Raw genomic sequence first — 57,671 nt, forward strand, 5'->3', positions numbered from 1 at the left:
ACTTATCCCAGCCTTTACCAACTCAACAATCCCATAGCCGGGAAATCTCTGACCATATCCATTCGCTTGTTCAGAACTTATCCCCGCCTTTACCAACTCAACAATATCATAGCTGAGAAAGCTCTTATCATATTTCAACACCTCCTCGTTACTTATCCCCGCCTTTACCAACTTAACAATATCATATACGTCAAATCGCTCGGCGTATCCATTCGCTTGTTCAGGACTTATCCCCTCCCCTACAAATCCAGCGATAACGTATATGTTGAATCGCTCAGCATATCCATTGGCTGTCTCGGGAGACACTTTACTCAAATATAGCATCGCTTTATCTTGAGTGGAAAAATAAGGGTTTGAATATGAAGGCATAGCCTTCTTAAAGAGTTCAAAATCATTCATCATCAACGCAATAACATCAATGGATGTAATCCCATATTCCACCATCTCGGTTATCTCCTCCCTTGTTTTCGAGGGCACAGCCTCATGAATTTTATTTATCAGAAAGTCATTATTCACCTCTATGCCTGCAACATTTTTTAATTCCATAGCGATATCTGAGCTTTCCCTTCCTACGAATGGCATGAATGTCGCACCGCCATCGGTTGTAATATATACGGTGGGTATTCTTTTCGGTTTTTCCACCTTCATTTTTGCAATAAGAGAATCAGACTCTTCCGGAAATTGATCCATCGTTATCGTGAGAAAATTAACCTGCTCACCAACCATACCCCATACTTCATGAACCTCTTGTGCAAAAAGCTTACAAGGTCCGCACCAAGTCGCTCCAATTTCTATTACGGTAGCCTTACCGGATCTCATCATTTTTTCATAATTTTCTTCTGTTAATTCAGTGGTACTTCTTGCAATTTCCCCATGTTCTTGAATACCAAGACTTGTATTATAAATAGCCATAGCGGCAAAAAACGCCTCTTGTATTGTCGTCAATCCGTCGTTGTTCATATCCCTTCCTTCACTGAGAGCGGCAAAAAAATAAGGAGCAAAAAATTGGCAAGCCGTTTCCACCCCCTCCACTCCGGGAGAAAGAGCAATTCCCTCGATGCCTGAATTGATAATAGCCTTCGGAAAATTTCCGCTATAGCATTGATCAAAACTAGCGATTAATCGAGCGCCTTTGTTTTTTATAGGTTTCAAGTACTCCAAAAGCTCACTTTGCCTTAGATTATCACCCTGCAAATATATTGTCGACTCACGCTCCGCCCCACCATCTCCATGTCCGGTTGTATACAAAAACACCAATGCATCTTTTTGCAAAGATGGGTCTAATTGTGAAAAAAGTTTATCGACTCCGCTTTTCGTACCATCAAATTGAATAATTCCTTGGAATTCTTCCAGGTTTCCGGAGTGAGCGACAAATATCTCATCGAACCCGATCCCTTGTAAGGTTTTAATAGCAGATTTTACATTTTCAATATGCTTATCTTCAATATTATCACCATTTATAATTACGGCTATTTTTTTACTCACCGGATACTCCGGCATCATTTCCAAGATTTCTCCTTCCAAAATATCAAGCTTCAAAAGCAATAAATCCACCTTTCCCATTTCAATCTTTTTCATTGTTTTTAATTCCTCTTCTATACGACAAAGTTGGTCCGGCGTGTATCTCGCTAGGTTGTCATAAACCAACTGCTTATCTTCTAAGGTTTTAGCGGATAAAAAAGCGTCCAGAATATCTGTTGCAATTCGTACAGCATCTATAGGGGCTTCCACCTGATTATTCCCATTTAAATCATCTTGAATTTCCGGTTGTGCTCTATAAGAAGAAGGCATAATAATTTTATTTATTTTTTTTCATATTTTTTTTCCCAAATTCAAAAAGATGCTGTAACGATTTATTCTTTTTTTGAAGCTTTTCAATGGACTGAAGTATTTGAACAATACTATCTGTAACCGCTTTCTTTTTCATCTTAGTGATTAATTTTTGATAAAAATCTTATTATTGTATCAAAAAAGAAGCTGAATTACAATTTAATCATTGGCCTGGATTTTCTGACGAAGCATGGTGTGAACCGGAAGATTTGGAATATTCAATTTGATCAAAGCAAGTCCATCGCCACCATGCACAGATTCAACTTTTTCAAACTTCTTATGACTATTATGACTACCTGGAATATTCCAAAGGCCATCTATCGTCATAGCATATTCATCAGTTGGAGTCATAATTTCTATATTAGAATGATCATCAATTCTATTACGAATTTCAACGATGTACACATACTCATCTTTATTTAATTTCTCGCCTGTTTTTTCTTCAAACATTTGGCGGCTCACATCTGAATCTTCACGAACAACCCCAGAGAAAACATGCGTTTGATATGGTAAATTTTTCTCATAATATTGAGCCGCCTCTTTTGGATTTTCAACCAAGAACCCGGGGATAAATCCACGATTTGCAGTCTTCGCCAAATCATCAAGAAGATTTTTATCAAAAGGTTTTCCGGCCTTGATATTATCAAGAGCCTTTCTGTATGTTTTTGCGACTGATGCAACGTAATACACGCTCTTCGACCTACCCTCAACTTTAAAACTTATCACTCCGGCATCGATCAGATTTTGCAAATATTCAATCGCGCACAAATCCCGAGAATTCATAATATATGTACCAAATTCATCCTCATCCACAAGTAAATATTCACCGGGACGTTTAATTTCTTCAAGATAATAATTACCTTCCATCTCCTCATAATTCTCTGGCTTATATACACCTGAGTTTGGTTTCGCCTCATATACTTTGTACTCCCAGCGACAGCTATGAGCACATGTCCCTTGATTGGCATCACGATATGAAAAGTAATTTGAAAGCAAACATCTGCCACTATACGCCATACAAATAGCACCATGCACAAATGCTTCAATCTCAAGATTCGGATTGTGTTCTTTGATTTGTTTGATCTCGCTCAATGAAATTTCACGAGAAACTATAACACGCTCGACCCCCTGCTCATGCCAAAATTTCGCAGAAGCCCAATTGACATTATTCGCCTGAACAGAAAGATGGATTGGAATCTCCGGAGCATATTTCTGAGCAAACATGATAACTCCCGGGTCTGCCATAATGAATGCATCAGGTTTGAGGGCGGCCATTTTTCCCAAAACTTTTTCAAGTAAATCAATCTTCACGTTATGAGGAAAAATATTAACCGTGAAATAAATTTTCTTTCCTAAAGAATGTGCGAGTTCTGTCGCCTCTTTCAAATCATCCAAATTAAATTGGTTTTCACGAGCACGCAATGACAACATAGGCACTCCAACATATACTGCATCGGCTCCATACTGAAATGCAATTTTCGTCTTCTCCAAACTCCCACCAGGTAATAATAATTCAAGTTCCATAGTTAAAATGTTTTTAAAATTTCATTTAATTTTGGTCTAAGACGACTTTTATAAACAGACTGACAATCGCCATCTTTTGCCTCACCTTGACGAAGAGCTCTTTGCTCATCTTCAGGTAATGCAGCGATCTCCATACATTTAGGGGTGCAACATCCCTCATACTTCTGCGCACAATCATCACATTGAATAAACAACAAATGACAATCATCATTCAAACAATTTGTATGTTCGTCACATGGCAATTCACACTGATGACAATTACTCAAAATATCATCTGTAATTCTCTCAGAAAGCCTATCATCAAATACAAAATTCTTACCTTTAAATTTAGATGGCAAACCTTGTGATTCGATTTGTCTTTTGTAATTAATAATTCCACCATTCAGTTGGTGTACTTTTTCAAACCCTTCTGATTTGAGATAAGCAGATGCTTTTTCACAACGAATTCCACCAGTGCAATACAACATAACTTTTTTATCTTTTTGACTTTTAAGCTCATCAACTACCATCGGCAATTCTTCTGCAAATGTATCACAGTCAGGAGTGATTGCTCCTTCAAAATGACCAACTTCTGATTCGTAATGATTACGCATATCCACAATGACAACATCTTCTTCTTCCATCATAGAATTCCACTGACCCGCATCCAAATGAATACCAACATTCGTCGTATCAAAAGCTCCATCATTGAGTCCATCAGCAACTACTTTATTTTTTACCTTAATATCAAGTTTGTAAAAAGATTTTCCATCATCCTCAATTGCAATATTTAGTCGAAGATCTTTAAAAAAATCAGGTCGCATTTCAAGATTCTTTTTAAAAGCTTCAAAATTATTCTCAGGTACAGAAAGTTGAGCATTGAAACCTTCTTTAGCCAAATAAATTCGACCAAAAACACCGAGATCCGACCACTCGACAAAAAGCTCGTGCCGGAGATCTTCAACATTTTCAATATTCACATATCTATACATCGAAAGTGTAGTTCTTTTAAACGGCTCACCCATAAGACGCCTCTTAAGCTCCTCCTTATTGACTTTGTTCTTAAGTCCATTTGGATTCACCATTTGTCCACTAATCTCTATCCTTTTTGCCTTCATTAATATATTAAGTTAAAATAAGCTTGAAGTGCGAAGATTCTACTAATCTAAGCCAAAAAAATCAACCTTAACACAAAAAAATCATGAAAAACACAGCCTACTGGGTCATGCTAATCCTACCTGAAGACAGCGATATCGGGCTCGCAAGGCTTGGATACAAAGATGAAGCAAACAAAAAAGCTGAAATACAAGTCGAGATTTCAGAGGAAATGACAATCATCGAAGCGATCGACGAAGCTCTAAAGCAAGCTAAAAAGAAGAAACTAGAAATGCATGAAGAATTCACTCTCGTATTTCCAATGGATGAGCGAAATGGACTCGCAGGAATGCTGTTGGACATCGCAAGTGAACATGGCTGGGAATTTGAAAGAGAAATTCCAAAGTTTAAATAAAAGCACTCTCGGAAAAATTAATAAGGAAAAGGTATCAGCTCATTTCTTTTCAAATACCTAGGTTCAAAACTCACCCTTGGGACTGAGACTCCGATTTTCTTATAAAATTCCAATTCTTTCTTCTGAAATTTAAATGGTTTTTTCTCTATCGAACAAAAATAAGTATTTTCAGCCAATGATAAATCGATGTCAGAAATCAAATCTGGAATAGTCTCAGCCGACATGAAATCATCTGAATTGATAATAGCCTTTTCAGAAGTCTCCATAGGGAAATAATCTTGAGCAAGGGTGTCTTCATAAGGGAAAAGAGAGAATTTCTCAGGGAAGAACTCACCGTATTCGCCCTCTTTCTTCATACTTTCAATTATTCGACCAACTAGCTCAAAATACTCCTTCTCGGAATATTTTTTATTAAAAATACAGAACTCGCCACCTCGAAGACCTATGCATCCGAAACAATTTTTACAATTCCAACAATTGTCACAATACTGAAGACTATTTGAATACATAACATAATTACAAAATTTCAGATCGTAACAATGTGCAATCGTCACGCATTCGTAACAAAGCTCCGTCTCCATCCCGTAAGCATAAAAATCATAAGTATCCTTAACATCGCGGGCATTCATAACGTATCTGCAATCTTGAAGCTCAGTCGCGCTATAACAATCAAAAGCATTCTGACTATCATAAAGCGAGTCACCGCTACAGTTTTCACTGTTAAGAATTATATGACGAATCTTTGGGAACGAAGAACTCCACTCCTTCCAACTTTTTTTCAAATACTCCAATGATTTATAAGAATCAACTCTATACTCTTTCAATTTCTGTTCGTATTCCTCCTTTGTAAGCTGTTGATTAAAAAAGCAATATTCTTGCCGCTCAAGCCCATAACAAAACATAGAATTTCTAACTCCACGACAATTTCGAAGAAACATCGAGTCGCTACAATTGTCACAATCATCTGAAAACTTCACATTGTAACAATGCTTCACATTGACGCACTCGTAACACAATTCCGACTTAAGCGTATTCGTGCAATCGACACAATCTTTACACTTATCAGCGAAACGACAGTACATACAATCCTCATCATCTTCGGAATTAAAGATGAAATAACAATTGCGGGAATGGCCGCAGTGATTGGCATATTCGGTGTTCTCCAAACTGCCGGCAAGCGCCATATGCATACGCGGAGCCTTGAGCCAAAGCTCATAATATTGATCAAAGAAAGATCTGTTAAAATCATAACTTTCAAGAAAAGGTATTTCAAAATTTTGCTTATGCCATTCATCAGTATGATAAACTGGAAAAGGCGCATCAGGTTTCACGTTTGAAATAATATATTTATCAGTAAGATTGCATTTTCTTTTATAAAGTTTTCGCTCATTACGAAATTGCAAACGTTTTCGAAGACGATCTTTTGGACACAAAGTCGGAAGTGGCACTTCACGTTTCGCATAGTAAGCCTGATCCTGCTGAGTGATTTCAAAATCAGCATGACATACTACACATTTTTGATTAATCAAAACCATAGATACATTCTAAAAAATCGAGTTGAGATCTTTTTTCATTTCAAGAACTGCATTGTGAGCGGCGGCTTCGAAGTGAGAACCATCCTTCGGACCATCTACTTTTTCGTATGCAAAAATAATTCCACGAGAAGAATTGATTATGGCGCCGCGACCATCCTTGTTAAAACATGGAGCGACTTCGGCGGCGCTACCGCCTTGTGCGCCGTAACCTGGTACCAAGAAAATAGTCTCTGGCATAAGTTTTCTGAGCTTGGCCGCTTCAGCCGGATATGTCGCCCCAACTACGGCGCCAACACTCGAGTACCCGGACTTTCCAATTTCCTGTGAGCCCCAACTTTCTGTAAATTGTGCAACCATTTCATATACAGGATTACCACCATCAACAAAGCGGTCTTGTATATCTCCACTCGACGGATTTGAAGTTTTTACAAGTATAAAAACTCCTTTTCCAAATTTCCTAGCAGTGTCTATAAACGGTTTCACCGAATCGTAACCCATGTATGGATTTACCGTCACGGCATCCACATCGAGAAGTTTTATCGAATCATCAAACATTTCCACTTCTCCCAAAAAGTAATTCGCGTAGGCCTGTGCTGTCGTACCTATATCGGATCTCTTCACATCCGCAATGACCATGAGCCCCTTGGACTTGGCATAACGACAAGTTTCTTCAAAAGCCAAATATCCAAAAAATCCATACTGTTCATAAAAAGCTATCTGTGGCTTCACAATCGGCACTAGATCACAAACCGCATCTATAATTCCACGATTAAATTCAAGCAATGCCTTCGATGCGGCCTCTGGAGTAAACCCAAATTTTGCCGTAATCGGATCAACTATACATGCAGGAATTTGCGAAAGGCGTGGATCAAGCCCCACACAAATACATGAACCTTTTTTATCAATCGCTCTGTTCAATTTGTCCGCAAAACTTTCGATTTTCAAATTCTCAAACTTCACTTCAACATCATCCTCATCCTCAACATCACTTACTATCTCTATATCCATCTCAACCCCTGTGACAAAGCCGCCAAGCCCACCCGGATCCCCCGGCCCTTCTTCAGGAATAGCCTGTATAAAATCATCATCATCGTGTGTCATATTTTTTTAAGTTAATTTTATCAAAAAAAAACTACCTTTTGATGAGTGGTTTTTCAAGCTAAAAGTATATAATCCCATATTAATTATTTATCCGGTCATAAGGCTAGCAGCCCCACTTCGGGTAGCCTCCATAGGACCAAGGAAGTCAGGAATAAGTGGAAACCCAATCGCTGAAACAGCAGCGGCCATAGCCAAACCGCCAAAAACTACAATACCGGTTCCGATGGCTAAGTTTTCTGCACCTTCTTTGAAATCATGCGTCCAATTTTCAAACATAATTGATTGTTAATAGTAATACATACTAACACGAATGGGGCGAAAGTCAAAAAATCTTTTCCTCCGAAATTGAGGTATAAAAAGCTATGCCCACTGAGCCTGCCAAGCCTCTGCGTCACGGGTAAATGAAAGAACCATCTCTTGTTCTTCCTTTGTGATCTTACCCATTTCGACTGCAACATCAGTTAAAGTTTGAATGTTTGTAACTGTATATGCGTTAACATTTGACTCTTTAAATCGAGTGCTGGCTTTTGCGAAATTGTAAGAGAAAATTGCTAATACATCTGTAACTGTACATGAGCCCTCTTCTCTAAGTGCGTTCACAGTAACTATAGAACTCCCTCCGGTTGAGATCAAATCTTCCACTACAATTACATGACTTCCATCTGGCAAATCACCTTCTATCATTTTTGCCGCACCATGCTCTTTTGGTTTTGAACGAACATATACCATCGGCATTGCGATATCGTAAGCCAAAAATGCAGCCCAAGGAATTCCGGCTGTAGCTGTTCCAGCTAAATACTCAAAATCAAGATTCTCAGTATTTTCAATAATATCCACAAATGCATCAACGACCAATTCATAAGCTTCCGGATGAGAAATTAACATTCGATTGTCACAATAAATCGGAGACTTAAGACCGGATGTCCAAGTGAAGGGATCACTTGGTTTCAATCGAACAGCACCTATCTCAAGCAAAGCTTTTGCAACTTCTCGAGCGTAATCTATTTTTTCTTCGTTCATATTTTTTAAATTAGAATTCATTTTTTACTTCGCCGCTCTTCGCCAATACACCTTATTCCCAACACTATCCCTGTGATACTCTCCAAAGTCTGTAAGTTTTTTCACATGCTCCAAACTCATGACTGGACCATTTATACAGCTCGGTTCTCCAGTGCCATCGACAGAGCAATTTCCGCAAACTCCAATCCCACATTTCATATATCGCTCAACTGAAATATCACAATCAATACCTCGAGGCTCTGCAATTTTCATAACAGCCTGCATCATAAGCTCCGGCCCACAAGTTGCTATAAATTTTATCTCTTTTTCATCTGCTAGTTTTTCTAAAATCTGAGTGCAATACCCCTTATGACCCTCGGACCCATCATCAGTTGCAATATGCACAGTTACTCCATCAAGGGCCGAAGCTCGATCAAGATAAAGTAAAAACCCTGCGTTACGTGCACCAACTATAAAATCAACTTTGCATCCGTTTTTTACACATGCTTCGGCGAAAAAATAAAGCGGAGCCGCTCCATATCCACCGGCAACGGTTGCAACATTACAATTAGAAGGAATCCTATTTACAGTCCCGTAAGGTCCACGAATGCCTACTTTATCTCCAATTTTTACATTTTCAGCAAGATGTTTTGAAAAAGGTCCTATTACCGCAATCGCAAAAGTCATTTGATGGCCATCATCATATGCAACGGAAAAAGGTTTTTCATCCACCCCTGGAATCCACATATTTACAAATTGCCCAGGCAAAGCTCCAAGCGAAATATCTACAACATATTCATAAACTTGCTCGTTAAGTTGTTTTTTCTCCAATATTTTTGCCGCTTTCGGCATTCCTTGTAACATATTTTATGATAAATTTATTATTAATATTTTCCATACAACCACACAGGGAAATGCTACGCATTTCTGTGAATACAACCAATTATTTCAGTCAGATCCTTAACTCCATTTTCATCACACCACTCACTCATTTCATTTGCAATCATTCCAAAAACTTCCGGTCCACGATAATAAGTGGCAGACCCTACTCCAACTAGCGTTCCACCAGCCATCATCATAGCGACAGCGTCACGACCAGTCAGTACTCCACCTGTAGCAATAACTGGAATTTTTACAGATTTATAAATATCGTATACACATTTGAGGGCAATTGGATGAATAGCCGGGCCGGATAGCCCGCCAACTTTGTTGGCAAGTATTGGCGCGCGCAGATCTATATCTATCGCCATGCCAGGACCAACCGTGTTTATAGCAGTAATTGCGTCAGCGCCAGCCTCTTCGCAAGCGCGCGCAATCTCTCCAATATTCGGAACATTTGGAGATAACTTCACAGACATTGGAGTATTTGGAAAATATTTTTTCACTTCACGAGTTAAATCAACTGCATCCATTATCGAACATGCAAAAGGTTTCCCAAATTCATTTTCCACATTTGGACAAGACATATTTACTTCAATTAATTGAGGATTTATCGCATTTATTCTATCTGCAATAGCCAAGAAATCTGACTTCTTCCCTCCAACTATATTTACAATAAGCGGAGCTTCTCCGGTTTTGATAAACCCACCAAGCTCATCCATGGCCTTTTCAAGTCCACCGTCAGGAAGCCCAACCGCATTGAGCATCCAATTTTCATTTGCTATCACAACCGGATTTGCATGACCTTTGTGTGGCTCCAACCAAACGGATTTTGAAGTTACGCCACCGGCCCCACATTCAATCACATACCGAAGACTATCCCCGGTAACGCCCAAAACTCCCGAGGCAAGAACCAGAGGGTTCCGAAATTTTACGCCGCAGAATTCAATGCTTAGGTTTGCCACTACACGTTTGGTTACTTCAATTATTCACTGCTTCATTAAAGCTAAAACACACTACACAATCAAGGAAATTAAATGCAAATTCCACAAAACAACCCTTCAAACGGAGGCCACCCTCCTGCAATCACTTCCCAAACACCTTTTCCTCGGGGAAAAAGTGGTGAGTCGCAAACCCGAGAAATTAAGTTTTAACTAATCCAAATGAACAGTGCAATCAATCAATACCTCCTTTCCGATTCCATTTTCATCGAACTCAATAATATTCACACAAGTATTCCCCTGTGAAATAGAAAACATTTCATCTAGCGGAACGTTAAGTGCCGCACTCAAAAACGCTCTATTGTATCCGCCATGTGCAACCATAAGCACGGTCTTGCTAGGATATTCTTTGAGCAACCTATTTAGAAATTTTTGCCCACGAATACGAACATCATGATAATTTTCACCATCAAGCGGACGCAATGAAACTTCAGTTAAACCCGCACTGTCGATTTCTTCAAATAGCTTTTCTTTTAAACATCCGGTAAGCGCTCCATAATTACGCTCCCGCAAATCAGAGGTCACATAAAAAGGCACGTCATGAAATTGCGAAATAGCTCCGGCAGTTTTTACCGCACGATTGAGATCACTACTAAAAATCATATCAATTTTCTCACTCGCCAAACGCTCCGCAAGCTTCTCTGCCTGCGCAACACCAAGAGGCGTCAATCGACCAAGTAACTCATCCTGCCCCTGCATAACTCCACTCACATTTTCAAAAGTCTGCCCATGTCTAACTAAAATAATTTTCATAATTGAATTGAGCGTAATTTAATTTGCAAACTTAACTTCTGTACCCTTAAATTCATCCAAAACTTTCCCATCATCGTATACGAGTATACCATGTACAAAAGTCATCACCGGCCAACCTTTTAATTTTTCGCCATCAAATGCGCTCCAACCACATTTAGAAAACTGCTCCCTGTTTTTTACTTCTTTTTCCATGTCCATATCAATTATAACCAGGTCCGCATCATAACCTTCTTCGATCACACCTTTATTTATAATCCCAAAAATCCTCGCAGGATTTTCACACATAAGTCGTACAACATCTTGAAGATTTAATTCTCCACGATTCACTTCATTGAGAAGTAATGGTAAAGAAGTTTGAACACCGGGAATACCGGAAGGAGCTTCTGTGTAAGACCTCTCTTTTTCCTCTTTTGTATGTGGAGCATGGTCAGTCGCAATCATATCTATAGAGCCATCTTTCAAGCCTTTGCGCAAAGCTTTGTTATCAGTTACATGGCGAAGTGGTGGGTTCATACGAGCATAATTTTCGAGCCTATCATAATCCGAAGTATTTAAAAACAAATGATGTGGAGTCACTTCGCAACTAAGTCGAAGATCATGTTCAGTGGATTTAGCAGCTTTAAATTTTTTCACTTCATCAAGCTCAGATTCGCACGACATATGGCAAATATGCAATCGATTTCCATATTTTTTACCGATATGAATCGCTTCTTTGGTAGCAATATGGGCGCATTCGCAAGAACGAATTTTACTGTGCACACTTGGATCGTTTGAGTCTTTAAATTTTTCCAAATTCTCTTTCATCATAAGTTCACTCTCGGCATGGATAGCAATAAGTATGTCTGGCAAAGATTCGAATATTTTTTCAATAACGGAATGTTCATCAACAAGCAAATCTCCGGTCGAAGACCCCATATAAATTTTTACACCGGCAATATTCGAAGCTTTTTTTATTTCTTCAATATTTGTCGGCGTAGCTCCTATATATAGACCATAATTAACTCGCGTTTTACCATTAATCAAACTCCTTTTAGCATCCAAGGCTTCGACTGAAATTGCAGGCGGATTATTGTTTGGCATATCAAGCACAGTTGTAACGCCACCGGCGATCGCCGCCGCCGAACCGGTTTTCCAATCCTCCTTATATTCATGCCCAGGTGTCCTAAAATGCACATGCGCATCTATAACTCCAGGCAACACATACATACCTTCAAGGTTATACTCTTCATCAAATTCACCCATAACCTCATGCCCACCTTTGTAAATTTTCGCAATCTTCCCATCCTCAATCAAAATATGCCCCTGAAAAGTTTTCTTTGGGGTGACTATATTTACATTTGAGAGAAGAGTTGTCATCAGTCTTAAACTTAGTTTTAAATTTGCAAATAAAGAATATCTAACGTGAATTTCAATTTATTTAAGCCAATTCAATTATAGACTGTGATACGATCAAAATCTATTTAAAATATAACAAGCCTTTTTGTACTCCATGCGCAAGAAGTGAAAATCAAAGCGAGCTCAAGTCCGAAAACCGCCCAAAGCATCCACGGTGCCTGAATTATCATCCCCATCACATAGTCCGTACCAAAATAAACCCCGCCCTTACGGGCGGGGAACTCCCGCTAGATTAGAAAAATGACGTTTTAAAAGTTAAATTCAAAAACCTATTTTATCGCTATTGTATGGGCAAAAGGATTATTACGTTGCTAATAAAGCCGCTTCTATGTTATAATTTTTTTGTATTTTAAAAGTTAAATGAATTTATGTTATTTGTCACGAAAAAAGTTATAAATAAAAAGAGCTATTACTACCTCCAATATGGGGGGCGTAGCTTATGCTTGGGAGATGGTGTCCCACATAATATCAAGGATTTGTTAATTGGATTTTTTACGAAAATAGGCGATGACGCGATTGCGAAATTAAACTCGGCCGCCGTAAAAACCTTTGCTCCAAAAAAACTCAATGAAATCGAAAAGATGAAATGCCTTTTTACGCTTATATCTTCGAGTGAGTTATTTACCAAAGAATATGCCGACTATCTTAGACAGTTTATAATGCAATTTGCTTTTAATTCCAATCGTTCGGAAGGGTCAAAGACCAAAAGAAACGAATTCGAAAAAATTGCAATAAGCAATATTCGAAAACCAAAAAATCGCACGGAGAGGGAGGTTCTGAATTCGCTTGCGGCTATCAAATTCGCATTCTCCGATGAAATGAAATGGAATCTCAAGAGCATCCGAAAAATACATTCTTTACTATTGCATGATCTGGACGATCCGCTTATTGTCGGCAAATGGAAGACTGAAAACAATGTAGCTCCCGGAGAGCAACCGACAGCTGCGCCATCACAAGTGAAAAATGAAATGAAAAAATTACTGGAGTGGTTCGTGGAAAATAAAAAGAAAATTTACCCTCCTCTCCTTGCCATAGAATTTTATATTCGTTTCGAATCCATCCATCCTTTTCTTGACGGCAATGGAAGGGTCGGAAGAATTCTTTTCAATACGATTTTATTCCACTTCAACTACGCACCAATAGTATTTTTTAGTCAAAATCATAAGGCTCACTGTAGCGCCATTACAAAGGCTACTCATGGAAGATCGCGAAATTTCCGACACCAGTTTTTGGATCAAGCCAAAAAAACATTTAACTTGATTAAAATCATATGAATCATAACTGCAAACAGTGCTCAAATAAATTTGAGGTCACTGATGATGACCTAAAGTTTTACGAGAAGATTTCACCTGTGATCGGCGGGGTGAAATATGGCATTCCTAAGAACTTACTGGACAAACCCATGCGAAATATTGTAAAATTAATCATTCAAATTAATTATAAGTACAATGAAGGTAACGACTGCATGGGAAAATGGAGGTGAAATACCACAGGAATACACAGCTCGATTAGGGTCTAATGATTTCGATGGTGTAGAGAATATATTTCCGGGAATCACAATCACAGGAGTGCCGGAACAAACACGTGCACTTATATATTTAGTGTATGATAGTGAAGATAGCGATAATTGGTGTCATTATGCGGCTGTAGGGCGAGGCGAGGACACAACGATCCCAGAAGGTGCGATCTCAGAAAGAATATCAGCTCTCGGCATTAAAGAACAAACCAACCAAGCAAAAGAAGTGGGATGGACTGGCCCATACACAGCGAGCAAAGGAGAATACCATATGCTAGTCATTGCAGTAAATCTAACTCCTGAACAAGCTATAGAAAGAGTGGCTGAATGGACCAAGGATAACGTGTTAGCATTGTGCGAAGAAGACGGAGTAGAAATAGACCGCGCAGAGATCGTTGGAAAATACACAAATCCAAAATCTCTGGAATTAGAAACTTAAGCCCGCCCAAGCACCATTGCTAGCAGTGCCATTCTGACAGTTACTCCGTTTCGAGCTTGTCGGAAATATGCTGCTCCCGGGAGCTCATCTGTATCTTCTTTGATTTCCCCAACTCTAGGAAGCGGATGCATAATTGTCATATCGGATTTACCAGTCATGGCTTTTGCTTTGTCTAAAATAAATACGCTCTTAAGTCTCTCATATTCCGCATTATCTAAAAACCGTTCTCTTTGAATTCTAGTACAATATAAAACATCAACACCTGCAGCTATCACCCCATCAAAATCTTCAGTCTCTTCATAAGAGACATTATGTTCATCCAAATATGAAGTTACTTTTTCCGGCATCCTAAGTTCATCCGGTGAGATAAAAATCATCTTCACATTATAGTGTCCAAGCAAATAACAAAGTGAATGAACCGTTCTTCCATATTTCAAATCTCCACTCATTGCAATAGTTAAGCCATCCACCTTTCCTTTTTCTTCAAAAATAGTATACAAATCCAATAATGCCTGAGTTGGATGTTGTCCCGGCCCATCACCGGCATTTAAAACCGGTACCGAAGCGGCGTTTGCCATCTCATCTACGGACCCTTGGTCCGGATGCCTCATAGCAATAACATCAACATAATTTTCAATCGTCTTTCCTGTATCGTGAACTGTCTCACCTTTATAAAGAGATGAGAACTGCATACCGACTGCAGTTACAACATCACCTCCAAGCCTCTTCATAGCAGTCTCAAAAGAAAGTCGCGTCCTTGTTGATGGCTCGTAAAAAAGACTCGCCATCACATACCCTTTTAACAAATCTGATGTCTGTTCTTTGAATGCATATCGCTCCATACCTCTAGCCACTTCCATTATTTTCTCAAGATCTTCTCTTGAAAATTGTTTTGTCGAAAGTATATCAGCGCCTTTGAATTCCATGTGAAAGAGAGTTACAAATTGATATCACGAGAAATGTAGCACTTAGAAGCTTTAAAAGTAAATTAAAATCAGATCGAAGCTATTGAAAAACTTACCTCATCCCTTTACAATCGTCCTGATAATAATCCAAATTATGACAAAGAAAGAGGTTCAAAAACTTAAACTCGTACTCGAAGATGGCTCAGTTTTCGAAGGAGAAAGCTTTGGTGCGTACCGTGAAACAGATGGCGAGGTGGTTTTTGCGACTGCGATGGTCGGATACCCGGAGAGCCTAACTGACCCTTCATACAATGGACAAATCCTAACTTTTACCTCGCCACTAATCGGGAATTATGGAGTACCAAAAAGTACACCAAAGAAGGATATAGAAGAATTTTTAGAAAGTTCACGCATCTGGCCACGAGCAATTATCGTAAGTGAATATTCAGAAGCTTACAGTCACTGGGAGGCTGATAAGTCACTTGGATACTGGCTCAAAGAACATGACGTGCCTGGGATAACAGGCGTCGACACACGAACCTTAACGAAAAAAATCAGAGAACACGGAGTTATGCTTGGGAAAATACTTTTTGAAAACACAAAAGCGAATAATAAATTCGTTGACCCAAATGAAGATGACCTAATTTCGCAAACAAGCATAGAGAAACCAAAACATTTTGCGTCTGGTAAAAAACATGTCGCACTTATCGACACGGGAATCAAAAACAACATCATCAGATCGTTTCTCAAAAGAAATATCAGCATAACTCTAGTACCTTGGGATCATGATTTTTCAAAAGATAAAACGAAATACGATGGCTACTTTTTCTCAAATGGCCCTGGCGATCCAACGTCAGTACCGGAAACTGTAGAAGCTATGAAACATGCATTCACAACAGGTAAACCAACATATGGAATCTGCATGGGAAGTCAAATTATGGCAATCGCCGCAGGTGGCAAAACATACAAAATGAAATATGGTCATCGTTCACACAATCAACCTTGTACCGATCTTGAGACGGGACGATGCTATATAACAACTCAAAATCATGGATTTGCAGTAGACGCCAAATCCTTACCAAAAGATTGGAAAGTCTGGTTTGAAAACGCAAACGACAAAACAGTAGAGGGTATCAAGCACAAATCAAAACCATTCGCATCGGTACAATTCCACCCTGAGGCAACAAGCGGCCCTACTGATACAGAGTTTATCTTCGACCAATTTGTGAGACTTTTGTAGAAATCATAATCCATACACATCTTTTCGATGCTTTATCTTCAAAATATTAAGTATTGAAAAACGCCCATCTCTATCAACCCAAAATACAGCTCTAAAGTCACCAATACGAAACCTATACATAGCTTCATAATTTCCTTGAAGTCGTTTCGCAAAATCCAAAGGATTCTCCTGAGAAGCATAAAATGCGATTTTATTAATAATCCTCTCGGCAATTGAAGACTCTATTTTTTTTAAATCTTCAATAGCCTTATGAGTATATATTACTTTATACATAAGCTTTATTATAAAAGTCCAAATTCTTTCATAACCTCCTCTTGAGAGTAAACCTTACCCTGTTTAACTTGAGCCATCGCCTCATCAAGCTCCTTCGCAAACCTTTGCATTGCAAACTCTTTCTCATCAATAGGTTTAATTTCACAAACGGGTACATTCTTTTTTAAAACAATATAAGTTATATTACCTTTTCGAGCTTTTTTAATCGTTCCAGCAAGATTATCCCTAAATTCCTTCATACCTATAAATTTCGTAGTCATAATATGATGTTACAAATTACACCTTAAGTGTACATCATAAAATTAAATTTAAAAAGAGGAAAATATGTGTAATATAAAAAATATAGACTAACAATCAAAAAATGACAGATAAAGAATTACTGGGAATAATTGCATTAATTATTAGCATAATAGGATATATCCCATATATCAGGGGTATTTTTAGAGGTAAAACCCACCCTCACGCATTTTCATGGTTGATCTGGGGATTGATAACCGGAATTGCTTTCGCTGCACAAGTAAGTGACCGAGGTGGGGCCGGCACTTGGTCAACCGGCCTTTCTGCATTTTTATGCCTCTTGATATTTGTACTCGCATTAAAAAAAGGAGAAAAAGACATTACTATAACGGACTGGATCAGCCTTGCATTTGGACTACTGGCAATTCCTCTTTGGGCAATAACAAAAAGTCCATTTTGGTCAGTTATACTTATAACTGTAGTTGATCTAATCGGATATTATCCAACTTTTAGAAAAACATATATCAAGCCGCATAGCGAAAATCTATCTATGTATATATTAGGATCACTCAAATTCGTCGTCTCTCTGTTCGCTTTAACTAACTTCTCGTTTATCACAGCGTTTTACCCACTGGTTATTGTGGCAGCAAACATAATCTTCATATTCATGGTGGTCTGGAGACGCCAAATTTTAACTAAAAAATAAATTAGCCTTCAGGGACTTAAAAATGGTAAAGTTGTTTTGAACAAAAATAAACTAACCGCTTTCATTATGAAAAAAACATTTATATCGCTAGTATTTGGGATTATAAGTATCTTTATTTTTTCAAATATAGGTTTTGCCGTCGCGAAACCAACGATCAATCCTGTAAAAAGCCCTTTCAAAGGAACCAAGCAGGTCATTACAGGGACCACCGCTCCAAATGCTCGTATTACTGTAACCGGAGGTCCTTACCAAATCCCACCAATAAATGCGGATGCAAGTGGGCATTTTGAATTAGTCCTATCGCTAACACAAAACAATACAAATATTTTTCAAGTATCAGCAACTGTCGGAACTGAAATCAGCGATCAAATACAAATTACAATTGTAGAGAGTGCAACGGAAGCATCCGCACATCAAGCGCAAACAGGACAAGATTATAGTGCTCCGGATGCGCCAGTGATTGAAACCCTTGACCATACGGTAGATGCTTATTTTTATACTATTCGCGGGGATGCAGAACCGGAGACGCGTATTTTTGTAACCGGAGACGATGAGGTCGAAACCGTAACTTCTACAAGTGGAATATTTTCTGCAAAAGTCAGGCTCAATCAAGCTAAGAAAAATACATTCTACCTGGAAGCGCATGATGCAGATGGGAATATAAGTCCAAAAACAAAATTTGAGATATTAGAAAAAGGTGAAACCGGTGAAGTTGATGATGTTAGAGTTGTAATTGATGAAACCAATGGTACTAATGCTTCTGAACCAAGTATAGCTGATCCATTCACAGATATAGCCGGACACACAGCGGAGGAATACATTGAAGCTCTTAGGCTACAAGGTGTTTTACAAGGTTATGAGGATGGTACCGTAAGGCCTGATGCATACGTTAATCGAGCTGAATTACTCAAAATGGCAATGTTATCATTTCAAATAAATGTACTAACCGAAGCTAGTCGTTCACCATTTAGTGACGTACCAAGATTCATATGGTTTGCTCGTTTTGTAGAGACCGCAAAAGAAGAAGGTATAGTGACAGGATACATAGATGGCAACTTTAGGCCGGACCAAACTGTGAACAGGGCTGAAGCGCTAAAAATAATCTTAGAATCATCTCAAGTACCATACAATCCAAATCCACCGGCAGAATATTTATTTAGTGATGTAAAAGAAGAGAATGATGCAGAGTGGCATTACAAATACGTATATTTTCTAAAGCAAAATTCAATAATTTCCGCCTTTGCGGATGGTGGCGCTCATCTATCCGATCAGATGACACGTGGAGATCTGGCTGAGATAATTGTACGACTTCAAAATTTCCAAAATCAGTAAAAAAATATAAGAATGAAATTCATTGCGCTTGATTTGGAAACGACTGGCCTCGATGCCAATAACGATACTATTATTGAATTTGCCGCTATTGTGTTTGAAGATGACAAAATTATTAAAGAGCTGCAAATGTTAATAAATCCGCTAAGGCCAATCCCAAGCATAGCGACAAATATAACCGGAATAACTGATGAAATGGTAAGTACTGCAAAACCATTTGAAGACTACAAAGAAGAAATTCAAAATTTCATAGGCGATTTACCAATACTCGGACAGAATATAAGTTTTGATATTGGTTTTTTAAAAACTCATGGAATCGAACTTACCAATGAGCAACTGGATACTTTCACTTTGGCTCGCGCCATCATCCCAAAGGCTCAATCATATAGCCTGGAAATCCTTACTGAAAATTTTAACATAGAACATGCTGGCGCTCACCGCGCATACGACGATGTAGTTGCTAGTGTAAAACTAATGGAGAAATTAAGATTACTTCTCCTAAAAGAAAGTGATGAGACTTTAGAAAAAATCAAAACACTATTAGGGAAATACACCTGGTCATGGAAAGAGTTTTTCTTAAACTCAATTGAACAAAAGAAACTATATGAATCACAATTAAAAGATATTGATGATTGTAGTTTTATAATGGATGAGCACGGAGAACCTCACAAAAAAGAAGTCACACCGGATCACACAATCCCACTTGAAGGTAAGAAAATAACAGAAGGATTTATCGACCCGGAAAAATATGATTTTTCTGAGAAAACATTAGTTGCCATGCCGGGCACACGAGCATTTTATTTTCCAAAAAATACTTTTAAACTTAAATACAACTATTTACTTCCGGAGGAATTTGAGAAGTTACTAAATAAAAATATAAAACTAAATGAAGATGAAGTAACAACCTGTATAAAATTAATAATATGGTTTTCCAAAACAAAAACATTTGAAACAACTGAGCTGAGTTTATATAACAAAGAATATAGTATCGTAAATCGTATAAATTTGGATGAGCACAGAACTCACGAAATTTACGACAAAAAATTACAAGAGCTGGAGAAACTCAATAAAATTTATATAAGCCATTCAAACCTTCTAAAACTTGCAACTCTGAATTTAGATCTTGGACTGGAGATAAAAAACTTAGTTGTACTCGATGCTATTGAGTTCGAAAAATCATTAGCAAAAAATATGACCGTTAGCATAGGTGTCGGTGACTGCGAAGGCGAAGGCGAAATGTTATTCGGATTACTTGGAATTATTTTTGAAAAATTCAAACCGAACGATTTGTCATTCCCTGAAATAACAGTCGATGAATCAATAAAGCAAAGTCAAGAATGGAAAAATGCTGAGATGACCGCTATGAAAATCATCGAAGGATTCATGCCTCATATACCGCCGAAGCTCCGCCTACTCAAAGAAGCTCTTGAAGAACGGGATAAGTTCAACGTTTCTTTGATGAATCCAAGTGAAGGAGATGTGCTGATCAGAATAACATCAAGGGATATCTTACAAATGTTAGATGAGAAAATTTGGCAAAAATTCGACAACATAATAATAAATGATGACATAGTTGAAGTTGATAATAATAAATTTTTAAAACAAGCTCTAAAACTTGAAGGTTTCGAAACGAAAAAAATAAATGAAAAAAACGAGATTGAATTCACTTCATTTCCAGACATGTCCGACTCAAAAAGCAAAGATTTTCCGGTGGAAGTAGCGGAGAAGGTAAAAGAAATTTTAAATAAATTTAAAAATGTTGTTATCGTATTTTCAAGCAATGGACCTATATCTCATTTTATGGAAAAAATTAATGAGAAACTTGAATTGGATCACGACAGCACGTCAATCAATGTTTTCGGCCAAGGCGTCTCCGGTTCAAATGGAAAAATAATCAACAAAATTCAAGCTGATGGTAGCAATATTATTTTAGCAAATTTTGATTTCGCACTTGAGCTTATAGAAATTTTTAAAGAAAAAAACATAAACGACATAGCACTCGTATTTGTGAAGCTACCATTTATGCATCCAAACAATTTGTATATGAAATATGTAGAAAGTTTTTACTCTGCCTCCTACGATGCATATACCAAATACTCGCTCCCAAAAGCTAAGTGCCAAATTTTAAAAATGATCCGTCGATACAAATCCTCATTTGAAGACACTCATGGATACGTACTGGATAGTAAAATCCAAAAACGCTAGCTCGAGCAAATCTCCGCAATCAACTCCTTAATGTAATCCTTCTCTATAGTATGGTGCGGAAGGCGAAGCTCTGGGTCCCACCCTTCTATTTCATCGTATTGTAAGATATCTATATCTATAATTCTTGGACCCCATTTGACGTACCCGTCGTCTTTGGCCATCACTTTGCCAAGTTCCCTCTCAACTCCCTGGCATATATATAATAAGGTATATGGAGACTTCTCTCCGTCAAAATTATCACTGAATTCTACCTGTAATACCTGATTTACAAAATCAGGTTGAGTTTTTATACCCCAAGCTTTCGTAATAATTTCCGATGAAGCGCCGACAATTCGGATACTATTTTCTTCGAGTAATCGGCGAGCGGAAGCTAAATTCTCATACTCGTCACCATTATTTGAGCCGAGGCTTAAGTAAATCAAAGTCATAAATATTAAAAAACATAGTCTACTGTATAACAAATCGATTTTTTTTACCATTGACATTTTGGCAGGTCATACCTAAAATTTCGCCGATCTGAATTAAGGTCAAAATTTCGTCGTATAAAAATCTAATAAACCTCTCAACAATGAATGACACAGCAATGCATGCAGGTACTCATCAAGATCCATTCACAGCTATACAGGACACTGAAGGTCAGGCTGAAAAAAGTATTGAGAAGGAAATGCACAGAAATACAGAAGCTATGGCTGAAGCTCGTCTTGCACGTGAAGACGATTTAAAGGTTTATGAAAATGAGTTAAAGAATGAAGGTATGCAAAAATTAAAAGAGACTAAGGAGGCGGCAATGAATAAAATGGAGGCTGAACTTAAAGAGGCTAGAACTTCATCAGAACTACTAAAAAGTAATGCAAAAAACAAAATGCCGGAAGCTATAAAGCTAATCATTGATAAGCTTAATATTTCAGTAACAAAGTAAATTTTCAAATTACACTAATTTAAATATGGCAATTGTTAAATTACAAAAAGCACACATAATCGGGAAAATTGCGGATAAATCTAAAATCCTCAAGGCTCTTCAAGATTTTGAAGTAATTCAATTGGAAGAAGTTAAATTAGAAAATAATGACCAATGGAAAAAGAACTCTGGAATCGACACTACTTTAGAAATGGAACGTGCGAATCTTGAATTTACCATTGGGCTACTAGCTCCATTCGCCAAAAAAAGAAGCTTGCTAGAGGGGCCAATCGTAGTAACTGAAAAAAAGGCTAAAGCTGTAGCTGATAATTTTGATCATCATACGATTATAAAGGACTGCAAAGATCTTGAAGTTAGATATACCAATGCAAAAACCACATTAGAACTTCTTGATAATGCGAAAAAGGAATTGGCTCCTTGGAAGAATTCAAAAGTATCACCAAAAGAAGACTTCTCAGCAAATGGATATGAAATAACTTTCATAATTGTATCAATCAACAGCATAAGTAGTCTAGAAAATGACTTGAATGAAATAGGCTCACTAATCAGCCTTGATATCATCAATACCGAAGGCGTATCAGTATATGCTACGTTAATATATAAAAAAGAATATTCTAAAAGTGTAAAAGATTTATTGAGTAAGATAAAGGTTAAGGAGGTATTGCTCCCAACAGTACAAACTACAGTAAAGGATGCTTTACATAATATTACGGAGCAAGAAAGTGAGGCTAATAAAACAATAAGGGGAATCGAAAAAGAATTTAGGAAAATGTCAGCAAATTACGAGACTTTACAAATAGTTCATGATTACCACAAATGGCAAGTAGATGCTGAACGTATGACCGAAAATGGGATTGAAAGTAAAACGACCTTCGCATATTCCGGATGGCTGCCTAAAGCTGAAATAAACGAAATAGAGAATATGCTTCGCGACAAAACCAATAATAAAGTTGCTATCATTCCTATAGAAACTGATGAGCCATCTCCGGTTGCATTAAAAAATCACCCATTACTTAAACCTCTTGAAAACGTAACTAAACTATATGGACTTCCTATTCCTACTGAATACGATCCAACGGCCCTTCTATCTGTATTCTTCATAGTGTTCTTTGGAATGGCTGTGACTGATGCTGGTTACGGAATAATAATGTCTATTATGATGTTGCTTGCACTAAAGTACGTCCGACTTTCAAAGCAAATAAAAAGTTTTGTAAGGCTACTTTTGTACGCAGGAATACTAACTATAATAATGGGAATTTTATATGGAAGCTGGTTCGGTATGACTATTGAGCAAGCTCCCGCTTTCTTAACGACGAGGGATGGTGAAAATCTAAAATTCATAGGGCAAATTTTCAATCCTATTGAAGATCCTATGACTGTATTGATTTTCTCACTCGTACTTGGATATTTACAAGTTTCATTTGGAGTATTAATTTCATTCCTTGGGGCTTTCAAGACTGGTAATAAAAAAGATGCAATAATAGATCAATTCAGTTGGTTCTTGACTTTGGTTTCATTGTCCATCGTCATAATGGGGCAAGCAGGGCTTGTCGGAACAGCGATTGGAGCATTCGGGCTTTATCTACTATATTTCTGTTTAGCATTCTTAGTACTAACTCAAGGTCGTTCAAAGCCAAGTATTCCCGGTAAAATAATATCAGGAGTTCTTAGTCTTTATGGTCTAGTTGGTTACTTTGGAGACATACTTTCATATTCTCGTCTACTTGCACTTGGGCTAGCAACTGCAATTATCGGTCTTGCCGTAAACGTCGTTGCCGGGCTAGTAAGTGGATTACCATACATAGGGTGGCTTGTTGTATTGATAGTTTTAATAGGTGGCCACTCATTTAATTTGGTGGTAAATGCACTTGGTGCGTTTATACATTCGGCTCGTCTTCAATATGTGGAATTTTTCTCAAAATTCCTAGTAGGTGGTGGTAAAATTTTCAAACCTTTTAAAAAAGAATCGAAATACGTCATGCTTGAAAGTGATATGTAAAAACTGATATTAACACTAATTATTAAAAACTTTAAAACTTAACTTTCAAATATTATGGAAGAAACAGCGGTAATGGCAACGGCAGCAATGTCTGCAGGTATGGATGGTTTAGCACTAGCCTTAATCGGTGCAGCTTTAGCGGCGGGTGTGGCGGGTATCGGATCAAGTATTGGTATAGCGATTGCCGGGCAAGCTTCAACCGGTGTGGTTGCTGAACAACCGGAGAAATTCGGTAAACTTCTTGTACTTTGTGCGCTACCGGGTACTCAAGCAATCTACGGATTCCTGGTTGGGTTCCTTGTACTTCTTTTTACCGGAGTTCTAACCGGCGAACCAAAACCACTTACAAATGCGGAAGGTTGGCGAATACTTGGTGCATGTCTTCCTATCGCAATAGGTGGTATGTACTCAGGATGGTTCCAAGGTAAAGTAGCGGGCGGAGGGGTACAGGCTCTTGCAAAAGACGACAGTTCACTTGGTAAAAGTATCGTTCTCGCAGCTCTTGTGGAGACTCAGGCAATCTTCGTATTCCTTATCTCTGCACTTACTCTATTCTTCATGGACTTGGGTTAGTTGACAATGATCAAATCCTAACTATTAAACTTCTATAAAAATGACAATCCAAGATATTTTAAACGACATCGATTTAGAAAAGCAAAAAGCGATCAACGAACTTGAAGCTGACCTTGCGAACAAAATCGCCGAGTTAAATTCAATCCATGAGAAAAATAAAGAAGGGCTAAAGCATGAGTACAAATTGAAAGTAGAAGAGAAAAAAACAAGTATAGAAAAAAAGATGCAAGCTCAAGCGAACATAGAGCGTAAAGCACTGTTGCTTTCAGCTAAAAGAGAAGTTCTAAGTGAAGTATTTACAAATGCTATACAAACTCTTTCAAGCGACGAGGGTTACGAGGATTTGTTAGCTTCACTTCTTTCTAAGACAGATCTTGATGATGCGAACGTTGTAGCGGCCAAAGGGAAAAAGACAGAAACTTTAAATGCTATAAAAAAGGCAAAAAAAGATTACAAAATTACCGGTGAAGGTGACTTCACAGGTGGATGTATCGTTATAGGTAAGAGCGTCGAGATTGATCTAACATTCGAAACCTTAGTAAACGATCTCCGTGGGGAAGCAGAGACTGATATCGCATATAAATTATTCAACTAATAGTTGACGAAGTATGAATCTTAATTTCTTAGCGACCGATGGACGAGGAGCGAAAAGAAATTAAAGATGAATACGAGTCAACTGAAATATAACAAAAAGAATAACCTCAACATGATCAAGGACGACACACAATTCGCGCACATACTGGGTAGAATTCGTTCTCAGGAAGCAAAAATGCTCAATGAAAATGAGGTTGAACGTATGATTGGAGCCACGAATGTAAAAGAAGCTTTCAAAGTATTGAACGAAACAGGCTTTTCAAATCATGTACTTGATATAGACAATGTAAGTGATTTTCAAAAAGTGATAAATGCGGAAATGCTTGAAACTGCAAATTTTCTCAAAAAGCTTTCGCCATGTCCGGAATATCTAAACGTACTTTGGTACATGTACGATATACATAATATCAAAACTCTACTTAAAGGTAAGTTTGAAAAAATCTGGGAGGGAAATATAGATGAACTTCTAAATCCACTCGGAAGCTTAGATCTAGACAAATTAAAGGCTTACTTCCGTACAGAAGGGGCTCATTTTCCGAACACAATGTTCGAAACCCACAAGGTTAGATTTGTGGAAACTATCAAGAAAATTGAAGCTGAGTATGCAAAAGATGAAAATTACCAAATGATAGATTTCACTTTAGACAAATTATATTTTGAATTAATGTCTGAAATTGCAAATGAATCTACTGATGAATTTTTAATAAAATTCACCATCAAAAACATAGATTTATTTAATATAGGAGCCTTATTCAGACTAAAACTAAAAGGGGTGGATGCTGACTCTATCAAAAAGACATTTGCAACCGGAGGTATTTTGGATGTTCAGGAGTTAGGAGTTTTAACTGAAAGAAATGCCTCAGACATACCAACCCTACTTAAAGAAACTCATTACAAAACCTTAAGTAATACAATTATAGAAGAATTTCAAACGTCAAAAACGATGATAAAAATAGACGAGCTTGGACAAAATCACATGACTGACTTCGTCAAAGAGGCAAAAAGTATCACTTATGGAATAGCTCCTGTGATCGCATTTTTCTGGGCAAAAAATAACAACGCTCAAATTTTACGAATGATACTTCTTGCGAAAATCGCAAATATAAATCCGGAATTAATTAAAAAACATATAAGAAACCTATATTAATGAATAAATACGAAATCGCAATTATCGGTCAAAAAGACATGATCATGGGATTCAAAGCCATTGGGATTACTGCTGTGAATGCTTTGACAAGTGAAGAAGCTCTAAGTGTGTTGAAAGAATTAAAAAATGAAAAAAATGGAGAAAGAGCTAAATATGCAATTATCATGGTAACTGAAGAATTGGCAAAAACCTTCCCTGAAGATGAGTACAAAAAACTTTCAGAAGATATGCTTCCATCAATTCTTATTATCCCGGGAGTCCAAGGTTCTACGGGGCTCGGGATGAAAAAGCTCGGAAAGATCGTGGAAAAAGCGATTGGGTCAAATATACTAAAATAATACAATTTAATTAAATTTAAAATGACAGAAACTAAAGGAATCATCATTAAGGTCTCAGGACCACTGGTCGTTGCCAAAAACATGATCGGGGCAAAGATGTACGAAGTGGTACGCGTTGGTAATGAACGTCTGGTTGGTGAAGTTATCCGACTTGAAGGTGATACGGCATCTGTACAGGTTTATGAAGAAACAGGTGGAGTTGCTCCGGGAGAGCCGGTAGAAAGAACCGGAGATACTCTTTCAGTTGAACTGGGGCCTGGTCTTCTACAAAGTATTTATGATGGTATCCAACGTCCACTTTCTGCTATTGAAGCAAAGGTAGGACCATTCATTACTCGTGGAGTTGAAGTGCCCGGACTTGATCATGAAAAAAAATGGGACTTCGTAGCGGTAGCGTCAAAAGGTCAGCAAGTAAAAGCCGGTGACGTACTTGGAACTGTTCAAGAGACAAGTCTTATAGAACATAAAATCATGGTACCGCCAACTGTAACAGATGCGGTAGTTGAAGAAATCAAATCAGGGAATATGACAATTGATGAAATCGTTGCGGTACTCAAAGATAGTGAGGGAAAGACACACAAGGTAGCTATGATGCACAAATGGCCTATTCGTATCCCAAGACCAATCAAAACAAAGAATATTCCATCAGTACCTCTAGTATCCGGTGGACGTTCTATCGATACTTTTTTCACTCTTACAAAAGGTGGAGCGGCTGCAATTCCAGGTCCCTTCGGTGCAGGTAAAACAGTAACTCAACAAACTCTTGCAAAATACTGTGATGCACAAATTATCGTATATATCGGATGTGGAGAGCGTGGTAACGAAATGACTGAAGTGCTTGTTGAATTCCCACATTTGGAGGATCCAAATACAGGAGAACCTCTTATGAAACGTACAATTCTTATTGCAAATACTTCTAACATGCCGGTGGCTGCTCGTGAAGCTTCTGTATATACAGGGATAACTATTGCAGAGTATTACCGTGACATGGGTTACGATGTTGCGCTTATGGCTGACTCAACTTCTCGTTGGGCTGAGGCTATGCGTGAGATGTCCGGACGGCTGGAAGAAATGCCCGGTGAGGAAGGATATCCTGCTTATCTTGCATCACGTATCGCTGCTTTCTACGAAAGAGCCGGGTACGTTGATTGTCTGGCAACCGAAGATCGTAAAGGTTCACTTACTGTTATCGGAGCGGTGTCACCTCCTGGAGGAGACTTCTCTGAACCGGTTACGCAAAACACACTTCGTGTGGTTAAAGTATTCTGGGGACTTGATTCAAAACTTGCGTACGCTCGTCATTATCCTGCTATTAACTGGTTAACTTCATACTCTCTATACCAAGACAATGTTGAGGCATATATGAGAAAAGAAGTTGCGGAAGATCAACCGACGTACAGAAATCTTGCGATGGATGTATTACAACAAGAGGCGAAACTGGAAGAGCTTGTACGTCTCGTTGGAGCTGATTCGCTTTCAGGTAAAGAGCAACTTATTCTTATGGTGGCAAAGATGCTACGTGAGGATTACCTATACCAAAACTCATTTGATCCTGAGGACGCAAGAACTCCACTAAAGAGACAATACCAAATGCTAAAAACTATTCTTACAGTTTATAAAGTAGCTTCAGGTCTTACAGAAAACCCTGATTTTGACATGGGGGCTGTGAAAAAGCTTGATGCAGTAGGAGAAATTCCAAAAGTAAAAGACCTAAGAACAGATGAAGAGTTTGAAGAACTAAGAAAAAGACTTACTGATGGAATCAACGCTTTAGCATAAAGCATCATAAAATATTTAAAATTTAATTATACAAAATGCGTAAAGAATTTAAGACCGTTAAGGACATCGTTGGTCCATTGGCATTCGTAGAACTTCCAAAAGGTGAGGCGATCGCATACGAAGAGCTGGTAGAGATCACGACTAACGACGGCAAAGTAAGACTCGGTAAAGTGCTTGAAGCTAGAGAAGGACTTGCTATCGTACAGCTGTTTGAGTCACCACAAGGTGCTGCGACATTGGACGCAAAAGCAAAATTCCTTGGAACTACATTCAAGTTCGGTGTATCTGAAGACATGCTTGGACGTACATTCAATGGACGTGGTATCGCGATCGATGGTGGACCGGACATCATTCCTGAGAAAAAGCTTGATATCAACGGTTTCCCAATGAACCCGGCTTCACGTGAAATGCCAAATGACTTTATTCAAACAGGTATTTCTACAATAGATGCGCTTAACACTCTAGTTCGTGGACAAAAACTTCCTATCTTCTCCGGATCAGGACTTCCACACAACAAACTGGCAGCTCAAATTGCACGTCAAGCGACTGTAAGGAGCGCGGACGGATCGGTGGGTGGAGACTTCGCGATTGTATTCGCAGCTATGGGAGTGCCATTTGAGGAGGCGGAGTACTTTATTGAAGAATTTAAACGTACAGGTGCGATCGAGAATTCGGTACTATTTATCAACACTGCAGATAATCCGGTAGTTGAACGTATTGCAACCCCTCGCCTCGCTCTTACTACGGCAGAATACCTGGCATTCGAAAAAAACATGCATGTACTTGTAATTTACACTGACGTAACTAACTACTGTGAAGCCCTACGTGAAATCTCAGCTGCTCGTAAAGAAGTGCCGGGTCGTGCCGGATTCCCGGGTTACATGTACACTGACCTTGCAACTCTATACGAAAGAGCCGGACGTCTACGTGGCAAGCCGGGAACTGTGACTCAGCTTCCTATCATGACTATGCCGAATGACGACAAAACTCATCCGATCATCGACTTAACCGGTTATATCACCGAAGGACAAATCGTACTTGGACGTGATCTTCACAAAAAAGGTCTTTATCCACCGGTAGCGGTCCTTCCATCTCTATCTCGTTTGATGGGTAATGGACAAGGTGACGACAAAACTCGTGAAGACCACAAGGGTGTAATCGCTCAACTCTTCGCAGCGTACGCATACGGGCTTGAAATGCGTGAACTTGCCGTGATCTTGGGTGAAAGCTCACTTTCTGATACAGACCGCTCATACCTCAAATTTGCAGATGCTTTTGAAAATTCATTTGTATCTCAAGGTGAAACAAATAGAGATATCGCTAAATCATTAGACGAAGGATGGAAGCTTCTAGCAATCCTTCCAAAATCAGAACTTAAGCGTATTAAAGACGATTTGATCGAGAAATATTTACCTAAAACTACAGCGTAATGACAATACTGGCAGGATACAGCCCAACCAAAATGGCGCTTCTCGAGCTCAAAAGCAAACACAGCCGAGCAAAGAAAGGTCACAAACTTCTAAACGACAAACAGGAAGGTTTGATGGCTGCATTTATGGAAATCATCCGCGAAGCACAAAAACTAAGAGAAGAAGCTGAAAAAAATCTCGGATCAGTATTCACATACTTACTTCTTGCTTCCGGTTCAACTGCGCATCCGGAATTTATAGAAGCAGCCTTACTCAAACCTACTATGTCAGCTGCACTAAAAGTCGAAGTAAAAAACATAATGAGTGTGAAAATCGCTGAAATGACGGCTGAATTTGCAGAAGACAAAGGTGGATATGGATTCCTTCATACAACCGGAGAACTCGACACAGGACTTGAAAAATTAAAAGAATTTATACCAACTTTAGTAAAACTGGCAGCTATAGAAAAAAAGGCTGAACGCATGGCAGATGAACTTCAAAAAACACGCCGTAGAGTAAACGCGCTTGAGCACGTAATGATCCCAAACCTACAAGATACTATGAAATTCATCCAACAAGCCCTCGATGAAAAAGGCCGAATGGAAAAAATAGTATCTATGATCGTAAAAGCAAAGACTGCCGCATAAACAAGCTTTTATAAAGCCCCTCCTATATCCCTAAAATCTACTTAAGCTCAAATGTTTGAGCTTCTATATCTCCAAAAAGTGGCTCATAAACAAAAGTTGGAGCTGATACGTCACTTCCTTCTAATACTTCGAATACAAGGTCGCAAGTAGTTGTTTCGGTAGCTAGAGCTTTGACGGTAGCTCCACAATTATGCAATCCACTATCATCTGTGATACCTACGTAATTTGTAGACTCTACCACTTCAGATCCATAACCAAGTGAGAAATTTGAACTGAGTTCAGAAAATTCTTCATCCCCCGCTTCAACGGTAATATTTACAACCACAGCCTTATTTCCATCAAAAGCAGCATCGTACTCATTTGTTGGATGAACCCAACCATCAAGTAAATAATTTGCTGTTATAGTTGAACCATTTAGTTCAAAAGTACCACCAAGATTAATTGTATTATTAGAAGCTCCTCCTCCACAACCAACTAGCAAAATGATAGAGATCGCAACTATTAACGAAGTTATTTTTTTCATGATTTTATATTTTAAATAAAAATTATTCACCTATGAATTCTACTCTCAGTAACTATCAAGTCAACCGAGGTTCGGTTGCATGAAAGCAACTTTGTTGCGGTTTAAAAACTTAAAAAAAACAATTTACAACTTATGTTCAGCCCTTAAAGCATCTATTTCATCACGCAAGTCTGCAGCTTTTTCGAACATCATATTTAGAGCGGCAATATCCATTTCATTTTCAAGATGTTCGATGTATTTACTAATTTCTTCTTTTGGTATTTTCTTCTTGTCTCGAGATGAAGTGCGAGATTTACCGGAGGCGGAGCCGCCCATAGTTATATCTTTAACGGCCTTTATAATAGTTTCCGGGGTAATGCCATGTTTTAAGTTATAAGCTGTCTGAATCACGCGGCGACGCTCAGTTTCATCAAGAGCTGACCTCATAGCTTCGGTGATTACAAGTTCTCCATCTATTTCTGAAGTATAAAGGTTTACATGTCCATTTACATTACGCGCAGCTCGTCCAATGATTTGAATAAGAGCTGAGATGGAACGTAAGAACCCTCTTTTATCTGCATCAAGCACTGCAATAAATGAAACTTCCGGAAGATCAAGCCCTTCACGAAGAAGGTTTATACCGACAAGTACATCGAACTTACCAAGTCGAAGATCTCGCAAAATCTCAATGCGCTCCATATTATCAATATCAGAATGAAGATACTGAACCTTGATTCCGGCTTCCAATAAAAACTCTGTTAATTTTTCTGAAGATTTTTTTGTAAGAGTTGTTATAAGTGTGCGCTCCCCTCTTGCAGTTGCCACCTTTATCTCCTCCATAACATCTGCAATCTGCCCGGTTGAAGACTTAACTTTAACCTCCGGATCTATAAGCCCTGTCGGTCGAACAATTTGTTCAATAATATGTTCTTTCTTGGTATGTGCGAATTCGTACTTATTTGGAGTAGCTGAAACATAAACAGTATTCTTCATATATTCTTCAAATTCTCCAAAATTAAGTGGCCTATTATCAAATGCAGAGGGTAATCTAAATCCATGCTCAACCAAAGTTTGTTTCCGTGAAAAATTCCCACCAAACATACCGCCAACCTGTGGGACTGTTATATGTGATTCATCTATAAACATAAGGAAATCTTCAGGGAAATAATCAAGAAGCGTACTGGGCCGCCTACTCACCTCCCCGTTGTGATCAAAGTAACGAATATAATTTTCTATACCGGATACATAACCTGTTTCACGCAACATATCCATGTCATATTCTGTACGAGTTCTAAGCCTCTGAGCCATGAGCTCCTTACCATTTCCTATAAGTTCATTACATCTGATTTCAAGATCCTTTTCTATCAAATGAATAGAATTATTAACTTTTTCAGGGCTTGTTACAGAATGCTTTGCGGGAAAAATGGTTACTTCTTCATATTCATTTACAAATTCACCGGTAAAACAATCTGCTTCTGTTATTCTTTCAATTTCATCACCAAAAAATTCAATTCTAAAAACGGTACCATCACTACTGGGTTGATAAATTTCAACAGTATCTCCAAGCACATGGAACATCCCCGGTTTAAAATCAGTTTGCGATCTTGTGAATTGAATATCTGTAAGATGGCGAAGCATCTTATCTCGTGGGATTATCTGCCCAACATTTAACTTCATCGCAAGAGCTTCATAATCTTCAACTGAACCGAGGCCATAAATACAAGAGACCGAGGCAATAACGATAACATCACTACGAGTCAAAAGATTCATAGTCGCCGTATGTCGATATTTATTTATCTCATCATTGATTGATGCATCTTTTGCAATATAAGTATCTGTCGCCGGCATATATGCTTCCGGCTGATAATAATCGTAATACGACACAAAATAGCTCACCGCATTATCAGGGAAAAAGTCCTGAAACTCAGAACAAAGCTGGGCTGCAAGAGTTTTATTATGTGCCAAAATCAAAGTCGGCTTCTGCAATTTTTCTATAACTTTTGCAGCGACATATGTCTTACCGGTACCGGTGGCACCAAGCAAAATCTGATCCTTCACCCCACCTTCAAGATTCTTAACCAACGACTCAATCGCAAACGGCTGGTCACCCGCCGGTTCAAATTTACTTACTAATTTAAATGGTTTAACCTTCATAATTTAAATAACAAAATATTCAAAAATACAGCTTGTGGATAATACCATAACCAAAAACGCAGGGCAACGAGTATTTAATCAAAACCCCTAAAATATTTCCTCTTCAGCAAATTTATTGTAAAGCATTGGTATTACAAAAAGTGTAAGAACTGTTGAAAATGTAAGACCGAAAATTATACTAAATCCAAGCGGCCCCCAAGTGATGTCGCTAAGTGCAAGTGGTAAGATACCTGCAACTGTCGTAATCGTTGTTAAAATTATCGGTCGGAACCTTGCAGAGGTTGCCTCTATAATTGCTTGTGTTTTTTCTATGCCATTAAGGCGATTTTCGTTTATTCGATCAATAAGTAAAATCGCATTATTTACGACTATTCCAGATAGCGCAACGATACCAACGAATGCGGTAAAACTTAAAGGTAAGCGCATAATAGCAAGCCCAGGAAGTATTCCAGTAATCGCAAGCGGCACCGTCATAAGTACGAAAATCGGCTGCCTAAATGAATTAAACTGAAGTACGAGTATTGCAGCAATTAAGAAAATTCCAATAAATAATGCTCTAAACATATCAGCAAAAGATTCTTGAATATCCTCAGTCTCTCCTCCATATGTCATGGCGTATCCCTCTTGCATGTTTAACTCATCTAAACGACTCTCAAGCTCATCAATAATAGTTTGGGCGATGACTCCTTTTTGAGTATAAGCCGTTGCCTGCACGGTACGCTTACCATCTTCATGGATTACACTTCCTTGCCCTCCCTGCACATCAAAGTCCACAAGTGATTGCAATGGAACCATACCTTTGTGAGTAGAAATCTGAAGTGATTTTAAAGCATCAATAGTTGCTGTGTGGGTTAAGTTTGGATCTACAAATTGACCATCAGTATTAAGATTCATTTTCACAAGAACGCCGATATCTTCTTTTGGAGTTTTGATCGTAGTTGCTTCAACTCCATGCAAAGCAGTTCTCAAAAACGATGCGACGTCCGAAGCAGTTAGCCCAAATTCAGCTGCGATTTCAGGCCGAAAACGAACGACAAAATTTAACTCAGTATCCTGACTTGAACTTCTTATCGAGGTAGTCCCTGGAATCGATTTAAGTATTTTTTCGGCTCCTGCAACGAGACGCTCAAGCTCTTTCATATCATCACCTTTGAATTTAAGGGCGATTGGGGCCCCCGCAGGGGGCCCTTTGTCCTCCTGTGTAATCATTATTGTACCACCTTTTAATTTATCTAATTCTTTTTTCAACTCATCACTTATCTCAAGACTAAACTCCGTTCGATCACTTTTAAGTTCAGCTATTATATAACCAAGATTTGGAGTTTCTCCAGCAACGACTGAAGTAACGTCCATACTAAATCCTCTCCCTGTATTTGAAGCAAAAGATTCAATCCGATCATCTTTTAATAATAAATTTTCAACCTGGATCATAAACTCATCAGTATATTCAAGGGTTGTCCCAACCGGAGTTTCAATGTCAAAAAACAAAGAGTCGCTATCGGCCTGTGGGAACATTGCAACTTTCAAAACACCAAAAGCAGGCAGGGATAAACTAAAACAAAATGCCAATATCAAAACAACACTCATCATAATTTTCTTACGTCTATCACCAAGGAAAATCTCTATTGTATGAGAATATTTCTCACTTAATATTTCAAAATAATCTTTCTTATGTTTATTAACACCTGGTTTTTTATGAAGCATATGGGATGCGATTGTCGGCAAAATTCCAAGTGAAACAAAGAGTGAAGATACAAGTACAAGGCTTACGGTAATTGGGATATGTTTAATAAACTCGCCAATCATCCCTGAAGCAAAAAGCATAGGCACCATTGCAGCGATCGTTGTCATCACTCCTGAAGTAATTGGAGACGTGAATTGAGTAATTGTTTTTTCTGCAGCCTCATAAGGCACTTCACCATTTTCAATTCTACTATGTATACCCTCAACGAGCACTATGGCGGAATCAACCAAAATTCCAAGAGCAAGAATAAGTGAGAAAAGTGAAAGAAAATTTATCGTCAAACCCATATAAGAAAGTGCTCCAATCGTAATAAGGAAAGATAATGGGATACTAAGCCCTGTCAAAATAGCCGGCTTAAAACCAAGGATAAAAACAAGAATTAATGTAACTACGATTACCGTCTCAAGTCCACTTATAGATAATCTCTGAAGGTCTTCATTTATACGCGCCGCTGTTTCCAAAGAATAAAACACGGTCACACCTTTGAGCTCCTCATTTTTCATATTGTCTATCTCAGTCTTCACCTGATCCGTGATACGCACGACGTCACCACCTACTCTTTTTTTCACATTGATAGTAATCGCACGTTGCGGAGCTGCACCATCTATACTAACTCGAGATTTCGTAGATTGTTTTTTTGTAGTATCTATAACTGTCGCAATATCTTTGATATAAACTGTACTACCATCATAAGAAGAAATAGGTATCCATTCAACTTGAGAAGGGTCTTCGATATCACCATTAAATCTAACTGGATACCTCACGCCATTGTATTCCAAAGTACCACCTGGCAAAGTAGAATTTTGACGCGCAAGCGTTTGAATAACGCTCTGGGCAGATAATCCATAAAGTGTAAGTTTCGATTCATCCAAAATAACCTGAGTCTCTCTATCGTAAGCGCCAGAAATAGTAGCTTCAGATATCCCAGGGATACGTTCGATTTTTTGCTGAACTTCTTCGGCAATTTCTTTCAAAGCTCTAGGATGAACATCTGCAGCCAGTGAGATTACAATAATTGGCTGATCATCAAAGCGGATTTGTTTTACGACTGGAGCTTCGGCCTCGCTTGGCAGCTTCGGCCTCGCCTCATCCACAGCATCTTTGAGCGCCTGAATTCTCTCAGTAATATTACTCTTCGCATCAAAAGTCACAGTAAGAAGCGATATACCTTCGGCAGAAACTGAAGTGTAAGTATCTATCTCATCAAGAGAACCAATTTTATCTTCAATTTCATTTGTAATTAATTTCTCTGTATCCTCAGCGTTCGCACCATTTAAAAATGTCATAACAGTTCCAACTGGCACCTTGATTTCAGGAGTTGATTCTTTTGGGATTTTCACAGCAGAAACAAGACCAAGAAAAATAGTCGCAATTATAATCACGTACGTAAACCGATAATTTTTTAACAAAAAGTGCCACATAAAAATCTTGTTATTGAACTTTCACAACTTCGCCATTTTGGATCCCACGAGCATCTTCGATAATACGAGTACTATCATCAAGCCCTGACCTAATTTCAATATTATCACTATAAGTATTTCCAAGTATTACACTAACTTCATGAGCAACTGAGCCCTCATCAATTGTAAGTACATAAGATTCAGTTCCTTTGAACTTCACAGCCGTTAATGGGATTTGAATCGAATCAGAAATTCGTGCAAATTTAACTCTAACATTAGTACCAATCGTAAGTTTTTTTGTTATTTCACTCGGCTGAATAGTAACCTTCATTTTCTTTGTAATAGGATCAAGTGAAGGTGCAATCTCTGTTATAGCTCCACTCGTATATCCATGAGGAGTTTCTATTTCAACGGTATCACCAATATTCACAAACTCACGTTCTTCATTTGAAATATAAGTTACAATTTCCAAACTTCCCGCATTGACCAATGTTGCAATGACACCTCCAATATTTACATAATCACCAACCTCAATAAATGTATTTATAACCCTCCCCCTAAAAGGAGCTCTTATCACCGCCTTATCCTTATCAAGTTTTGCATTTTCAAGAGATGCATTCATCTGCGAAATCATACCTTGCTGCGCACGCACATCTTCAGGGCGCGCTCCAGTTCTTGCAATTTGTAATTGTAAATTCAATTGATCTATCAATGACTTTTGAATAGCTAAATCTTCTTTTGTCGCACCAGTTTGTTTGATTTTCAATTCTTGCTGCAAACTTCCGAGACGACTTTCTAGTTCATGCATCCCCGCTTCCGCATTTACGACAGACAAATCGGAATTCAAAGTATGAGTTATTGAAGCCTGTTTTTGATTATTAATTTGATTCAAAACACTTTCGACTTCCGCCTGGGCAGCGAGTACACTTTGCTTATAACCAGATAATTCAGATGGGGATATACTCCTATTTCCTAGATGCCCAACAGCATTGTCCAAGACATAAAACGTAACTTCAATATATGTCTGAATTGTCTTTATATATTCCTCAGCTTGATTGAGTTCAGTTTCCAAGTTAGAAGGGATCGCATATGGATTATTCAAACCTTCAGCTAAATTATTTAATTCATTTTCTGCAAAAAAAGCATCGATACATTTCGTACCTTGATCATCAGATTTAGATGCAGTCGAAATAAAATTATATCTACAGTCCGCAGCATTATTTCCTTCCAATGTAATACCTTGTAAATAAACACTCATAACTTTGTTCGCAATAGTACTAGCTGATTCAATTACATATATCGTATTACTACGAATAGTTTTTTTATCTTGTTGGTTTTTCTCTTTCGTTTTAGCCAAAATAACTTCTGCATCAGAAAGACTTTTTTGAGTATTTTCAATATTGATTTTCGTAGCTGTTACTTCCTCTTCACGCGCGCCTTTTTGCAATTGATAAAGTCTCTGCTGTGCAGAACTTAATTGCAATTCAATAATCTGCAAATCCTCCGCGCGCGCCCCACTAGTCATAGAAGCTAAATTCGCTTGAGCGGACCGGAGAGCCCCCTCTGCTTGTTGCACCCTAGTATTGAGCTGATCATTATCAAAACTTGCAATCACCTGTCCAACCTCCAATTGATCGCCAACATTAACATTCAATTCAACGATCCGACCACCAACTTCAGCGCGAACATCTATTTGCTCAGTTGAATTAACTTGCCCAATAAGCTTATAAACGCTGGAATTATTTTTAAATTCTAAAGCTTCCGTCACTTTCACCTCTTTAACAGAAGGCGCCTCCACGGGGGCTTCAGCTTCTTTTGGCGCAAAAGTTATGGCCAGAATAACAATCAAAATAATTGCAAATAATATTTTTTTCACAAGGTTTGATTAAAAGAGGGTATTAAACCCTATTTTACATGGAAAATCAACCCTCAAAAGCTCAGGAACTACTTCTTTGCAAAGAATTTATGGAACACTCCACCAAGTAGGTAAAAAGCCGAGAAAAAACCGACCCCTCCAAGTAAGTAAGCGATAAAAAAGTCTACCGTATTGAACATCAACATGTCGCCAATACCCATGTAAGCCCTAACAAGGAAGTATAGCAAAAATGCGATGGCCAAAACTGACAACATACGTGACAAGAACTGCATAAGTTTCTTATTGTACATAAAAATTTTATTAAGAAATATAATTGTATCAGAATATTTTTACCAAAAAACCCTCCTTTACTCAAGAGAAGCTATTATATAAAGTGAACACAGAAAGCTTTTACAAAAAATAATGTTAAATTTTGCAAAACGTATAGCGCTGGAAGCCGGAGATATAGTAAAAAAATATTACTATTCAGATCATCTGGTTATCGAAAATAAATCTGAAAAAGATTTGGTAACAGAGGCTGACAAAGCTTGTGAGAAATTTCTCGTTGAAGCGATCAACAAAGAATTTATGGGCCATGGCATACTCGGTGAAGAAGGTTTTTCGAACGACAATACCAAGGACTACACTTGGATCATCGACCCTATAGACGGAACTTCAAACTTCGCACACAGATTACCTATTTTTGCGATCTCAATCGGACTTGAAAATAAAAATAAGGAAATAATTCTTGGCATCGTATACAATCCAATCTCTGGAGAATTTTTCTCAGCGGAAAAAGGCAAAGGCGCATATCTGGAAATCATAGGGGCAAACGGAATCAACATGGAACCGAAAAAACTTCAAGTTTCAAAAGAAACCAAACTTTCAAAATCCCTACTCGCAACCGGATTTCATCCGGCATTTCCTAAAATGATGAAAAGAAATTTTAAATATTTCGAAGAACTTCAGATGGCATCTCACACTATCCGCAGACTCGGGGCTGCAAGTATCGACCTGGCTTACACAGCCGCCGGGTATTTCGAAGGATACTGGGAACTCAAACTCAAGCCATGGGATATGGCGGCGGGAGTATTACTTGTCACCGAAGCTGGCGGCAAAGTCTCTACCCTGGATAACTCGGATTTCTCAATCTACGATCCGGAAATCCTCGCCACAAATGGACTCATCCACGAAGAAATCCTTACCTACTTCAAGCAATAGGTGCTTCAACATAAAGGCTTAAATTGTCGATGCTAAAGCCTCAAGCTTTCAATAGCTGCCACTCTATCCTCCGCGCCAAATATATAGCTACCGGCAACAAAAACATTCGCTCCAGCATCGCGAGCAAGCTTAATGGTTTCAGCGTTAATACCTCCGTCAACTTCTATATCAAGATTCGGAGCCATCTCTCGCAATTTTCGAATTTTTGGAATAACATCTTCTATAAAACTTTGGCCACCAAATCCAGGGTGTACAGTCATAAGTAAAACCTGATCTACATCACTCAAATATTCCTCAATCCCATCAAGCGGAGTTTCGGGATTATATACAATTTCCACTTTTGCACCGAGTTCCTTAATTTGACGAATGGTCGCACCCAAGTCTTCACAAGCCTCGACCTGCACTCCAATAATCGGCGCATGCTCATTACCGGATTTTTTCACAGCTTCCACAAAAGCCTCAACATATTTTTCCGGATTCTCAATCATCAGATGAATATCCAATGGTAAGTTTGACTTAATACTTTTTACAACAGCCGGACCAATAGTAAGGTTTGGTACAAAATGTCCATCCATAACATCCACATGAATCAAATCCACGAACGGCTCAACTTCTGCAATTTCCTCATTCAATTTTCCAAAGTCCGATGACAATATTGACGGTGCAATTTTTATTTCAAGCATTTTTAAATTAAAAAAGAATAATTCATAAATATTTTAACACTAAACAAATAAGAAGAATAGTTTTTCACCATTGACATAAATTCTAAGAAGCATAAATTTGTAAAAGGATAAATATTTCACATGAACGTATTTGATCGAAATAAAATCTCAGCTTTAACAGCCGGTAACGGTGCTGTTCTTGATATTTCAAGGTATGCAATTGAAGGCCCGGGGCGAGATATGGTGGAGGAAGGTTTTAAACGAGCGAGCAGTGGTGAGAAGCATGGCTTACAGATAGCAATAAAAGCTTTAACCGAAGGTGGTGATAGAGTGATACTCAATGTTGACTCAGGGGCGGAGTCTAAAGAAATTGAAACTGGAAGGAGTAATTTACACTTAGGTGGTAACGCAGTTAATACGGGGATAGCTATAGATGAAGTTACTCGATCAATGACAGGCCAAAAAAATATTTCAATATATGGCCCATTATCTAATTTAATGCATGATTTGATGCGAGACCTGGTACGTATTCCAATAATCAACACATTGTCTTCAAAGCAGGAGAGATGCGCTATGCCAAGTAGAGTAAATATCGTACATCAAGAAAAAGAAATATATGTAGGTAGCCGACCTGATTTTACCGGCAGAATGGATACGGATCTACAATTTTTAAAACGAGAAGGAGTACTCATGCCCATGAGTAATGGGGATTTCTTACTTTCTTCTTGTATAAATTCGCCTTTATTTTGGAGGAAAATGGAGATGTATTTAAAACAAAATCCATCAGCAACACTTTATTTCCAACCTGGTAGTGTGCACTTAAGCAAAATAGCAGAAGGTGCGGCGTATCTACCGAAGCACTTATTGGATGCTGGCAGAGTAAGCATATTATTAAATCTTAATGAAGTAAAAGGCTTTCATGATCATTTAAGATCAAATGACATAGAAAGCCATGATGAGGATGCCGCTAAAATAAAAATAGCTGAACAATTAATTGGTGAGAATAATAGACTTACAGAGGTCACATTTATGTTAGTTCGTTTGGGTATAAAAGATTTTACAATCACAAGTGGTCCGGGGAAAATACTTAACTACACGACTGAACCAGGTCGGGCCGGCGCTGTCTCTATGACAAGCCCAACGTCAAGAATTTTTAACGTGGATTTTCTACGTTCAATTGGAATAGATGTGCCATCTGAGAACGTCTTGTCGACTGGCTGCGGAGACACATTCACAGGTGCATTTATAGCACTATCAAAAATATACCCTAAAGCAAACAAGGGTAAATTACTCCAAGCCGCCAGTTTATTTGCAGCAATACAAACCCACAATCCAGGTTCAAACCTTAGCAATCTGAAACTAAATGACGCAGTAAAGCAAGGAGTAGTTAACATACTTGGCCCAGTAGAGTCAAAAGATATAGCTGCATAAAAAGATCAACATTTAGAATCCCTACGTCTCAATACCTACATTTCCATCTATCATATCAACTCTTTTTTGGTGCCTTTCTTCGGTTGAAAATTCTGTAGTCAAAAATGTTTCAACAATTTTTTTGGCAGTCTCAAGGTCGGTAAAACGTGAACCAAGACATACTATATTTGCATCGTTATGTTCACGAGAAGCTTTTGCTCTCTCTGGAGTATCGGCAAGTGCCGCCCTAACATTACGCATTTTGTTTGCAGCCATGCACATACCTTCACCTGAACCGCATACTAGAATTCCACGAGAACCTTCATTTTCAAAAACCTTCTCTGCAACTTCACGACCAATAACCGGGTAATCAACCGGATCAGTACTAAAAGTTCCAAGGTCGATTACCGAATGATCAGTTGTTTCTTTAAGCCAAGCCTGAAGGGCTTCTTTCATTTCATAACCGGCGTGATCCGCTCCAAGATAAATATGCATTATTCTAATAGTTAAGTAATATATAAAATTAACCCGTCTTCATAATATCAGTCAAAGATTTTGCGTCATGTACACTCTCTATAATATCAGCAAGCAAAGGTGCGATGGAAAGAACTGTCAAAGAATCAAAATGTTTTTCTTTTGTAAGAGGAATAGAATCCGTAACGGTGACTTCTTTGAACCCCGCCCAAAAAAGCCTCTCTATTGCAGGGCCGGAAAATACAGGATGAGTAGCGATCAAGTATACGTCAGGATTTGCACCGGCGGCATCGAGGGCTGCTTTTGCAGCAGTTACTGAGCCGGCTGTATCAATCATATCATCATACAATACGCATGTTCTTCCACTTACGTTTCCAACTACCCCCATAACTTCAGATTTGTTATGCTCCGGCCTATGTTTATGAACTATCGCAAGCTCAGCTCCAAGTTTATCTGCAAACTTTTTCGCAGCCTTGGCTCCACCGGCATCAGGAGAAACTATAACCAAATCTTTAAGATTTTTTTCTTTAAAATATTCAATAAAAATCTTTTCAGAAGACAAATTATCTACGGGAAAATTAAAAAATCCTTGAATTTGATCTGAATGTAAATTCAATGTAACTACATGGTCAGCTCCGGCAGTCTCTATAAGGTTTGCCATAAGCTTTGCCGTAATAGGCTCGCGTGGCGAAGCCACGCGATCCTGCCTCGCATATCCAAAATGAGGCATAACCACATGAATTGTATAGGCAAAAGATCTCTTCAATGCATCCAGCAAAATAAAGAGCTCCATCATATCATGATTCACATTTGAAGTTGCAGTTGTTATAACAAAAACATCACATCCACGCACAGTCTCAAGCGGTTTATTATAAATTTCTCCACATGCAAAAACGCGATCATCAGTAGGAACCAACGGAACATTCAAATGCTCAGCAATCGCTTTAGCTAGTTCGGGGTGCGCCCCTGTAGAAACAAGTCTTAGCGGATGATAATAATTTGCGTTTTCCATATTGTAACTTTAAGTGCGAACTTAATATAAACGATTTTTACATACAATAAAAGCTTAACAATTATAGCACAAATAACAAGTATTTACCATGTCGATGTCCACTTAATACTACAACCCATTGCCGGCTTTTGCTCATTTGATACCTCCTCGCCACTTAATATTGCCTCCAAGGAATCAGCCAATTCATTGCTTTGAGCAGCCCCTGCGTCCTGCCAATTATCATCAATTCTTCCACGATAAACTAATTTCCTCTCTTTATCATAAACAAAAATGTCAGGAGTACAAACGGCTCGATAAGCTCTAGAAACACTCTGATCTTCGTCTATCAAATAAGGGAAATTCATGCCAAAAAGCTTCGGCGCTTTCTTCATTTCTTCAAAACTATCATCAGGATAATTCGGATTCGCTGCATTCGGATTTACCCCAATCAACTGAACGCCTCTACCCTCAAAACGACTCTGAAGCTTATTTAATCTATCCCAAACCGCCTGCACATAAGGGCAATGATTACACATAAAAACCATGACCAAAACTTCTTTATCGGCCCAATCACTAAGAGGGTGCTCCACCTCATCAATTCCCATTAAGGAAAAATCGTGAGCACCACTCCCAAGTGCAACCATTTCAGATTCAAGTAGAACCATAATTATTTAACTTTATTCGCAGTCTCTAACTCCTTAAAAAGCAAATACCAATAAGGGTAAATAAAACACATCACCAAGAATCCCATCACAAACACATAAAAAAGATAAGCGACAATAGCAAGCCCTGAGCCTGCAAAAACACCTTTGAATTGCTGCTCGGTAAGCTGAATCTGTTCGTCATGCCCTCGCAATCCTTCTACGTCAGGCTCAATATTGCTCAAAGTCTGTTTTACGTTAGGCTCTAACTTAGCTTGAAAAATCTGCGCAGGTAAAAACAAAATCACTACAATTACCATGACGACAAAAGCCCTACCAACTATCATCCAAAAATGCCCTTTCGCCACTTGCTTACTATATTTCATAGATTCGAAAATCTTTTTATCACGCAAGAACGCTGCAAAGAAACAAAAACTAAACCATACCAAGAACAGAACGCCCGGCACTATTAATATGCCACCTAGTAAAACCGCAGCCATAAAAACAAAAGTAAGTACTGTCTTTTTCCAGAAATTCCCCTTTGAATCTTTCCAAATTTTATATGCATCAGCAACCCCCTTATCCACAGGCTCGAGTGCCTTTATCAAGGCAACTTTATATTGAACGTTAACAACGACCAAATAAATTATCATAGCAAAAACCAAAAGCGTAAAAATAAACATAAAAACAGTTGGATGTGGAAGTATCGTTCCAACAAGCATTAAAAGAAGCCCCCCTGCTAAATAAGCAAGAAACATAAGTGTCAGTTTGAGATAAACAGGGATCGTTTTTTTACCCATTTCAAAAGATTGGGACAGGTGCTGAGAAACTGTAAATGCCATAGTAAGTGAGTTAAGTAATTAATTTTCTAAGAACTTTTTGATTCGCCTTAAATGCGACTTGCGAAATCATACCATATACTTCTTCAAGAGAAAACCATTCATAACCGGCAATTTCATCTGTAGGGGTAAGTTCACCGGAAACAATATGCGCTTTATAATAAATACTCATGACATGCACACCATACCCTGAAACTTGAGCAGCAGATTCTTCATTGCCGTCACTATACACGTCCATTTGAATATCAAAAAGACCATCAATCTCTATATTTACACCGAGCTCCTCCAAGGCTTCCCGTCGGCAACCATCCTCCGGATGCTCACCTCCTTCTACAAATCCACCGGGCACATCCCACAATCCCAAATATGGATGCCAAGCACGCTTCACAAGTAAAACCTTCCCTTCATCATTCAAAATCAACGCCGAAGCCGCAGGCTTCGAATTATTATAATCAATATACGCACACTTCCTGCACGTATTCCTCTCAATATGATCGAACTCCGGCATCTTAAACGCCATATCTCCACCACACATCGGACAAAATTTAAACTTAGACATTTTTGTAAATTTACAAAATCAAAACGCTGGAATCTTAACATTTCTATAAACATGTTACCAATGGTAATATGTAAAAAATCATTTTCAATATAAAAATATGAGGTTAGTCAAGCCAACGAAAAAATATGAAAAAAGCTGGCAAGAAGCTATGGCTGAATTTAGAAATGAAAACCGCAAAGGTTTTTGGAATTGGATAGAAGAGCCTATTGATTTAGATAGCTATATAAAACTAACAGAAGCTAATGAAAATGGGCAAAGCTTAACGGTAGGCAGTGTCGCATCGACAACATTTTGGCTAATCGACAATAATGAGTTTAAAGGTCATACAAATATCCGTCATGAACTAAATGATTATTTAAAAAAATTTGGTGGCCACATAGGATACTACATTCGCCCATCAGAAAGGCGCAAAGGTTATGGGACAAAAATACTTGGGCTAGCGTTGATCGAGGCAAGAAAAATTGGACTTAAAAAAGTAATGATAGGATGCGACGAATCAAATATCCCTTCACAAAAAGTTATAGAAAAAAATGGAGGCGAATTTACCAAAAAGGTCACGGATGAATGCGAACCAAAATTGATATATTGGATTAAACTCTAAATTTAAAATTTAAGACCATTTAACTCAATTCCATATTTTTGCTTTATAAGCTCTTCACCGGTTAGGTGAGAAGTCTCGTATTTTTCCAAATTAAATTCACGAGCAAGCTCTGAAATACGAGCTGCATTTTCAGCTTCGATTTCAACGAAAACAGGAACGCCCGGAAGCTCATCAATCTCAAATTTCGAACCATCAGCGAGTATATATTCAGTACGTTTTTTCTCAAAATAAATCGCCTGCACATACCCTAGGCTTTGCAGAATTTTCACAGTATTCTCAAAATCAGAAACATGCACTTCAGTCTCATCATAAACTTTGCAACCATCCTCAAGTCGCATATTGTCCTTCCAACATAATTCAATTTTCTCACCAAAAGTTCGCACTCGAAGCAAGTCACCGGAGCGCATAATTTTTTGATCAGGCGTGTCAAAATAAACAGTTTTTAAAATATCATCAACTTTCAAAACCGCCCCTGCCCCAATCAAACGCTTAACCAAATCTTCACGATCTACCTCCAAAAATTTGAGTTCCAGCTCCTTCATAAGATCAAAATAAAAAACAAATTATTTTCTGTATCTATTTGGAAGTGGCGTGATATTTACAGATGCTTTATCACCATCTTGATAAATATTTACCGATACAAATTCAAGACTTGTAAGGTCGTTCGGATCCCCTTTTTGATAAGTCATTTGCCCGGTTTTTCCGTTACTCGCATCCAGCGTAACCGTCCAACCTTCCGCCTTCATCTTCTCATCATACCAAGCAAAAACATCTTCAGCACTATCTTCACTTGTATAAAAATCCACCCCCAATTTATTCTCTACCATAGATCCGGCGTAGACTGGATAATTCAAACTATTTATAGTTACATGATCACCTTTCACAGGTACGGCATTCGAGTTAGAAGTCGCTGAGCCACCACATGCGACCAACAAAAATGAAAGTAAAACGATTGGGACGATAGAAAACTTTTTCATAAAAATTTAGTTAAAATTAATTCTTTTTGAATATACCCATGTTTTTATAAAATCGCAAATGTCTCTGCGACATCATGAACACGAATTATATCAGCGCCATTTTTAATTGCGGTTTTTGCAGCAGCCAAAGACCCATTCAAACGCTCACCAACTGGAAGTTTTTTTACAACGTTTCTATTTTCATCAAATACAAGGCCTGTAAATCCTTTGCGCGAAGCTCCAACCAAAATTGGAAAATCCGCAAACATATCTTTGAGCTCCCCCAATCGATCAAGAATTTCAAAACTATATTTCGCGTCCCCGGAAACAAATGCCCCCATACCAGGATCGAGAATAATTCTTTCAAAAGAGATTCCGTTTGATTTTAGATAATCAATTCGCTCCTCCCAAAAACCGGCAATTGTTTCAATTACATCTTCATATTGGACTTCTTCATTGTTTGTGCGAACAATGTTCCCACCTGCACTCAAAGGAAGGACTGAGTACATGATGCAAACTTTCACTCCGGAATCAGCAACAAGTTTTAACATATTAATATCGCCGCGAAGTGCCGTAACATCATTCAAAATATCAGCGCCATATTTCAAAGCTTTTTCAAGAACATCTGACTTATAAGTATCTATAGATATTTCAAATTCTAGGCCCTCCTCTCGTATTTTTTTCAAAACTTTAAGTACAGGCTCAATCCGTCCCCACTCTTCATCAGAAGAAATATCACTACTTCCGGGCCCGGTGCTCTCCCCACCAACATCTATAATTTGCGCGCCGTCTACTATCATTTGTCTCGCAACCTTCTCTATTCTTAATTTATAATTCCCATCCTGAGCATCATTTAATATTCCACCAAAAAGACTATCCGGAGTAACATTTAAAACCCCCATTAATCGCACTTTATTTTGAAACAAAATCATTATAGGCTTTTTTTAATTCTAAAGTGGATTCACCAATCTCTCCATCACCAACCATCCTCTCATCAACATGCGTCACCGGCAACAGTCCAACGGTTGAGCTTGAAAGGAAAATTTCATCAGCTAAATAAAGTTCATCTTTTGAGATTTCACACTCTTCAATAGACATAAAATCTTTCGCCAATTTTAAAATTTCACTTCTGGTTATTCCTTTCAAAATATCATCTTTAGGTGTTTTCAAAACCCCATCTTTAATAAGAAAGATATTTGAAAAAGTACCCTCCGTAACAAGCCCATTGTGATTTATCATCAAGGATTCATATGCGCCATTTTCATATGCAAATTTCTTGCACAAAATGTTAGTAATCATTGCTGTCGTTTTCACTTTTGGACTCACCCTCTCGATATCAAGAGTAACAACCTTCACTGATTTCATAGTAAATTTATCCAGTTCAAATGCAGTGATAATAAATGTACAATTTTTAATTCCACCGTAGCGAACACTATCTAATCCTGAAGTGATTTGATAGCGAATACGCAACTCTTTATCGTTTGACCCTATTTCCTCATAACGTTTCGCCACCAACTCTTGAGTGATATCGGCGAGTTCATTTTTTGAATATGGGAGCGGTAGCCCCATGCTTTCCGCTGAAGCGAAAAGCCTATCTATATGCTCATCAACAAACCTAAGTTTACCGCCAAAGGTTCGAAGAGCCTCATAAACACCATGCCCCATAAGGAAACCACCATCATTCATCGAAATACTTACCTCATTTTCATCCACAAACTTACCATTAAAAAAAACTATCATTTTGACCGGGTTATTTCATGTTTATTACCTCCAAAAACGCATTCACCTTATCAAAAGTCTCATTAAATTCAAGCTCCGGAATGGAATCCATAACAATTCCCCCTCCGGAATGCATAACGTATTTAAATAATTCCCCACGATTTTTCGCGAAAAGTGTACGAATCATTATGTTAAAATCTGCCATCCCGCGACAGTCAAAATATCCAAAAGACCCGCAATAAACCCCACGCGAAAAATCTTCAAGCTCATCAATTATTTCCATCGTTCTTTTTTTAGGACAACCGGTTATAGATGCCCCTGGAAATATCGCTCGCATAACATCGTATAATTTGACATTGCTTTTTAATATTCCGGAAATATTCGAGGCCGTATGAAGTAAATGAGAATATCTTTCAACAATGCGATGCTCATCAACTTGTACAGTGCCAAACTCACAAACTCGGCCGAGATCGTTTCTCGACATATCCACGATCATCTCAAGCTCAGCACGATCTTTATCAGACTGAACCAAACAGTCTCCAATCAACTTCAATTCAGCCGCCGTCTCACCTCCCCGTATACCGGAAGTCCCCTTGATCGGCCGTGTTTCTATTTTTCGCTTATTGTCTACGTAAGATATTTTAAAAAGTCTTTCCGGGGAATTACTAACCACAGAAAAACCACCTGAATCTTCAGTATAGCCATTCAAAAACACTTGATACTTAGTGGGATTTATTTCCGTTACTGACTTATATATTTCCCATGGAGATTTGTGGCTATCGAAACAAAATCTCTGTGAAAAATTCACCTGGTATGTTTCACCCTTTTCCAAATATTCTTTAACTTTCAAAAGCTTCTCAACATATTCACCCTTTGTTAAATTCGAAGACATAGCCATCTCATTTTCACATGCTTTTTCAGATTCTTTGAAATGTATATTTCTTAAATTCTCAAAAAAATCTTCATCCTCCAAATCAAGTTCTGAAGCAAAAACAATCCACATGCATTTATTAACATGATCCAATATCACAACCTCTTTTGGAACTATAAAATAATAACTCGGATAATTTTGATCATCTGTACATTTCGAAACTATATTTTCAAAACCAAGTCCGGCGTCATAAGAAAAAAAACCTATCAGTCCATATAAAAAGGGGGAGCAAGAGATCTCATCAATAAACTGAAAATCCTTCAAATATTCATTTAACCGCTCATACTGCAAGGCCAGCTTACCACTCAAGTCTTCACAAACTTTTCTCAATTTATCTCTATTTGGCTCTTGAATTTTTTCACTAAAAACCTCATCTCCATATGCAAGAATTGTATAACCTTTTTCTGTCGCATCCTGCAACATGACAATTTTACCCTTACGCTTTCCATCGTTCAAATACGCATAAAGCTTATGTGGATTAACAAAAAATTCTAACTTTTGAATATGCATACATGGCAATTAAACATCACCCATAGTTTCAAGTTCTTCTTCGTTATAAACATGGGCAAATTCGCTTTTATCATATGCAAACAGCTCATCTTTTTTAAAAAATCTTGCTACTTCTTTTTCAGCATTTTCAGGGGTGTCAGAGGCATGAATAACATTACAAGATTGACTCATTGCAAAATCTCCACGAATCGATCCGGCTTCAGCTGCCCGAGCTTTGGTAATACCGGTTATAAGTCGTACAGCTTCAACGCATTCAAGTCCTTCTAAACAAAGTGCAACTACCGGCGAGCTCATCATAAATTTAGATACTCCCGGGAAAAATGGCTTATCTGCGATATGAGCATAGTGCTCACGCAAAACAGCTTCATCCAGTGACATCATTTTCATACCAATTAACTTAAGACCTTTTCGTTCAAATCTAGCAAGTATCTCGCCAACCAAACCTCTCTGAATTCCGTCCGGCTTAATAAGTATAAGTGTTTTTTCCGGTTGCATATATTTTCAGTTAAATATTTATTAAAATTTCAAAGCATCTTCATATTCTTTTGGATTTTCACATGGCCCAATTAACGCCAAACGCAGTTTTTCCTCTTTGAATAAATCCATGGACACTCTCCTTATATCAGCGACAGTCACCTTGTCCACTTCTGCGAAAATTTCTTCAAGAGTTTTGATTTCATTTTTAAGTAGCTCCTGCTCCGTAACAAAGTACGCATACTCTTCTGTGTCTTCCAATTTGAGCGTCATCTTACCTTTGAGATAATCCTTAGCTTTTTGTAACTCGATCTCCGGCACATCTTCCAAAGTAATATTTTTATATTCTTCAATAATTGCTTCTACCGCAAGCTTAATACGATTAATATCAACACCTGCACGAGTAGATATAGCTCCGGTATCCTTATAAAAATCAGTAGAAGTTTGTATATAATAAGAAAGCCCCTTCTGCTCACGTACATTCAAGAACATACGTGAACTCATATTTCCACCAAGAATCACTGCAAGCAACTTCTCAGCAAATTTATCTTTATGATCATTGTCATAAGCTTCGAATCCACAAACAATATGAGCTTGCTCAGTTTTTTTATTAACAACATGAACCTTCTCCGGACTTTCAAGTGACTCAATTGGTAGTGAGTCATACGCCCTCTTACCATCTGCAAATGGAAACATAGCCTTAATCTTTGCAACTATTTCATCGTGCTCAACATTGCCGGCAACAGTGATTACAACATTCTCAGGAGTATAAAGATCCTTTTGATATTTCCTAAAATCATCCTGCATCACTGTTCGAATCAATTCTTTTGTACCTATTTGATCCCAACCAAGTGGCTGATCTCCAAATAAAAGCTGTTCAAAATTCCAACCAACTTGATACATTGGAGTATCTTGATACATGTTTAATTCTTCCAAAATTACACCGCGCTCTTTGTCGATTTCAGTAGGGTCAAAAGTCGCATTCATCATCATGTCAGATAAAACATCGATCGCTGTATCCATCTTCTCTTTCGCAACTTTAACATAATATCCAACATACTCTTTGCCGGTAAACGCATTAAAATCCCCTCCGATTCCATCTATAGTTCCGGATACTTCCTTTGTGTTTTTGTACCGAACTCCACCCTTGAAAAACATATGTTCAAGAAAATGAGCGATTCCATTGTTCTCCTTGGTTTCAAATCGTGAGCCGGCTGCTACAAATATTAACACGGTAACTGCATTTGTACCCTCAAGTTTCTTAGTAACGATGCGTAATCCATTCTCTAAAGTTGTCTTATTTAGCATTTTCCGATATTAATTTGTATTTTTTCAAGCAGCGACTATGGTATAGTTCCGCTGCTAAAAAAGCAACACAACACATATGGCAAAAAAGCTACGATTAAAATTGAAACTGAATAGAATACAAGTCTTAATGGGATTATTTGCAGTGCTTTTTGTTATGGTCATGCTAAAAGTATTTTGGCTGCAAATAGTGCAATATGATTATTATTTCAAAATTGCACAAAGAGAGCACCAAGGTTATGCGGAGCTTCCGGCCAGACGTGGGGAAATTTACATAACTGAATATCATTCCGGAGAAGAGTTCAAGCTTGCAACCAATACAACTCTTGACCTTATATATGCAGACCCTTCATTGGTACAGGATTCAGCGTATATAGCGGAAAAACTTGCTCCAATACTTTTTGACTTAGAGGGAGAGAGAAGAATTGACGAAGAAAGAATAAGAAAAGCAAAAAAGATGGTCTTAAAAGAACTTCTTCCACCGGAAAAAAATCCTGAGACTGAAGAGGGCGTCGAAGAAATCAAACCCATTGAAAGCACTCAAGGCGTTGCTCCAAAAACAGATGAAGAACTATTCAACCAATTCAAACATGAACTAACGGTGAAACTCAGCGAAAAAGTGCGTACACAAATTCTTTTGATCCAAAAAGTCGACCCGGAACTTAAAGAAAAAATAATGAACCTACGTTTAAGTGGGGTTGAAATAACAGAAAGTGGAGACCTGTACGCATACCCTACTCAAATAGGAGACAAAGCGAAAACGGCAAAGCAACTAGCGCCATTAACAGGTTTTGACAAAGATATTTTGGAGAGACTCCTATACGGAAAAAACCGATATACGGTTTTGAAGAAAAAACTTCTCCCGGATCAATCAGACATGGTTAACGCATTAAAAAAAGAAGATCCTGAGAATTTCATAGGTATTCGACTTCAAGAGGAGTACTACCGATACTACCCGGAGGGCCAACTTGCGGCGCAAGTGCTAGGATACGTGAACTCTGCAAATATCGGCCAATATGGAATAGAGGGCGGATTTCAAGATATGCTTGAGGGAATAAAAGGATATTTCACATCTCAAAAAGATGGCACTGGAAGTCAGATTACAGTTGGAGAAAGTGTAATCAAGCCGGCAGAGGACGGCATGGATATTTATTTAACAATAGATCGAGCTATACAACTTGAAGTTGAGAAAGCACTGGAAGAAGGCGTGAAAAATGCTCAAGCGGACTCTGGGCAAGCGATTGTAATGGATCCAAAAACCGGTGCTATACTTGCGATGGCACAATATCCTACTTTCAATCCTAACGAATACGGAAAAGCATTTGAGAAAAAAGAAATAGAACTCACAAAGGATCAAGCGGATAATTTATATGTTATAGGTGAAGGCGAGAATCAAAAAAAATATTTATATATAAGGAAAGACCCCGATGAAAGAATACAGATTTTCGAGAATCCGGATACTCCGGGTATTTATTATACTTATGCAAATCGAGTTGGCCCGGAAGTTTACAAAAACAAATTGGTACAAGAAATTTACGAACCGGGATCGGTTTTCAAGGCAATTGCAATGGCATCAGCTATAGATGCGGGCGAAGTCACTCCAAATACAACCTTTACAAGTTATGGGCCGTTAAAAGTAGATGAGTTTGAAATTCATACATTCGATGACCACTATTATGGCGTATCAACAATGACTGAAGTATTAGTTCACTCTGACAATACCGGTATGGCATGGGTCGCTCAAAAATTAGGACGAAGCTTGTTTTATAACTATATTAAAAAATTCGGCTTCGGCAAAAGAACAGATATAGAATTTAGAGATGAAGAAGATGGAAGGGTTGAATATTACAAGGACTGGGCTGATTCCGAACTTGCCACGCATGGTTTCGGCCAGGGTATTTCTGCAACTCCACTGCAAGTAATTACAGGTGTTGGTGCATTGGCAAATGGTGGGGTTCTAATGCATCCTCATATAATGGATAAAACTATAAATCCTGCCACGGGCGAAGTAAAACAAATCGAGCCAAAAAAAGTTGAACGAGTAATTTCCGAAGAATCAGCAAAAACCATCACATCGATGATGGTTACAACTGTTGAAAAAGGATACCCACTTGCGCAGGTGCGCGGCCACTACGTGGCCGGCAAATCCGGAACATCACAGACATATAAATTTGGAAAAGCGCTCAAAGGTATCGGAACTACAATCGGTACGTTTGCAGGATTTGCACCTATAGACGATCCTCAATTCATAATTCTAATCAAAATGGATCACCCAAAAACATCTCCTTGGGGAGCCGTCGTATCAGCTCCGGTATTCAAAAATATAGCTGAATTTATTTTCACCTATTACAATATACCTCCGGACAAAGATTACTAAAATTACTACTCATTTTCCTCAACTTCATCCTTGACTGTTTTTTCAACAATGCCTTTTACCTCACGATAATTAAAAAAGAAAAAAATCAAAAATGATGCGAAAAATATACCACCGACATTGATACTAAAAAGTGTGAATGATTTTTGTACCGCTTCCATATTATTATGAGCCAGTTGTATACCGGTGACACAGAGTGGCGGAAGCAAAGCTACGGCTATTGCGATACCGGCCAAATTCACATGAAGCGTTTCACTGGCCCATGCATAGGCGCCGGCAAAGCCGGCGAAAAACGCAACCAACACAGAAATAACTGAATATGAAAGGCTCGTCTCAATTTCATAATTCATATATGCATCAGGGGCAAAAACATAAGAAACCGCCGAAGATATGGCAAGTATCAATATAGTGGAAGCTATCAATATTCTCAAAGAACGTAAGAAAAGATCTAGGCGGCCTGCGGCCGCCCCAAGCCCAAGCGCAAGGATAGGGTATAGCACTGGGGATACAAGCATACCTCCAATAATAATCGCCGTGTTATTTTCAATAAGACCAAATGTAATTATCAATATAGCAACCACTAACATAACATAATAGTCCGCACTATCCCTACTTTCTGCAATAAGAATTGCAGCAGTTTTTTTCTTCTGACGAAACTCATGAGAAAAGCTTCTCGGAGATATAAATTCAGCAACTTTTTGAAAAATATTTATCATCAAAGACATTGTAGCACAAATCCGCCCCCCTGACCACTCATACAAACTCAAAATAATGTAATTTTACCCAAGAAGATGTACTGTAATAATGATAAGCACTTATAATTAACCCTTTTAACCTATGTTGCCTAAATTCGACCAAACCAAGCCACTTGCGATTCCGATTTCTGTACTGATTGTTTTTATAATCGCATTTTTCGCAGTACAAACGGTAAAAGTCTACAAAGAAATACGATACGTTGGAACTCCGGAAACCTTTGAAAGACAAATTTCAATCGAGGGAACGGGTAAAGTCATGGCATTTCCTGATATAGCAACGATTACTGTAGGAATAGACACAAAAGGTAAAGAGGTAGCGACGGCACAAAAAGAAAATTCAGAAAAAAACAACGCCCTAATAGCAAGTTTAAAAAAACTTGGAGTTGCCGAGGAGGATATCAAGACAACTTCTTACAATGTTTATGAAAACCAAGAATACAACCCTGAAGTGCGAAAATATGACTCACTCGGTTGGATGGTTTCACAAAGACTCGAAATAAAAATTAGGAAAATGGATCAACTTTCAAAAGTCTTGGAAGCCGCAGGGCAAGGCGGAGCTAATTCAATCTCAGGGCCAAGCTTCACAATAGATGATATGACAACTATAAAAGATGAGGCTCGTGAAAAAGCCATAGCTGATGCTAACAAAAAAGCTGAAATTCTAGCAGATAAACTAGACGTAAGACTTGGGAACATAACCAGCTACAACGAATACATGCAAAATGACAGACCGGTTTATTACGAAACTATGTCGATGAAAGGAGTAGATGACAGCATGGACATGGCTGCCCCGGAAATTCAAACAGGCCAAAACGAATACGCTATCACGATCAACATCACATACGAACTAAAATAATCTGGCAGGGATAGAAGGATTCGAACCCTCACTAACGGTTTTGGAGACCGGCGTGCTACCATTGACACCATATCCCTAGAATTTTTGTGGTGCACCTGGAGGGATTCGAACCCCCAACCCTCGGTTCCGAAGACCGATGCTCTATCCAGTTGAGCTACAGGTGCATGCCTTATTGTTTTCTCAAAAAGCGGGGATAAGTGTAACGTTTGAGACTTAAATCATCAAGAGCCAAATTCAATAACTTAACATCACCTACTTCACCTTTAAATAACCTGCTGTTCTCATGTTATTTTTAGAGGTGATTTCGCTTCCAAGTACAAAGTAATCTAATTTTTTAAGTACATTTACGACTTCGGCAATGGCACTACGGTAGTCAGATTCAGTAGCTTCTAAGGCAGCTTTTGATTCTTCTTCTGACATTTCAGTAATACTGTTCATAAACTCTTGCTGACTTAGTTGAGATTTCAATACAACCTCAGCAAATTCACCAAAGTAATCTGTCAAAAGTGAAAAATCAAAATATATAACCCCTCCGTCAGCATCTCCTATGGTTTTAATAGCTTCGTCATATCGCGTATTGTCAGATATCACATCGTCTCCGTAGTTTTCGTAGAGACCTTTTTGGATACTAAGAATAAATAAATCGTCCTCTGTTAGACCGTAAGTAAAATCAATTGATGGAGGCGTTACCCCTGGGAATTGCTCTGCAAAACTACCATCGTCAAAAGCTGCAAGATCAATTGAAATCACACTAAGATCTCCATATGCGGCTTTTTGCATAGCAGCTCCGAGCTGTTCTTGGGAAAGAGTTATGTAACCGGATAATTGTGTATCAAGTTTAAGGTAAAAATCACGAGCCGCCTGAGAGTTCGAACTCGCATCAAATGCCAAGGTAATACCTGGGATTAACCAATCCCCTTTTTGTAATACAAATGCAAACCCCTTATCCATCCATGAGAAAAGCCCGGCCTCTAAATCAGAACCAAACAAAGATCTAAATCCTTCACTAATAGATGGATCACTAAGCGTAGGGTTGTTTCTAAGGCTATTTGCAAGGTCATAAGACTCTGTATAAGCAATCAAATCATTGGCATTGAAATAGTCCGTCATATAAGCACCGGGTCCTGAAAACATACTCAGATCCGCGCCATATTTTTTCATTTCATCTTTATCAAAAGAGGCGAATCCTTTCAAATCAAATCCATCTTCTTTTGCGCTAACTCCATACATTTGATAATCAACAAGTTTAAATGGATTCATAGATAATGCGCCATCCGAAGCGCCACCAACATCCATACCTCCAAGATCGAAATAAGCATATATCAACTGAGGTTCACTAAACTCTCCAAATGTTTTCAAATAATTTTGATTGTCAGAAAGTGCATCCATATCTCCGGCGTAACGGGAAAGTGCATTCTCAACAGCATCATCTGTCGTAGTCATTACTAAAAAATTATCGATCAAAATTATCTGAGTTCCGGCCTGAGTATCGGTCACTGTTAGATAGCCCTGATTGTCACCAAGAATCATTCCTTCGCTTTTCGATAAAGCGTTTATAAAATCTTCTGCTTTTTTTACGTCCGCGACAATGAAAGCTATAAACATTTCTCCGCTATAATTTGCTTCGTAAAGCTCTATAGTTACATCTGATTCTTCAGTCGGCTCAGAAGTTTGTTTATTTAAATCCATGGCAACGATCGCTCTATAGTCCTCACCAAGCATAGGCTTAAGGTCATCTTCAAAAGTAAGGTCACTTTCAGCAAGGATTTCATTCATAGTAGCCAAATATTTATCCAACAACGGCTGAAGCTCAAATTTCTCCAACAAAGTTTTGAAATTATCTTTTTGCACTTGGTCATAAGCACCATAAGAAATAACAACGCTAGAGTTGTACGGTGCCAAATCTTCAAGACTGTAACCATCTTCATTCGTTGGCAATACATTACTCGCTGTACCACCGCATGAAATAAGCAAAAA

Annotated in this window: 56 protein-coding genes and 2 tRNA genes (1 of these 58 running past the window's edge); 21 read left to right on the top strand and 37 right to left on the bottom strand. The window is 38.3% G+C overall.

Going from position 1 to position 57,671, the window contains the following annotated elements; genetic code table 11:
• The 3 genes from Q8P68_03925 to Q8P68_03935 form a co-directional block, all read right to left on the bottom strand.
• The coding region (locus tag Q8P68_03925) for a thioredoxin family protein (GenBank protein ID MDP4008312.1) at positions 1-1,791 on the bottom strand (1,791 nt) is incomplete at its 3' end.
• Between the two features lie 198 nt (positions 1,792-1,989).
• The gene (locus Q8P68_03930) at positions 1,990-3,354 is read right to left on the bottom strand and encodes a U32 family peptidase (protein ID MDP4008313.1); all 1,365 of its coding nucleotides are present in this window, start codon (positions 3,352-3,354) and stop codon (positions 1,990-1,992) included.
• 2 nt (positions 3,355-3,356) lie between these two features.
• The gene (locus Q8P68_03935; protein ID MDP4008314.1) at positions 3,357-4,451 is read right to left on the bottom strand and encodes a rhodanese-related sulfurtransferase; all 1,095 of its coding nucleotides are present in this window, start codon (positions 4,449-4,451) and stop codon (positions 3,357-3,359) included.
• Between the two features lie 83 nt (positions 4,452-4,534).
• Here Q8P68_03935 and Q8P68_03940 point away from each other — a divergent pair, with 83 nt between their 5' ends.
• Positions 4,535-4,843, top strand: coding sequence for a hypothetical protein (locus Q8P68_03940; protein ID MDP4008315.1), 309 nt, complete (start codon positions 4,535-4,537; stop codon positions 4,841-4,843).
• A gap of 17 nt (positions 4,844-4,860) precedes the next feature.
• Here the strand turns inward: Q8P68_03940 and Q8P68_03945 are convergent, their stop codons facing one another.
• The 8 genes from Q8P68_03945 to pyrC all read right to left on the bottom strand — a co-directional run bounded on the left by Q8P68_03945 (position 4,861) and on the right by pyrC (position 12,467).
• The gene (locus tag Q8P68_03945; protein ID MDP4008316.1) at positions 4,861-6,378 is read right to left on the bottom strand and encodes a hypothetical protein; all 1,518 of its coding nucleotides are present in this window, start codon (positions 6,376-6,378) and stop codon (positions 4,861-4,863) included.
• Between the two features lie 9 nt (positions 6,379-6,387).
• The gene (gene pyrF / locus Q8P68_03950) at positions 6,388-7,479 is read right to left on the bottom strand and encodes an orotidine-5'-phosphate decarboxylase (protein MDP4008317.1); all 1,092 of its coding nucleotides are present in this window, start codon (positions 7,477-7,479) and stop codon (positions 6,388-6,390) included.
• Between the two features lie 87 nt (positions 7,480-7,566).
• Positions 7,567-7,755, bottom strand: coding sequence for a hypothetical protein (locus tag Q8P68_03955; protein ID MDP4008318.1), 189 nt, complete (start codon positions 7,753-7,755; stop codon positions 7,567-7,569).
• Between the two features lie 84 nt (positions 7,756-7,839).
• Positions 7,840-8,499: an orotate phosphoribosyltransferase gene (gene pyrE / locus Q8P68_03960; protein ID MDP4008319.1), complete on the bottom strand. Its 660-nt coding sequence runs from the start codon at positions 8,497-8,499 to the stop codon at positions 7,840-7,842.
• Between the two features lie 24 nt (positions 8,500-8,523).
• The gene (locus Q8P68_03965) at positions 8,524-9,342 is read right to left on the bottom strand and encodes a dihydroorotate dehydrogenase electron transfer subunit (protein ID MDP4008320.1); all 819 of its coding nucleotides are present in this window, start codon (positions 9,340-9,342) and stop codon (positions 8,524-8,526) included.
• Between the two features lie 53 nt (positions 9,343-9,395).
• Positions 9,396-10,322 carry a dihydroorotate dehydrogenase gene (locus Q8P68_03970; GenBank protein ID MDP4008321.1) on the bottom strand — a complete coding sequence of 309 codons (927 nt, stop codon included), beginning with the start codon at positions 10,320-10,322 and terminating at the stop codon, positions 9,396-9,398.
• 189 nt (positions 10,323-10,511) lie between these two features.
• The gene (locus Q8P68_03975) at positions 10,512-11,111 is read right to left on the bottom strand and encodes a histidine phosphatase family protein (protein ID MDP4008322.1); all 600 of its coding nucleotides are present in this window, start codon (positions 11,109-11,111) and stop codon (positions 10,512-10,514) included.
• Positions 11,112-11,129: 18 nt separating this feature from the next.
• On the bottom strand, positions 11,130-12,467 hold the full coding sequence (gene pyrC / locus Q8P68_03980) for a dihydroorotase (protein MDP4008323.1): 1,338 nt from the start codon (positions 12,465-12,467) through the stop codon (positions 11,130-11,132).
• A 407-nt stretch (positions 12,468-12,874) separates the two neighbouring features.
• Between pyrC and Q8P68_03985 the strand changes: the two genes are divergently transcribed.
• Together Q8P68_03985 and Q8P68_03990 are read left to right on the top strand one after the other, a co-directional pair.
• Positions 12,875-13,780 carry a Fic family protein gene (locus Q8P68_03985; GenBank protein ID MDP4008324.1) on the top strand — a complete coding sequence of 302 codons (906 nt, stop codon included), beginning with the start codon at positions 12,875-12,877 and terminating at the stop codon, positions 13,778-13,780.
• 174 nt (positions 13,781-13,954) lie between these two features.
• Complete coding sequence (locus tag Q8P68_03990; protein MDP4008325.1) at positions 13,955-14,461, top strand: hypothetical protein; 507 nt, start codon at positions 13,955-13,957, stop codon at positions 14,459-14,461.
• Here Q8P68_03990 and pyrB read toward each other — a convergent pair.
• A complete protein-coding gene (gene pyrB, locus Q8P68_03995; protein MDP4008326.1) occupies positions 14,458-15,387 on the bottom strand; it encodes an aspartate carbamoyltransferase in 930 nt (309 codons plus the stop codon). The two genes, Q8P68_03990 and pyrB, sit on opposite strands and share 4 nt — an antisense overlap.
• 133 nt (positions 15,388-15,520) lie before the next feature.
• On the opposite strand from pyrB, the gene carA reads away from it, so the two are divergent.
• Complete coding sequence (gene carA / locus Q8P68_04000; GenBank protein ID MDP4008327.1) at positions 15,521-16,606, top strand: glutamine-hydrolyzing carbamoyl-phosphate synthase small subunit; 1,086 nt, start codon at positions 15,521-15,523, stop codon at positions 16,604-16,606.
• Between the two features lie 3 nt (positions 16,607-16,609).
• Here the strand turns inward: carA and Q8P68_04005 are convergent, their stop codons facing one another.
• Both Q8P68_04005 and Q8P68_04010 read right to left on the bottom strand, forming a co-directional pair.
• Positions 16,610-16,879, bottom strand: coding sequence for a type II toxin-antitoxin system RelE/ParE family toxin (locus tag Q8P68_04005; protein ID MDP4008328.1), 270 nt, complete (start codon positions 16,877-16,879; stop codon positions 16,610-16,612).
• A gap of 8 nt (positions 16,880-16,887) precedes the next feature.
• The gene (locus Q8P68_04010) at positions 16,888-17,139 is read right to left on the bottom strand and encodes a hypothetical protein (GenBank protein ID MDP4008329.1); all 252 of its coding nucleotides are present in this window, start codon (positions 17,137-17,139) and stop codon (positions 16,888-16,890) included.
• A 101-nt stretch (positions 17,140-17,240) separates the two neighbouring features.
• Here Q8P68_04010 and Q8P68_04015 point away from each other — a divergent pair, with 101 nt between their 5' ends.
• From Q8P68_04015 to Q8P68_04025, 3 genes are all read left to right on the top strand, one after another.
• Positions 17,241-17,822 carry a hypothetical protein gene (locus Q8P68_04015; GenBank protein ID MDP4008330.1) on the top strand — a complete coding sequence of 194 codons (582 nt, stop codon included), beginning with the start codon at positions 17,241-17,243 and terminating at the stop codon, positions 17,820-17,822.
• A gap of 66 nt (positions 17,823-17,888) precedes the next feature.
• Positions 17,889-19,154: an S-layer homology domain-containing protein gene (locus tag Q8P68_04020; protein MDP4008331.1), complete on the top strand. Its 1,266-nt coding sequence runs from the start codon at positions 17,889-17,891 to the stop codon at positions 19,152-19,154.
• 12 nt (positions 19,155-19,166) lie between these two features.
• Positions 19,167-21,356, top strand: a complete 2,190-nt coding sequence (locus Q8P68_04025) for an exonuclease domain-containing protein (GenBank protein ID MDP4008332.1) — start codon at positions 19,167-19,169, stop codon at positions 21,354-21,356.
• On the opposite strand, the gene folK is transcribed toward Q8P68_04025, so the two are convergent.
• On the bottom strand, positions 21,353-21,778 hold the full coding sequence (gene folK, locus Q8P68_04030) for a 2-amino-4-hydroxy-6-hydroxymethyldihydropteridine diphosphokinase (GenBank protein MDP4008333.1): 426 nt from the start codon (positions 21,776-21,778) through the stop codon (positions 21,353-21,355). The genes Q8P68_04025 and folK overlap by 4 nt on opposite strands.
• Before the next feature lie 146 nt (positions 21,779-21,924).
• Here folK and Q8P68_04035 point away from each other — a divergent pair, with 146 nt between their 5' ends.
• From Q8P68_04035 to Q8P68_04075, 9 genes are all read left to right on the top strand, one after another.
• Positions 21,925-22,275 carry a hypothetical protein gene (locus tag Q8P68_04035; GenBank protein MDP4008334.1) on the top strand — a complete coding sequence of 117 codons (351 nt, stop codon included), beginning with the start codon at positions 21,925-21,927 and terminating at the stop codon, positions 22,273-22,275.
• A gap of 25 nt (positions 22,276-22,300) precedes the next feature.
• On the top strand, positions 22,301-24,274 hold the full coding sequence (locus tag Q8P68_04040) for a V-type ATP synthase subunit I (GenBank protein MDP4008335.1): 1,974 nt from the start codon (positions 22,301-22,303) through the stop codon (positions 24,272-24,274).
• Between the two features lie 54 nt (positions 24,275-24,328).
• Complete coding sequence (locus Q8P68_04045) at positions 24,329-24,847, top strand: V-type ATP synthase subunit K (protein ID MDP4008336.1); 519 nt, start codon at positions 24,329-24,331, stop codon at positions 24,845-24,847.
• Positions 24,848-24,887: 40 nt separating this feature from the next.
• Positions 24,888-25,442: a hypothetical protein gene (locus tag Q8P68_04050; GenBank protein MDP4008337.1), complete on the top strand. Its 555-nt coding sequence runs from the start codon at positions 24,888-24,890 to the stop codon at positions 25,440-25,442.
• A gap of 111 nt (positions 25,443-25,553) precedes the next feature.
• The gene (locus Q8P68_04055) at positions 25,554-26,588 is read left to right on the top strand and encodes a V-type ATPase subunit (protein MDP4008338.1); all 1,035 of its coding nucleotides are present in this window, start codon (positions 25,554-25,556) and stop codon (positions 26,586-26,588) included.
• The gene (locus Q8P68_04060) at positions 26,588-26,926 is read left to right on the top strand and encodes a V-type ATP synthase subunit F (GenBank protein MDP4008339.1); all 339 of its coding nucleotides are present in this window, start codon (positions 26,588-26,590) and stop codon (positions 26,924-26,926) included. The genes Q8P68_04055 and Q8P68_04060 overlap by 1 nt, the downstream gene beginning before the upstream one ends.
• A gap of 21 nt (positions 26,927-26,947) precedes the next feature.
• On the top strand, positions 26,948-28,705 hold the full coding sequence (locus Q8P68_04065) for a V-type ATP synthase subunit A (protein MDP4008340.1): 1,758 nt from the start codon (positions 26,948-26,950) through the stop codon (positions 28,703-28,705).
• A 35-nt stretch (positions 28,706-28,740) separates the two neighbouring features.
• A complete protein-coding gene (locus Q8P68_04070; protein ID MDP4008341.1) occupies positions 28,741-30,135 on the top strand; it encodes a V-type ATP synthase subunit B in 1,395 nt (464 codons plus the stop codon).
• The gene (locus Q8P68_04075; GenBank protein MDP4008342.1) at positions 30,135-30,761 is read left to right on the top strand and encodes a V-type ATP synthase subunit D; all 627 of its coding nucleotides are present in this window, start codon (positions 30,135-30,137) and stop codon (positions 30,759-30,761) included. Before Q8P68_04070 ends, Q8P68_04075 begins: the two co-directional genes overlap by 1 nt.
• Before the next feature lie 37 nt (positions 30,762-30,798).
• On the opposite strand, the gene Q8P68_04080 is transcribed toward Q8P68_04075, so the two are convergent.
• The 5 genes from Q8P68_04080 to Q8P68_04100 all read right to left on the bottom strand — a co-directional run bounded on the left by Q8P68_04080 (position 30,799) and on the right by Q8P68_04100 (position 38,727).
• Positions 30,799-31,284, bottom strand: coding sequence for a hypothetical protein (locus Q8P68_04080; protein ID MDP4008343.1), 486 nt, complete (start codon positions 31,282-31,284; stop codon positions 30,799-30,801).
• A gap of 123 nt (positions 31,285-31,407) precedes the next feature.
• On the bottom strand, positions 31,408-33,417 hold the full coding sequence (uvrB, locus tag Q8P68_04085; protein MDP4008344.1) for an excinuclease ABC subunit UvrB: 2,010 nt from the start codon (positions 33,415-33,417) through the stop codon (positions 31,408-31,410).
• Positions 33,418-33,504: 87 nt separating this feature from the next.
• Positions 33,505-36,570 carry an efflux RND transporter permease subunit gene (locus Q8P68_04090; GenBank protein MDP4008345.1) on the bottom strand — a complete coding sequence of 1,022 codons (3,066 nt, stop codon included), beginning with the start codon at positions 36,568-36,570 and terminating at the stop codon, positions 33,505-33,507.
• 22 nt (positions 36,571-36,592) lie between these two features.
• Positions 36,593-38,437: an efflux RND transporter periplasmic adaptor subunit gene (locus Q8P68_04095; protein ID MDP4008346.1), complete on the bottom strand. Its 1,845-nt coding sequence runs from the start codon at positions 38,435-38,437 to the stop codon at positions 36,593-36,595.
• 68 nt (positions 38,438-38,505) lie between these two features.
• On the bottom strand, positions 38,506-38,727 hold the full coding sequence (locus Q8P68_04100; protein MDP4008347.1) for a hypothetical protein: 222 nt from the start codon (positions 38,725-38,727) through the stop codon (positions 38,506-38,508).
• 112 nt (positions 38,728-38,839) lie between these two features.
• On the opposite strand from Q8P68_04100, the gene Q8P68_04105 reads away from it, so the two are divergent.
• Complete coding sequence (locus Q8P68_04105; protein MDP4008348.1) at positions 38,840-39,637, top strand: inositol monophosphatase family protein; 798 nt, start codon at positions 38,840-38,842, stop codon at positions 39,635-39,637.
• A gap of 32 nt (positions 39,638-39,669) precedes the next feature.
• Here Q8P68_04105 and rpe read toward each other — a convergent pair whose 3' ends face one another.
• Entirely contained in the window at positions 39,670-40,320 is a 651-nt protein-coding gene (gene rpe / locus Q8P68_04110; protein ID MDP4008349.1) for a ribulose-phosphate 3-epimerase, read from the bottom strand.
• Between the two features lie 120 nt (positions 40,321-40,440).
• On the opposite strand from rpe, the gene Q8P68_04115 reads away from it, so the two are divergent.
• Complete coding sequence (locus Q8P68_04115) at positions 40,441-41,730, top strand: hypothetical protein (GenBank protein MDP4008350.1); 1,290 nt, start codon at positions 40,441-40,443, stop codon at positions 41,728-41,730.
• Between the two features lie 21 nt (positions 41,731-41,751).
• Here the strand turns inward: Q8P68_04115 and rpiB are convergent, their stop codons facing one another.
• From rpiB to Q8P68_04140, 5 genes are all read right to left on the bottom strand, one after another.
• Complete coding sequence (gene rpiB / locus Q8P68_04120) at positions 41,752-42,204, bottom strand: ribose 5-phosphate isomerase B (GenBank protein ID MDP4008351.1); 453 nt, start codon at positions 42,202-42,204, stop codon at positions 41,752-41,754.
• A 28-nt stretch (positions 42,205-42,232) separates the two neighbouring features.
• Positions 42,233-43,195: a ribose-phosphate diphosphokinase gene (locus Q8P68_04125; GenBank protein ID MDP4008352.1), complete on the bottom strand. Its 963-nt coding sequence runs from the start codon at positions 43,193-43,195 to the stop codon at positions 42,233-42,235.
• Positions 43,196-43,278: 83 nt separating this feature from the next.
• On the bottom strand, positions 43,279-43,839 hold the full coding sequence (locus Q8P68_04130) for a thioredoxin family protein (GenBank protein ID MDP4008353.1): 561 nt from the start codon (positions 43,837-43,839) through the stop codon (positions 43,279-43,281).
• A 2-nt stretch (positions 43,840-43,841) separates the two neighbouring features.
• Positions 43,842-44,657 carry a hypothetical protein gene (locus tag Q8P68_04135; GenBank protein MDP4008354.1) on the bottom strand — a complete coding sequence of 272 codons (816 nt, stop codon included), beginning with the start codon at positions 44,655-44,657 and terminating at the stop codon, positions 43,842-43,844.
• A gap of 10 nt (positions 44,658-44,667) precedes the next feature.
• Entirely contained in the window at positions 44,668-45,213 is a 546-nt protein-coding gene (locus Q8P68_04140) for an NUDIX domain-containing protein (GenBank protein MDP4008355.1), read from the bottom strand.
• A gap of 97 nt (positions 45,214-45,310) precedes the next feature.
• Here Q8P68_04140 and Q8P68_04145 point away from each other — a divergent pair, with 97 nt between their 5' ends.
• Complete coding sequence (locus Q8P68_04145; GenBank protein MDP4008356.1) at positions 45,311-45,814, top strand: GNAT family N-acetyltransferase; 504 nt, start codon at positions 45,311-45,313, stop codon at positions 45,812-45,814.
• Positions 45,815-45,816: 2 nt separating this feature from the next.
• Here Q8P68_04145 and Q8P68_04150 read toward each other — a convergent pair whose 3' ends face one another.
• Genes Q8P68_04150 through Q8P68_04180 form a run of 7 tightly spaced genes read right to left on the bottom strand, consistent with a single transcriptional unit; the run spans position 45,817 to position 51,712 of the window.
• A complete protein-coding gene (locus Q8P68_04150) occupies positions 45,817-46,356 on the bottom strand; it encodes a class IV adenylate cyclase (protein ID MDP4008357.1) in 540 nt (179 codons plus the stop codon).
• Positions 46,357-46,377: 21 nt separating this feature from the next.
• Positions 46,378-46,791, bottom strand: a complete 414-nt coding sequence (locus Q8P68_04155) for a hypothetical protein (protein ID MDP4008358.1) — start codon at positions 46,789-46,791, stop codon at positions 46,378-46,380.
• Positions 46,792-46,835: 44 nt separating this feature from the next.
• Positions 46,836-47,672: a dihydropteroate synthase gene (gene folP, locus Q8P68_04160; GenBank protein ID MDP4008359.1), complete on the bottom strand. Its 837-nt coding sequence runs from the start codon at positions 47,670-47,672 to the stop codon at positions 46,836-46,838.
• A gap of 10 nt (positions 47,673-47,682) precedes the next feature.
• A complete protein-coding gene (locus tag Q8P68_04165; protein ID MDP4008360.1) occupies positions 47,683-48,510 on the bottom strand; it encodes an aminotransferase class IV in 828 nt (275 codons plus the stop codon).
• Positions 48,511-48,520: 10 nt separating this feature from the next.
• Positions 48,521-49,930 carry an anthranilate synthase component I family protein gene (locus Q8P68_04170; GenBank protein ID MDP4008361.1) on the bottom strand — a complete coding sequence of 470 codons (1,410 nt, stop codon included), beginning with the start codon at positions 49,928-49,930 and terminating at the stop codon, positions 48,521-48,523.
• Positions 49,931-49,939: 9 nt separating this feature from the next.
• Positions 49,940-50,425, bottom strand: coding sequence for a nucleoside-diphosphate kinase (gene ndk, locus Q8P68_04175; GenBank protein ID MDP4008362.1), 486 nt, complete (start codon positions 50,423-50,425; stop codon positions 49,940-49,942).
• A 21-nt stretch (positions 50,426-50,446) separates the two neighbouring features.
• On the bottom strand, positions 50,447-51,712 hold the full coding sequence (locus tag Q8P68_04180; protein ID MDP4008363.1) for a pitrilysin family protein: 1,266 nt from the start codon (positions 51,710-51,712) through the stop codon (positions 50,447-50,449).
• Between the two features lie 76 nt (positions 51,713-51,788).
• Here Q8P68_04180 and Q8P68_04185 point away from each other — a divergent pair, with 76 nt between their 5' ends.
• A complete protein-coding gene (locus tag Q8P68_04185; protein MDP4008364.1) occupies positions 51,789-54,086 on the top strand; it encodes a penicillin-binding protein 2 in 2,298 nt (765 codons plus the stop codon).
• A 5-nt stretch (positions 54,087-54,091) separates the two neighbouring features.
• On the opposite strand, the gene Q8P68_04190 is transcribed toward Q8P68_04185, so the two are convergent.
• On the bottom strand, positions 54,092-54,799 hold the full coding sequence (locus Q8P68_04190) for a TIGR00341 family protein (GenBank protein MDP4008365.1): 708 nt from the start codon (positions 54,797-54,799) through the stop codon (positions 54,092-54,094).
• 121 nt (positions 54,800-54,920) lie between these two features.
• On the opposite strand from Q8P68_04190, the gene Q8P68_04195 reads away from it, so the two are divergent.
• Positions 54,921-55,694, top strand: a complete 774-nt coding sequence (locus Q8P68_04195; GenBank protein ID MDP4008366.1) for an SIMPL domain-containing protein — start codon at positions 54,921-54,923, stop codon at positions 55,692-55,694.
• 2 nt (positions 55,695-55,696) lie between these two features.
• Here the strand turns inward: Q8P68_04195 and Q8P68_04200 are convergent.
• The 3 genes from Q8P68_04200 to Q8P68_04210 all read right to left on the bottom strand — a co-directional run.
• Positions 55,697-55,771: transfer RNA gene (locus Q8P68_04200), tRNA-Trp, on the bottom strand.
• 10 nt (positions 55,772-55,781) lie between these two features.
• A tRNA-Arg gene (locus Q8P68_04205) sits at positions 55,782-55,858 on the bottom strand.
• Positions 55,859-55,946: 88 nt separating this feature from the next.
• Positions 55,947-57,671: the 3' portion of a DUF3352 domain-containing protein gene (locus Q8P68_04210; GenBank protein ID MDP4008367.1), read on the bottom strand. 60 nt of this gene lie beyond the right edge of the window; the window shows 1,725 of its 1,785 coding nt (coding positions 61-1,785); its start codon lies off the right edge, out of view; the stop codon is at positions 55,947-55,949.

Source organism: Candidatus Peregrinibacteria bacterium, from assembly GCA_030700255.1.
In the GTDB taxonomy this organism is placed as follows: Bacteria; Patescibacteriota; Gracilibacteria; order UBA1369; family JABINC01; genus JABINC01.

Excerpts from the sequence above, each read along its gene's own strand:
- Q8P68_03930 (MDP4008313.1), bottom strand. The coding sequence starts at position 3,354 with ATGGAACTTGAATTATTATTACCTGGTGGGAGTTTGGAGAAGACGAAA.
- Q8P68_03935 (MDP4008314.1), bottom strand. The coding sequence starts at position 4,451 with ATGAAGGCAAAAAGGATAGAGATTAGTGGACAAATGGTGAATCCAAAT.
- Q8P68_03940 (MDP4008315.1), top strand. The coding sequence starts at position 4,535 with ATGAAAAACACAGCCTACTGGGTCATGCTAATCCTACCTGAAGACAGC.
- Q8P68_03945 (MDP4008316.1), bottom strand. The coding sequence starts at position 6,378 with ATGGTTTTGATTAATCAAAAATGTGTAGTATGTCATGCTGATTTTGAA.
- pyrF (MDP4008317.1), bottom strand. The coding sequence starts at position 7,479 with ATGACACACGATGATGATGATTTTATACAGGCTATTCCTGAAGAAGGG.
- Q8P68_03955 (MDP4008318.1), bottom strand. The coding sequence starts at position 7,755 with ATGTTTGAAAATTGGACGCATGATTTCAAAGAAGGTGCAGAAAACTTA.
- pyrE (MDP4008319.1), bottom strand. The coding sequence starts at position 8,499 with ATGAACGAAGAAAAAATAGATTACGCTCGAGAAGTTGCAAAAGCTTTG.
- Q8P68_03965 (MDP4008320.1), bottom strand. The coding sequence starts at position 9,342 with ATGTTACAAGGAATGCCGAAAGCGGCAAAAATATTGGAGAAAAAACAA.
- Q8P68_03975 (MDP4008322.1), bottom strand. The coding sequence starts at position 11,111 with ATGAAAATTATTTTAGTTAGACATGGGCAGACTTTTGAAAATGTGAGT.
- pyrC (MDP4008323.1), bottom strand. The coding sequence starts at position 12,467 with ATGACAACTCTTCTCTCAAATGTAAATATAGTCACCCCAAAGAAAACT.
- Q8P68_03985 (MDP4008324.1), top strand. The coding sequence starts at position 12,875 with ATGTTATTTGTCACGAAAAAAGTTATAAATAAAAAGAGCTATTACTAC.
- Q8P68_03990 (MDP4008325.1), top strand. The coding sequence starts at position 13,955 with ATGAAGGTAACGACTGCATGGGAAAATGGAGGTGAAATACCACAGGAA.
- pyrB (MDP4008326.1), bottom strand. The coding sequence starts at position 15,387 with ATGGAATTCAAAGGCGCTGATATACTTTCGACAAAACAATTTTCAAGA.
- carA (MDP4008327.1), top strand. The coding sequence starts at position 15,521 with ATGACAAAGAAAGAGGTTCAAAAACTTAAACTCGTACTCGAAGATGGC.
- Q8P68_04005 (MDP4008328.1), bottom strand. The coding sequence starts at position 16,879 with ATGTATAAAGTAATATATACTCATAAGGCTATTGAAGATTTAAAAAAA.
- Q8P68_04010 (MDP4008329.1), bottom strand. The coding sequence starts at position 17,139 with ATGACTACGAAATTTATAGGTATGAAGGAATTTAGGGATAATCTTGCT.
- Q8P68_04015 (MDP4008330.1), top strand. The coding sequence starts at position 17,241 with ATGACAGATAAAGAATTACTGGGAATAATTGCATTAATTATTAGCATA.
- Q8P68_04020 (MDP4008331.1), top strand. The coding sequence starts at position 17,889 with ATGAAAAAAACATTTATATCGCTAGTATTTGGGATTATAAGTATCTTT.
- Q8P68_04025 (MDP4008332.1), top strand. The coding sequence starts at position 19,167 with ATGAAATTCATTGCGCTTGATTTGGAAACGACTGGCCTCGATGCCAAT.
- Q8P68_04035 (MDP4008334.1), top strand. The coding sequence starts at position 21,925 with ATGAATGACACAGCAATGCATGCAGGTACTCATCAAGATCCATTCACA.
- Q8P68_04040 (MDP4008335.1), top strand. The coding sequence starts at position 22,301 with ATGGCAATTGTTAAATTACAAAAAGCACACATAATCGGGAAAATTGCG.
- Q8P68_04045 (MDP4008336.1), top strand. The coding sequence starts at position 24,329 with ATGGAAGAAACAGCGGTAATGGCAACGGCAGCAATGTCTGCAGGTATG.
- Q8P68_04050 (MDP4008337.1), top strand. The coding sequence starts at position 24,888 with ATGACAATCCAAGATATTTTAAACGACATCGATTTAGAAAAGCAAAAA.
- Q8P68_04055 (MDP4008338.1), top strand. The coding sequence starts at position 25,554 with ATGATCAAGGACGACACACAATTCGCGCACATACTGGGTAGAATTCGT.
- Q8P68_04060 (MDP4008339.1), top strand. The coding sequence starts at position 26,588 with ATGAATAAATACGAAATCGCAATTATCGGTCAAAAAGACATGATCATG.
- Q8P68_04065 (MDP4008340.1), top strand. The coding sequence starts at position 26,948 with ATGACAGAAACTAAAGGAATCATCATTAAGGTCTCAGGACCACTGGTC.
- Q8P68_04070 (MDP4008341.1), top strand. The coding sequence starts at position 28,741 with ATGCGTAAAGAATTTAAGACCGTTAAGGACATCGTTGGTCCATTGGCA.
- Q8P68_04075 (MDP4008342.1), top strand. The coding sequence starts at position 30,135 with ATGACAATACTGGCAGGATACAGCCCAACCAAAATGGCGCTTCTCGAG.
- Q8P68_04080 (MDP4008343.1), bottom strand. The coding sequence starts at position 31,284 with ATGAAAAAAATAACTTCGTTAATAGTTGCGATCTCTATCATTTTGCTA.
- uvrB (MDP4008344.1), bottom strand. The coding sequence starts at position 33,417 with ATGAAGGTTAAACCATTTAAATTAGTAAGTAAATTTGAACCGGCGGGT.
- Q8P68_04100 (MDP4008347.1), bottom strand. The coding sequence starts at position 38,727 with ATGTACAATAAGAAACTTATGCAGTTCTTGTCACGTATGTTGTCAGTT.
- Q8P68_04105 (MDP4008348.1), top strand. The coding sequence starts at position 38,840 with ATGTTAAATTTTGCAAAACGTATAGCGCTGGAAGCCGGAGATATAGTA.
- rpe (MDP4008349.1), bottom strand. The coding sequence starts at position 40,320 with ATGCTTGAAATAAAAATTGCACCGTCAATATTGTCATCGGACTTTGGA.
- Q8P68_04115 (MDP4008350.1), top strand. The coding sequence starts at position 40,441 with ATGAACGTATTTGATCGAAATAAAATCTCAGCTTTAACAGCCGGTAAC.
- rpiB (MDP4008351.1), bottom strand. The coding sequence starts at position 42,204 with ATGCATATTTATCTTGGAGCGGATCACGCCGGTTATGAAATGAAAGAA.
- Q8P68_04125 (MDP4008352.1), bottom strand. The coding sequence starts at position 43,195 with ATGGAAAACGCAAATTATTATCATCCGCTAAGACTTGTTTCTACAGGG.
- Q8P68_04130 (MDP4008353.1), bottom strand. The coding sequence starts at position 43,839 with ATGGTTCTACTTGAATCTGAAATGGTTGCACTTGGGAGTGGTGCTCAC.
- Q8P68_04135 (MDP4008354.1), bottom strand. The coding sequence starts at position 44,657 with ATGGCATTTACAGTTTCTCAGCACCTGTCCCAATCTTTTGAAATGGGT.
- Q8P68_04140 (MDP4008355.1), bottom strand. The coding sequence starts at position 45,213 with ATGTCTAAGTTTAAATTTTGTCCGATGTGTGGTGGAGATATGGCGTTT.
- Q8P68_04145 (MDP4008356.1), top strand. The coding sequence starts at position 45,311 with ATGAGGTTAGTCAAGCCAACGAAAAAATATGAAAAAAGCTGGCAAGAA.
- Q8P68_04150 (MDP4008357.1), bottom strand. The coding sequence starts at position 46,356 with ATGAAGGAGCTGGAACTCAAATTTTTGGAGGTAGATCGTGAAGATTTG.
- Q8P68_04155 (MDP4008358.1), bottom strand. The coding sequence starts at position 46,791 with ATGAAAAAGTTTTCTATCGTCCCAATCGTTTTACTTTCATTTTTGTTG.
- folP (MDP4008359.1), bottom strand. The coding sequence starts at position 47,672 with ATGGGGGTTTTAAATGTTACTCCGGATAGTCTTTTTGGTGGAATATTA.
- Q8P68_04165 (MDP4008360.1), bottom strand. The coding sequence starts at position 48,510 with ATGATAGTTTTTTTTAATGGTAAGTTTGTGGATGAAAATGAGGTAAGT.
- Q8P68_04170 (MDP4008361.1), bottom strand. The coding sequence starts at position 49,930 with ATGCATATTCAAAAGTTAGAATTTTTTGTTAATCCACATAAGCTTTAT.
- ndk (MDP4008362.1), bottom strand. The coding sequence starts at position 50,425 with ATGCAACCGGAAAAAACACTTATACTTATTAAGCCGGACGGAATTCAG.
- Q8P68_04180 (MDP4008363.1), bottom strand. The coding sequence starts at position 51,712 with ATGCTAAATAAGACAACTTTAGAGAATGGATTACGCATCGTTACTAAG.
- Q8P68_04185 (MDP4008364.1), top strand. The coding sequence starts at position 51,789 with ATGGCAAAAAAGCTACGATTAAAATTGAAACTGAATAGAATACAAGTC.
- Q8P68_04190 (MDP4008365.1), bottom strand. The coding sequence starts at position 54,799 with ATGATAAATATTTTTCAAAAAGTTGCTGAATTTATATCTCCGAGAAGC.
- Q8P68_04195 (MDP4008366.1), top strand. The coding sequence starts at position 54,921 with ATGTTGCCTAAATTCGACCAAACCAAGCCACTTGCGATTCCGATTTCT.